The organism is Microbacterium sp. (genome assembly GCF_011620715.1).
Lineage (GTDB): Bacteria > Actinomycetota > Actinomycetes > Actinomycetales > Microbacteriaceae > Microbacterium.
Map to the genome: position 1 here is coordinate 1 of NZ_WOYP01000013.1, position 57,094 is coordinate 57,094.

The window sequence follows — 57,094 nt, forward strand, 5'->3', positions numbered from 1 at the left end:
ACAGAGGATGCTTCATGCGATCTCGGTCATTCACGCGGTCACACCCCGACCGCTCTGCAAACCCCACCCGGCGGCGGCTCGCGCTGGCCGCCGCCGCCACCGTCATGGCCCTCGGTGCGGGAGCGGTCGTCGCCCCTGCCGCGCAGGCCGCCGATCCGGTCATGATCAACCTCGTGACCGTCAACGACTTCCACGGACGCATCGAGGCGTCCGCGCCCGCGGGCGGCATCGCCGCCCTCGCGGCGGCGGTCAACGGCGTGCGCGCCACGAATCCGAACACGGTGTTCGCCGCGGCCGGCGACATGATCGGCGCGTCGACGTTCACGTCGTTCATCCAGGACGATGTACCCACGATCCAGACCCTCAATCAGGCCGGGCTCGACGTGAGCGCGGCAGGCAACCACGAGTTCGACAAGGGCTGGACCGACCTGCGCGACCGCGTGCAGGGGATGGCTGACTGGGAGTACATCTCCGCGAACGTGTGGGACACCCAGACGAATGACTACGCCCTCGCTCCCTACTGGACCGAAACGTTCGACGGCGTGACGATCGGCTTCATCGGCGCGGTCACCGAAGAACTGCCGGCGCTGGTGAGCCCGGCAGGAATCGCGACCCTCGATGTGAACCCCGTGGTCGAGAGCGTCAACGCAGTCGCCGAACAGCTTTCCGACGGCGTCGCGGACAACGACGAAGCCGACGTCCTGGTCCTCCTGGTGCACGAAGGCGCCACCCAGCCGACGGTCGAGTCCGCGACCGACCTCGCGACGCCTTTCGGAAAGATCGTGGCGGGTGTCTCCGACGACGTCGATGCGATCGTCTCCGGCCACACGCACCTCGCGTACAACCTGGTGATCGACGATCGGCCAGTGATCTCGTCCGGTCAGTACGGCGAGCGCTTCAGCGACATGACGATCCAGGTGGACCCGGACTCCAAAGAGATCCTCTCGATGGTGAACACCACCTACGCGATGTACACGCAGCCTGCGGGGACCCCTGCCCCGGCGCCGGTGCCGAACTACGTGCCCGGCCCGGCGGAGCAGCCCATCGTCGCGCTCGTCGCCGAGGCGGTCGCTTATGCGAAGGTCGCGGGCTCCGTCAAAGTCGGCGATATCACGGCAAGCTTCCAGCGCGGCCTCCAGCCGCGCACGCCCACGGCGACCGACCCGTCGACGACGCAGGAAGCGCGTGGCGCCGAGTCCACTCTGGGCAACTTCGTCGCCGATGTGCAGCTCGATCAGACTCAGGTGCGGTTCCCCGAGACGGAGATCGCGTTCATGAACCCGGGCGGTCTGCGCGCAAACATGAACTACGCGAGCAGTGGCGCCGGAGACCCCGACGGCAACGTCACGTACGCGGAAGCCGCCGGTGTCCAGCCGTTCGCGAACACGCTGGTGACCCTCACGCTCACTGGCGCACAGGTGAAGTCGGTGCTCGAGGAGCAGTGGCAGCCCTCCACGGCGTCACGTCCGTTCCTCAAGCTCGGAGTGTCGAAGGGTCTGACCTACATCACCGACTACACGGCGGCTGCGGGTTCGCACATCACGAACCTTGAGTTCAACGGCGTGCTGGTGGATCCGGCGGCGGAGTACCGGGTCGTGGTCAACTCGTTCCTCGCGTCCGGTGGAGACAATTTCTTCACTCTCGCGCAGGGCACGCAGCGCGCGGATTCGGGTCTGGTCGACCTGGAAGCCATGGTCAGCTGGTTCGCGACGAACGGCGAGGCCTCGCCCGACCTGGCGCAGCGCTCGATCGGTGTGAAGCTCTCAGCATCGGGCGCGCAGGGCTACGAGGTGGGCAGCGAGGTCCAGGTGGACCTGTCATCGCTCGATCACACTCTCACCCCGACGCCTGCGACCGCCGTGACGGTGTCGATCGCCGGCACGACGGTGGGCACTGCGCCGATCGATCGGACACTCGTTCCTCTCACGGACGAGTTCGGCAAGGCGAGTCTGGTCGTGACGATTCCCGAGGGGTCGGCCGGATCCACGGCTTATGGGACGGCGACGATGGTTCCGCTCGTGGTCACGACCTCGACCGGCACCGTCTTCGAGCTCTCGGTCCCGGTCTTCGAACGCGCGCCCGCCACCGGCACGACGAGCGTGAACAAGACCACGATCAAGGCGAAGCAGAAGGTGCAGATCACGGCCGTGGTCGCGTCTGAGGACGGACAGTGGCCGACGGGCGAGGTGCAGGTCCTCGACGGCACAACCGTCGTCGCGACCGACACCCTGGCAGCGAGGGATCGCGGTCGCGTCCGCCTCGTCGTCGAAGGCCTCTCCGTCGGTGAGCACACGCTGACCGTGCACTACGTCGGCAACGGCACGGTGGAACCGTGGACGAGCGACCCGATCGAGGTCACCGTGCGCTGATGCGCTCCTGAAGCGCAAGAACGGCGGATGCAGCGGGGACTCGTTCCCCGCGGCACCGGTCGTCTCGCGCACAATCACAAGGTGCGCTCGGGGCGAACCCCGCGACCCGTGTCGGAGGGCGCGCCTACAATTGACCAGTGCCCATCGTCCCTGTCGCCGCGCCCGGAAACACCAGTGGAAAGCTCAGTGTCCGTGGCGCTCGCGTCCACAATCTGAAGAACGTCGACCTCGACATTCCGCGCGATTCCCTCGTCGTGTTCACCGGACTGAGCGGCTCGGGAAAGTCCAGTCTCGCGTTCGACACGATCTTCGCCGAGGGCCAACGTCGCTACGTCGAATCACTCAGCGCCTACGCGCGCCAGTTCCTCGGCCAGGTCGATCGTCCCGATGTCGACTTCATCGAAGGGCTCAGCCCGGCGGTCAGCATCGACCAGAGATCAACCAACCGCAACCCGCGCTCGACGGTCGGCACGATCACCGAGATCCACGACTACATGCGGTTGCTCTGGGCGCGCATCGGGGTTCCCCACTGCCCCGAGTGCGGCGAGGTCATCCAGCGCCAGACCGTGCAGCAGATCGCCGATCAGCTGATGGAGCTGCCGGATAAGACCCGGTACCAGATCGTTGCGCCGGTCGTGACGCAGAAGAAGGGCGAGTTCGTCGATCTCTTCAAGGAGCTCTCGGCGAAGGGCTATGCCCGCGCCGTGGTCGACGGCGACCTGATCCAGCTCGCCGAACCGCCGGTCCTCAAGAAGAGCTACAAGCACGACATCGCGGTGGTCGTAGACCGTCTCGTCGCCAGCGACGACATCCTGAGCCGGGTCACCGACTCCGTCGAGACCGCCCTGGGTCTGGCCGGTGGCATCGTACAGGTCAATTTCGTCGATGAAGAGGGGGATGCCGCGTGGCAGGCCTTCTCCGAGAAGCTGGCGTGCCCGAACGGCCATCCGCTGCAGCTGACCGAGATCGAGCCCCGCACGTTCTCGTTCAACGCCCCGTTCGGCGCCTGCCCGACCTGCTCGGGTCTGGGCACCCGCATGTCGGTGGATGTCGACCTCATGCTCGGCGATGAGGAGGCATCGATCCGCGAGGGCGTGCTGATCCCCTGGACGACACAGGGCAAGGGTCTCTTCCAGTACTACGAGCGGCTGCTGGAGGGTCTCGCGGCAGACCTCAACTTCTCGCTCGACACCCCGTGGCGCGACCTGAGCGCGGACGTGCAGGAGGCCGTGCTGCGCGGGGAGAACTACAAGGTCACCGTCAAGTGGAAGAACCGCTACGGCCGCGAGATGCGGTACTCGTCAGGCTTCGAGGGCGTCGTGCCGTACATTGAGCGCCAGTACGTGCAAGCCGACTCCGATTCACAGCGGCAGCGCTGGTCGGAGTACCTGCGCGAAGTGCCGTGCCTCGCGTGCAACGGCGACCGGCTCAAGCCCGAGGTGCTCGCCGTGCGCGTGCACGGTCACTCGATCGCCGACGCCTCGCGCCTCAGCCTCGCCGACGCGCAGGAGTATTTCGCGAAGCTGCAGCTGACCGATCGCGAGGCGAAGATCGCCGCGCAGGTGCTTCGGGAGATCCGCGCCCGCCTGAACTTCCTTCTCCAGGTCGGCCTGAACTATCTCAGCCTGAGCCGCTCTGCCGGATCGCTCTCCGGAGGCGAGGCGCAGCGAATCCGCCTCGCAACGCAGATCGGCTCGGGCCTGACGGGTGTGCTCTATGTGCTCGACGAACCGTCCATCGGCCTGCACCAGCGCGACAACCGGCGCCTGATCGAGACCCTGCTGACCCTGCGCGACCTGGGCAACACCCTCATTGTGGTCGAGCACGACGAGGAGACCATTCACGCCGCGGACTGGGTCGTCGACATCGGCCCGCGCGCGGGCGTCGACGGCGGCCACGTGGTTCACTCCGGGCCGCTGTCCGAACTGCTCACCGAAACCCGGTCGATCACGGGCGACTATCTGGCAGGCCGACGGTCGATCGCCACGCCGGCAAAGCGCAGGCGCATCGACAAGAAGCGGATGCTGACCGTCGTCGGCGCGCGCGAGAACAACCTCCGCAACGTGACCGTCGACTTCCCCCTCGGGGTGATGACCGCCGTGACCGGGGTGAGCGGGTCCGGTAAGTCCTCGCTGGTGAACGGCATCCTCTACGAAGTGCTGGCCACGAGGCTCAACGGCGCGCGCCGCATCGCGGGCAAGCACACCCGGGTCACCGGCCTCGACAACCTCGACAAGGTCGTGCACGTCGACCAGGCGCCGATCGGTCGCACCCCGCGGTCCAACCCCGCGACTTACACGGGCGTGTTCGATCGTGTCCGTACGCTCTTCAGCGAGACACCCGAGGCCAAGGCGCGCGGTTACCAGCCCGGCCGGTTCAGCTTCAACGTGAAGGGCGGCCGCTGCGAGGCGTGCTCGGGCGACGGCACGATCAAGATCGAGATGAACTTCCTGCCCGACGTCTACGTCGACTGCGAAGTGTGCCACGGCAAGCGCTACAACCGCGACACGCTCTCGGTGCACTACAAGGGCAAGAACATCGCCGAAGTCCTCGAGATGCCGATCGAGGAGGCAGCGGCGTTCTTCGAGCCGATCCAGGCGATCCACCGCTATCTCAAGACCCTCGTCGATGTCGGCCTCGGGTACGTCCGACTCGGGCAGTCGGCGACCACGCTCAGCGGCGGCGAGGCACAGCGCGTCAAGCTCGCCACCGAGCTCCAGCGTCGCAGCAACGGCCGCAGCGTCTACGTGCTCGACGAGCCCACGACCGGCCTGCACTTCGAAGACGTCGCCCGGCTCCTCGAGGTGCTGGGCGGCCTCGTCGACAAGGGCAACACCGTCATCGTCATCGAGCACAACCTCGACGTGATCAAGTCCTCCGACTGGATCATCGACCTCGGCCCCGAGGGAGGCTCGGGAGGTGGCGAGATCGTCGCGACCGGAACGCCCGAGCAGGTAGCCCGGGTCGAAGGCAGCTTCACCGGCGCGTTCCTCGCGGAGGTGCTCGGCCTGGCCGCGGTGCGCAAGGCCGGCTGACCGCCGGATGGTCACCGTCAGCTCGCGTCCCACCGTCGCGTACAAGCCGCGGCCAGGGGAGATCCCCACCAATCCAGGGGTGTACCGCTTCCGGGATGCCGCGGGGCGGGTGCTGTACGTCGGCAAGGCGAAGAACCTGCGCGCCCGCCTGTCCAACTATTTCGCACCGCTGCACACGCTGCACGAGCGCACGCGGCGCATGGTCACCAGCGCGGCATCCGTCGAGTGGACGGTCGTGGCCAGCGATGTCGACTCGCTGCAGCTCGAGTACATGTGGATCAAGGAGTTCGATCCGCCGTTCAACGTGCGCTACAAGGACGACAAGTCCTATCCCTTCATGGCGATCACCCTCGCCGACGAGGCGCCACGGGTCATCGTGACCCGCAATCGCCGCATCCCCGGAGCGAAGTACTTCGGCCCGTACCCGAAGGTGTGGGCGGTGCACGACACGATCGACCTGATGATCAGGGTCTTCCCGATCCGCACCTGCAGCGATGCGAGCTACAAGAAGGCGATGGCCACCGGGCGGCCGTGCTTCCCGGGGCAGATCGGGCGCTGCGGCGGGCCGTGCTCGATGAAGGTCACGATCGAGGAGCACCGCGCGATCGTCGAGGACTTCATCTCGTTCATGTCCGGCGGCGATCAGCGTTTCGCGAAGGAGCTCAACGCCCGGATGCGCGAGGCCTCGGCCGCGATGGACTATGAGGCGGCGGCGATCTACCGTGACCGACTCGCCTCGATCGAGGCCGTGCTGTCCAAGAGCGCGCTCGTGCTGGCATCCGACACCGACGCCGACCTGTTCGGCATCGCCGAGGACGAACTCAACGCCACCGTGCAGCAGTTCGTGATCCGCGGCGGGCGCGTGCGCGGTGTGCGGGCGACGACGATCGAGAAGGAGCTCGACATCTCAGGGGGCGAGCTGGTGGACCAGGTCCTGCAGCGGGCGTACGGGGATGCCGCGCCCGTCGACATCCCCCGCCAGGTACTCGTTCCCTCGCTGCCCGACGACGCCGCCGACCTCGAGGAGTGGCTGCGCGAGCGCCGCGGCAAGCTCGTCTCGATCCAGGTCGCCCGCCGTGGGCGCAAGGCCGAGCTGCTCAAGACGGCGACGCTGAACGCGCAGCAGGCGCTGATGATCCACAAGACCCGCCGCACGAGCGACTACGTCGCGCGCACGCAGGCGCTCACCGACCTGCAGGAAGCCCTGGGGCTCGCCGAAGCACCGCTTCGCATCGAGTGCTACGACGTCTCGCACCTGAGCGGCACGAACGTCGTCGCATCGATGGTCGTGTTCGAGGACGGCCTGCCGCGCAAGGACCAGTACCGCAACTTCGGGGTTTCCGAGACGACCGACGACACCGACTCGCTGTATCAGGTGCTCATCCGGCGCCTGGCGTATCTCGACCGGCCCGAAGACGATTCGACGGGCTCACCGACCGACGCAGAGCACGAGCCGGCCGACGGGACGGTCGTGAAAACGCGCAAGAGGCCGCGCTTCGCCTACCCCCCGCAGCTGCTCGTCGTGGACGGTGGCAAGCCGCAGGTCGAGGCCGCGGCACGCGCTCTGGCGGATGCCGGCCATGAGGAGATCGCGCTGTGCGGGATCGCGAAGCGGCTCGAAGAGGTGTGGATGCCGGGGGAGGACTATCCGGTCATCCTCCCGCGCACGAGCGAGGCGCTCTACCTGCTTCAGCGACTGCGCGACGAGGCCCACCGCTTCGCGATCACCCACCAGCGCCGCCGCCGGCGCCGCGACATCCAGAGCGTGCTCGCCGAGGTCCCGGGACTCGGCGAAGCGCGCATCAGGGCTCTGCTGCGGCACTTCGGATCCGTCGCCGCTCTCAAGCGCGCGACACCGGAGGAGATCAGCGAGCTGCCCGGGATCGGTCCCAAGCTCGCCGCCGCGATTCATGCCCACCTCTCGAATGGATATGCTCAGTCCGACGACAGGGACGGTCATGACGGACACTGAGGACACTGCCTCGGCGCATCGCGACTCCGGTGACACCGGCGAGGTGCTGATCGTCACGGGCATGTCCGGCGCAGGTCGCTCGACCGCCGCGGACGCACTGGAGGACCTCGGCTGGTACGTCGTCGACAATCTTCCTCCGCAGATGCTGCGCCCGCTCCTCGAGCTGACCGAGCTCGCCGGCGGAGCGCTCCCGCGCGTCGCCGTGGTCGTCGACGTCCGCGGCGGCGATCTGTTCGTCGAACTCCCCGAGATCACCCGCGCGCTTCGCGACGGCCGTCAGCTGCGGGTGATGTTCCTGGATGCCTCCGACGAGGTGCTCGTGCGCCGGTTCGAGGCGGTGCGCCGGCCGCACCCGCTGCAGGGCGAGGGCACCGTGCTCGACGGCATCCATCTCGAACGGCAGCGTCTCGCGGCCGTTCGGGAGAGCGCCGACGTCCTGATCGACACGTCCACCTTCAACATCCACCAGCTCGCGACGCGGGTCATCGAGATGTTCTCCGCCGAAGACGCTGCGCGGCACACGGTGACGATCATGAGCTTCGGATTCAAGTACGGGCTTCCGCCGGACGCCGATCTGGTCGCGGACATGAGGTTCCTGCCGAACCCGTTCTGGAACGATGAGCTGCGAACGCTCACCGGTGAAGACGATGCCGTCCGGCAGTTCGTGCTGGCGCAGCAGGGCGCGGCCGAGTTCCTGGACGCCTACGCGGCCGCTCTCGAGCCGGTGCTCGACGGCTATCAGCGCGAGAACAAGGGCCACTCCGTCGTCGCGGTCGGCTGCACCGGCGGCAAGCATCGCTCGGTGGTGATGGTGCGGGAGCTGGCGACGCGACTGTCGTCGCTGCCCGGGGTGGCCGTGCGGGTGAAGCATCGCGACCTCGGTCGTGAATGAGCAGCGGTCGTGAATGAGCAGCGGTCGTGAATGAGCAGCGGTCGTGAATGAGCAGCGGTCGTGAGAGAAACCGGTCCGCGAGTAGGCTTGACCCTCGTTCCCACTCCCCACCCGCACCCACAACGCGAGGAGCTTCGTGTCGTTGACCGCTGATGTGAAGGCTGAGCTGACGGCCGTCCGCGATTCGAGCCTCACCGCTCGCGTCGCCGAGTTGACGGCTCTGCTTCGTTTCTCCGGTGGTCTGCACTCCATCGCCAACCGAGTCGCCGTCGAGGCGGAACTCGACTCCGACATCCTCGCCCGCCGCGTTGCGCGCGACCTCATGGAGATCTACGGCGTGCGCCCGGAACTCGTGCACGTCCAGGGGTCCGGCGCCCGCAACGGCAGCCACTACGCGGTCAGGGTGATCGAGGGCGGCGAGACCCTCGCCCGCCAGACCGGTCTGCTCGATCAGCGCCGGCGACCCGTCCGCGGATTGCCGAACAAGCTCACGACCGGCTCCCGGGGCGACCTCGCGGCGATCTGGCGAGGCGCGTTCCTCGCAGCCGGCACGCTCAGCGAGCCCGGCCGATCGGCGGCCCTCGAGATCACCTGCCCCGCGCCCGAGGCGGCGATGGCTCTGGTCGGTGCAGCACACCGGCTCGGCATCCCGGCCAAGGCCCGCGAGGTGCGCGGCGTTCCCCGGGTGGTCGTCCGCGAAGGCGATGCCATCCGCGCCGCCCTGGCCCAGATGGGCGCGCAACGCGCAGCGGGCGACTGGGAACAGATGCGTCAGCGTCGCGAGGTGCGCGCCGGCGTCAATCGCCTCGTGAACTTCGACGATGCGAACCTGCGCCGTTCGGCACAGGCCGCCGTCGCCGCGTGCGCCCGCGTGGAGCGTGCCCTCGAGATCCTCGGTCCCGAGGTCCCCGATCACCTGCGCGAAGCCGGCGAGCTGCGCCTCGCCCACCGCGATGCGAGCCTGGACGAACTCGGCCACCACGCCGACCCGCCGCTCACGAAGGACGCCGTAGCCGGCCGCATCCGCCGCCTGCTCGCGATGGCCGACAAGAAGGCCGAGCACGACGGCATCCCCGACACCGAGGCGGCCGTGCCGGTCGGCGCCGAGGACTGATCGATTCCGGGACGGATGCCGCGGCATCCCGTTATTGCAGGTCACGCGGGGAAGCAACCCCGGGCGCCGTGCGTTGGCGATTACTAGGATGGATACGTGATTCTCGCTGAGCCGAGGAGTATCGGCTAGCGCCGACAGGAAGAAGAGAACATGGCTAAGTACACCTTGCCCGACCTCCCCTACGACTTCGCGGCTCTGGAGCCGCACATCAGCGGCAAGATCATGGAGTTGCATCACGACAAGCACCACCAGGCGTATGTCACGGGTGCCAACACCGCTCTGGACCAGCTCGCAGAGGCGCGTGAGAGCGGCAACCTGGCAAACGTCAACAAGCTCGAGAAGGATCTCGCGTTCAACCTCGGCGGTCACGTCAACCACTCGATCTTCTGGACGAACCTGTCACCCGACGGCGGCGGCGCGCCCGAGGGCGAGCTGAAGGCGGCCATCGACGAGTTCTTCGGCGACTTCGAGAAGTTCAAGGCGCACTTCACCGCAGCGGCGACCGGCATCCAGGGATCCGGCTGGGCGGTGCTGAGCTGGGATCCGCTCGGCGAGCAGCTCATCATCCAGCAGCTGTTCGATCAGCAGAGCAACACCGCTCAGGGCACCGTCCCGGTGTTCCAGCTGGACATGTGGGAGCACGCCTTCTACCTCGACTACCTGAACGTCAAGGCGGACTACGTCAAGGCCGTGTGGAACATCGCCAACTGGCAGAACGTCGCGCAGCGTCTCGCGGCGGCTCGCGAGAAGACTTCGGGCCTGCTGGTACTGTCATAGCGAGTGTGGGCGTCCCGGTGGGGATGAACCCCACCGGGACGCCGTTGTCCATCGTCTGCAACCGCAATCAGCGCCCCCGCGCGCACGACACATCTCAGGAGAACTTCCGTGGCTGTCAAGATCGGAATCAACGGCTTCGGCCGCATCGGACGCAATTACCTCCGCGCGGCGCTCGCGCAGGGTGCGGACATCGACATCGTGGCGGTGAACGACCTCACCGACAACAAGTCACTCGCCCACCTGCTCAAGTACGACTCGGTCGGCGGCCCGCTGTCCGAAGAGGTCACTTATGACGAGGACTCGATCACCGTCGGCGGCAAGAAGATCAAGGTCTTCGAAGAGCGTGATCCGGCGAACCTGCCCTGGGGCGAGCTCGGCGTCGACATCGTCATCGAGTCGACCGGCCGCTTCACCAAGGCCGAGGACGCCAGGAAGCACATCGCGGGCGGCGCCAAGAAGGTGCTCATCTCCGCACCCGCGACCGGCGACGACGTGACGATCGTCATGGGCGTCAACGAGGGCGACTACAACCCCGAGACCGACGTGATCATCTCGAACGCGTCCTGCACGACCAACTGCCTCGCGCCCCTCGCGAAGGTCTTCAACGACGCGTTCGGCATCGAGCGCGGCTTCATGATGACCGCGCACGCCTACACGGCCGACCAGAATCTGCAGGACGGCCCGCACAGCGACCTGCGTCGCGCGCGCGGCGCGGCGATCAACATCGTCCCCGCCTCGACGGGCGCCGCCAAGGCCATCGGCCACGTCCTCCCCGAGCTCAACGGCAAGCTGAGCGGCTCGTCCTACCGCGTGCCGGTCCCCACCGGATCGATCGTCGACCTCACGATCGTCACGCCGACCGAGGGCCTGACCGCCGACCAGATCAACGCCGTGTATCGGACCGCGGCCGCCGAGGGCGCACTCGCCGGCTACCTGGAGTACACCGAAGACCCGATCGTCTCGAGCGACATCCAGGGAAACCCGCACTCGTCGATCTTCGACTCGGAGCTCACCAACGTCAGCGGCAACCTGGTCAAGGTCTCGGCTTGGTACGACAACGAATGGGGCTACTCGAACCGCCTGGTCGATCTCACCGAGTACGTCGGCGAACGCCTCTAAGCCGTTCAGAAACAAGCGCTCACCATGCCTCTGCGCACCCTCGACTCGCTGGGTTCGCTCGCCGGCAAGCGGGTCATCGTCCGCTGTGATCTCAACGTCCCGCTGAAGGACGGCGTGATCACGGACGATGGCCGCGTGCGGGCGTCGCTTCCCACCCTCAACGCGCTCATCCATCAGGGCGCTCGCCTCGTCGTGTGCTCTCACCTCGGGCGCCCCGATGGGGCTCCTGATGCGAAGTACAGCCTCGGCCCGGTCGCCCGGCGGCTGTCCGAGCTGCTCGGAAAGCCCGTCGCGTTCGCCGACGACACGGTGGGGGAGTCCGCTCACGACGCCGTCGCCGCGCTCGAGGACGGGGATGTCGCGGTCATCGAGAACCTGCGTTTCAACCCCGGCGAGACCGCGAAGGACGACGCGGATCGTCGCGCCTTCGCGGAGGAGCTCGCCGACCTGGGCGACGTGCTGGTGTCGGACGGATTCGGTGTCGTTCACCGCAAGCAGGCCAGCGTCTACGATCTCGCCGAGATTCTGCCGTCCGCCGCCGGCCTGCTGATCGCCGCGGAGCTCGACGTGCTCGACCGCCTCACCGAGAACCCGAAGCGCCCGTACACGGTCGTGCTGGGCGGCTCGAAGGTCAGCGACAAGCTCGGCGTCATCTCGCACCTGCTGCCGCGGGTGGACCGGCTGCTCGTCGGGGGAGGGATGCTGTTCACCTTCCTCGCCGCGCAGGGTCACGATGTGGGCGCAAGCCTGCTCGAGGCCGACCAGCTCGACACCGTGACGCAGTACCTCAAGACCGCCGAGGAGTCGGGTGTGGAGATCGTCCTGCCCACCGACGTGGTCGTGGCGTCGAAGTTCGGCGCCGACGCCGACTATGTCGTGACGGCTGCCGACGCGATCGAAGACACGCCGTACGGCGCCTCGGGCCTGGGACTGGACATCGGACCCGACACGGCTGCCCGGTTCGCCGAGGTCATCCGCGGCAGCAGGACCGTGTTCTGGAACGGCCCGATGGGCGTGTTCGAGCTTGCGCCGTTTGCTTCCGGCACCAAGGCGGTCGCGCAGGCGCTCACTGAGGTCGACGGTCTCAGTGTCGTCGGCGGCGGAGACTCCGCGGCCGCGGTGCGTCAGCTCGGCTTCCAGGACGACCGGTTCGGACACATCTCGACGGGCGGCGGAGCAAGCCTGGAGTTCCTCGAGGGTAAGAAGCTCCCCGGACTGGAGGTCCTCGGATGGCAGTAGCGAGAGTCCCGTTCATCGCGGGCAACTGGAAGATGAACCTCGACCATCAACAGGCGATCGCTTTCGTGCAGAAGCTGCACTGGGCGCTGAAGGAGGCCAAGCACCTCGACGGAACGGTTGAGGTCGGGCTCTTCCCGCCGTTCACCGACCTGCGCACCGTTCAGACGCTTCTGGACGCCGACAAGATCCCGTTCGCCCTCGGCGCGCAGGATCTGTCGACGAAGGACTCCGGTGCGTACACCGGGGAGATCTCCGGCGCATTCCTGAAGCGGCTCAACTGCGCGTACGTGATCGTCGGGCATTCCGAGCGGCGCGAGTATCACGCCGAGACCGACGAAATCGTCGCTGCGAAGGTGCAGGCGGCCCTCCGTCACGGGCTCGTACCGGTCATCTGCGTGGGCGAGACCTCGGAGGACCTCGAGAAGTTCGGCGCGAGCGCCGTCCCCGTCGGGCAGCTCGAAGTCGCCCTCGAAGGCGTTTCCGCGGACGCGGACATCGTCGTGGCGTACGAGCCGGTCTGGGCGATCGGCTCCGGACAGGCCGCGACACCCGATCAGGCGCAGGAAGTGTGCGCCAAGCTGCGTGAGGTCATCGCCGGCAGGCTGGGTCAGGAAGCCGCAGAGCGCTCCCGCGTGCTGTACGGCGGATCCGTGAAGGCCGGCAACATCGCGAGCTTCATGCGCGAGCCCGATGTCGACGGCGCACTGGTCGGCGGCGCGAGCCTGGTCGTCGACGAGTTCGCGGCGATCATCAGATTCCAGAAGCACGTCGGCGTCTGACCCGCGCTTATACTGGAGAACCGTGCGCCCGACAGGGGTGCGGTGAAAGGCTTAGATCTGTGCAGATCCTCGAGTTCGTCCTACAGGTGCTCCTCGGTATCACCAGCCTGCTGCTGACCCTCCTCATCCTGCTCCACAAGGGACGCGGCGGCGGCCTGTCCGACATGTTCGGCGGCGGTATGACCTCAGCCCTCGGCTCGTCGGGCCTGGCGGAGCGCAATCTCAACCGCTTCACGGTGATCCTCGCGCTCGCGTGGTTCGTGTCGATCGTCGCCCTTGGCCTGATCACGAAGTTCCAGGCCGTCTGATGGCGACCGGCGGAAATGCGATCCGGGGCACGCGCGTCGGCGCGGGCCCGATGGGCGAGCAGGATCACGGCTTCCACGCGGAGCGCATCGCGATCTCGTACTGGGACGCGCTCGGCAACGAGACGGTCCGCTACTTCGCGGCCGGCATCCCCGAAGAGGAGATCCCGGACACCATCGACTCCCCGCATTCCGGACTTCCCGCCGGGCGCGACAAGGAGAACCCGCCGGAGCTTGCCAAGACCGAGCCGTACAAGACCCACCTCGCGTACGTGAAGGAACGGCGCACCGAGGAAGAGGCCGAGCAGCTGCTCGACGACGCGCTCAAGCAGCTGCGGGCGCGGCGCGGCCAGGACTGAGCGCCTTGAGGTCGGGTCCGGTCAGTATTCCTGGTCGATGAGTTCGGGCGGCACCTGAGAGGCCGCTGCCTCGTCGACGAAGAAGATCGTGCGACGGCGGCCCTTCGCGCCCGCGGCTGGAACACTGGCGTAGCTGGCGCCCGCGAGCGCGAGGCCCAGAGCGGCGGCCTTGTCGGCGCCGGCGAGCACGAGCCAGACGCGACGGGACCCGTTGATGACCGGCCTCGTGAGCGTGACGCGCTCCGGCGGCGGCTTGGGGGAGTCGCGGACCGCGACGGCCACCCGGTCGGTGATCATGATCTCGGGGCGGTCAGGGAACAGCGACGCGATGTGGCCGTCCGGTCCGACCCCCAGGAAGCAGATGTCGAAAGACGGCCACGGCGTGCCGTCATCCTGCGGGAAGCGCGCCAGTTCGGCGGCGTAGAGATCGGCGGCGGCATCCAGGTCGATTCCCTCGTCGCTGGCGGCCATCGTATGGACGTTGGCGGTCGGGATGTCGACGGCGTCCAGCAGCGCCTCGCGGGCCTGCTTCTCGTTGCGGTCGTCATCGCCACGGGCGACGAAGCGCTCATCGCTCCACCAGAAGTGCACACGCGGCCAGTCGACACGGTCGCGCCGCGGGTGCCGCGCGGCGGCAGCGAGGACCGCCGAGCCCATGGACCCGCCGGTGAGCGAGACATGCACCAGAGCTCCGTCGGCCCCGAGCTTGGCCAGGCGATTCACGAATCGCGCGGCGACGGACTCAGCGAGAGCGGCGGGATCATCGCTGATCACGACACGCTTCTCGATGGTGAATTCAGCCATGCGTCTCCCGCGTCGCCGACTCCAAGAGCTCCCAGCCCTCAGTGATCACTCGACCATACAGCACGTCGGGATCGAGGCGACGAAGCTCCTCGGCGAGGCATTCGCGCAACGAGCGGCGGGGCAGTGCCAGGTCGTGTTCGGGCTGGCCGGGCTGGGTGAGACAGGCGATCGCCGGTGACGAGCGGGCAAGCAGGACCTCTCCGTCAGCGCGGGTCAGCCGCACCGACTTGACGCCGTGCGTCCACTCGTCCTCGGGCAGGTAGCGCCAGTCGACGGGGACATCCAGCATGAGGCGCAGCCACGCGGCCAGCAGTGCGGTGGACGGCGAACTGGCGGCCCCGCGCACCTCGACGCCGGTCACGGCATCGTACGGCGGCTGGTCGAGCACGGCCGCGAGCTGCTCGCGCCAGTGGGTCAGGCGGGTCCAGGCCAGGTCGGTGTCGCCCGGCGCGTGGTTCTTGCCGAGATCGGCCACCCACGCCGAGGGATCGGGCTTGGTGGCGGCATCCGTGATGCGCCGCTGGGCGATCCTTCCGATCGAGGTCGTCGCCGGGTTCTCGGGCGTCTTGTTCGGCCACCAGACCACGACCGGAGCGTCGGGCAGGAGCAGACCGGTGACCAGGCTCTCGAGGTTCGAGCTGCCGGCCTCACCGAACGCGCGGAGTGTGATGACCTCGCTCGCGCCGGCGTCGCCGCCGACGCGGATCTGCGCATCGAGCCGCGAATCTGCGTCTGCGCCGTCGATCATGAGAACGATGACGCGCATCGGATGCTCGCGCGAGGCGTCGTTGGCGGCTTCGATGACCTCTTCGAGAGCCTCCTCCCGCGTCAGGATGATGAGGGTCAGGACGCGGCCCAGAGCCACCGCCCCGCCCTCTTCGCGCACGCTCACCAGCGCTCGTGAAATCTTGCTCACGGTGGTGTCGGGCAGATCGACGATCACGGACGCCTCCACGTTCGACCATCGCGGGTGAGCATCTCGCCCGCTGAGTCCGGACCCCAGGATCCCGGTGCATACTGCTCGAGCGGACCGCCTTGTGCGCTCCAGAACTGCTCGATCGGGTCGAGGATCTTCCACGATAGCTCGACCTCCTCGTGCCGCGGGAACAGCGGCGGGTCGCCGAGCAGCACGTCGAGGATGAGGCGTTCGTATGCTTCCGGACTGGCCTCGGTGAACGCGTGGCCGTAGCCGAAGTCCATGGTGACGTCGCGCACCTGCGCGCCGGCACCGGGAACCTTCGAGCCGAAGCGGATCGTCACGCCCTCATCGGGCTGAACACGGATCACGAGGGCGTTCTGACCCTGGCCCGAAGTCTGGCTGCGGGAGAAGAGCTGCTCGGGAGCGCGCTTGAACACGACCGCGATCTCGGTGACGCGGCGCCCGAGGCGCTTGCCGGTGCGCAGGTAGAAGGGCACCCCGGCCCAGCGGCGGGTGTTCACCTCGAGGGTGATGGCCGCATAGGTCTCGGTCGTCGATTCGGAGTTCATCCCGTGCTCTTCGAGGAACCCGAGGACCTTCTCACCGCCCTGCCAGCCGCCGGCGTACTGGCCGCGCGCAGTCGAGCGCGCCAGATCTTTCGGCAAGGTGACGGCCGCGAGGACTTTCTCCTTCTCTGCCCGCAGGTTCTTCGCGTCGAACGAGATCGGCTCCTCCATCGCGGTGAGCGCCATCAGCTGCAGAAGGTGGTTCTGGATGACATCGCGCGCGGCGCCGATGCCGTCGTAGTAGCCGGCACGGCCGCCGACGCCGATGTCCTCGGCCATCGTGATCTGCACGTGGTCGACGTAGTTCGCATTCCAGATCGGTTCGTACAGTTCGTTGGCGAAGCGCAGCGCCAGGATGTTCTGCACCGTCTCCTTGCCGAGGTAGTGGTCGATGCGGAAGATCGAATCGGTCGGGAACGCCGAGCGCAGCGCGTCATTGAGCGACTGCGCCGAGGCGAGGTCGTGGCCGAACGGCTTCTCGATGACGACGCGCCGCCACCGCTCGGGCTGATCTGCGGTGTCGTCCACGAGTCCCGACGCCTTGAGCTGGTCCGCGACCAGCGGGAAGTCCTTCGGTGGGATCGACAGGTAGAACGCGTGGTTGCCCATCGTGCCGCGCTCGAGGTCGAGCTTGTCGATCGTCTCGCGCAGGCGGGTGAACGCGCCGGGGTCGTCGAACTCACCCGAGACGAAGCGGATGCCCTGAAGCAGCTGCAGCCACGTCGCCTCACGGAACTCGGTGCGGGCGTGATCCTTCACCGCGTCCTTGACGACCTCCGCGAAGTCCTGGTCCTCCCAGTCGCGCCGGGCGAACCCGACGAGCGCGAAGCCCGGCGGCAGCAGCCCGCGGTTGGCCAGGTCGTACACGGCCGGCATGAGCTTCTTGCGGGAGAGGTCACCGGTCACGCCGAAGATCACGAGCGCGCTCGGGCCGGCGATGCGGTTGAGGCGGTGGTCTTCGGCGTCGCGCAGCGGGTTGTGCCCGCGCGAGATCTCAACGCTCATCAGGGGTTCACCAGCATGGGTGGACTCCTATTGAGCGGCTTCGAAGAGCGTGAGCACCTCGGCCTGGGGATCGGTGAGGGTCAGGGTGACCACGGGGCGTCCATGCTCGTCGGCGAGCACGCTCGCGTCACCCGCGGCCTGCGCGGCGATGAGCTCACCGAAAGTGAACGGACGGCCCGGGATCTCGAGGTCGACGTCGGTCTGCTCGAGGATCTGCAGGAAGACGCCGACGGCCGGGCCGCCCTTGTGGAACTGCCCGGTCGAGTGCAGAAACCGGGGTCCCCAACCGAAGGTGGTGGGACGACCCGAATCCGCAGCGACGAGTTCACGCAGGCCCTGCAGCTGCGACAGGCGCTGCCTGTCGACGTATGCCTGGATCGACACGTAGCCGTCCTCCGGAAGCTGGGCCCACAGGGCGTCCAGCACGCCGGCGACGGTCCCTGATGCCGCGAGCGCAGGATCCGAGACACGCACCTCCACGCCGTCCAGCGCGAACGCCGGGGTGGTCGGCGCGGGACGCGCGTCGAGCAGTCCGCGTGCGGCGATCTTGGCGGATTCGACGTCGGGCTGATCGAAGGGGTTGATGCCCAGCATCCGTCCGGCGATCGCGGTCGCATACTCCCACACGACGAGCTGCGCACCGAGGGAGCCGCTGACGAGGACCTCGCCCTCGTGGTGCTCGCGGAAGTGGAACGCGTTCGCCTCGTCGACGAACCGCACGATCTGCATGTCGGCCGGCGTGCTGTCGACCTCGGGCGAGACGGGCAGGAGCACCACGGGCAGGATGCCGGTGCCCTTCTTCCCGGTGGATTCGGCGACGAGCTGCTCGATCCAGTCGGGAAGTCCGATGAGGTGAGTCCCATCGGAGACCAGGCCGAGCTTGTCCCGCCGAGCGAGCGCAGAATCGGTTCCGGTGCCGCCGGCGATTGCGGCGGCAAGGACGAGGGCGGGGTTGTCGGTGCTGTCGATCGCGACCTCCAGGAGCGTCGCCTCGGCCTCTTCGAGCAGCTCCGCGATGTCGACTCCGGCGAGTCCGGTGGGTACGAGGCCGAACGCGGTGAGGGCCGAATAGCGGCCGCCGACGGTCGGATCCGCGTTGAAGACGCGATAGCCGTCCGCGCGTGCCGACTGGTCGAGCGGCGAGCCCGGGTCGGTGACAACGACGATCCGTTCGAGCGGATCGATGCCGAGGTCGCGGAACGCCGCTTCGAAGACGCGCTTGGCGGAATCGGTCTCGACCGTCGAACCGGACTTGGACGAGACGACCAGGACTGTCTGCTCCAGTCCGCCGGCCTCTGTGTCGCCGTCGATCGCGGCGAGCACCTGGCTGGGGGCAGTGGAGTCGAGGATCACGAGCGGCACGCCGGAGGTCTGCGCGATCACCTCGGGGGCGAGCGACGAACCGCCCATGCCGGCGAGCACGACCCTTGTGATGCCCTTGGCGACGAGCTCGGCGCGCAGCGCCTCGATCTCGGGTACGAGCGGCTCGGACACTGAGACCGCCTGCACCCAGCCGAGACGCTGGGATGCCTCGGCCTCGGCGTCGGGGCCCCACAGCGAGGAGTCACCCGCGGTGATGCCCGATGCGACGAGATCGGCGATCAGGCCGGGCAGGGTCTCGTGGACGAGGGCCTTGACGTGCCCGGTCAGGTGGATGTCGAACGTCATTGCTGTGCAGCCTTCAGGGCTGAAGCGACGGTCTCCTGCAGCTCGTGCCACGACGCGATGAACTTCTCGACGCCCTCGTCCTCGAGCACCTGGGTGACGTCGGTGATGTCCACTCCCAGGGCGGCGAGCCTGTCGAACACCTCATGCGCGCCCGCGTACGCGCCGGTGACGGTGTCGCCCGCGATCACACCGTGGTCGAAGGTCGCCTCGAGCGTCTTTTCGGGCATCGTGTTCACGGTTCCCGGCGCGACGAGCTCGGTCACGTACAGGGTGTCCGGCAGGGCCGGGTCCTTCACTCCGGTCGACGCCCACAGCGGCCGCTGCACGTGTGCGCCGGCATCCGTCAGCGCCTTCGCCCGGTCTGTGGCGAACTGCTTCTCGAACAGCTCATAAGCGAGGCGCGCGTTGGCGATGCCCGCGAGACCCTTCAGTGCGGCCGCGTCCTCGGTGCCGATCGCGGCGATGCGCCTGTCGACCTCGGTGTCGACGCGCGACACGAAGAACGACGCGACCGAGTGGATCTGCGACAGATCGCGCCCGGCGGAGCGGGCCTGCTCGATGCCGGCGAGATAGGCGTCGATGACCTCGGCGTAGCGCTCGAGGCTGAAGATCAGGGTGACGTTGACCGAGATGCCCGAGCCGATGACCTCGGTGATCGCGGGCAGCCCGGCCTTGGTGGCCGGGATCTTGATGAGCGTGCCCGGGCGGTCGACCGTTGCCCACAGCTCCTTGGCCTGCGCGATGGTCTCATCGGTGTCGTGGGCGAGGTCGGGGGAGACCTCGATCGATACGCGGCCGTCGAGGCCCTCGGTGGCGTCGTAGACGGGCCGCAAGACGTCAGCGGCGGCGCGCACGTCGTCGGTCGTGATCGCGAAGATCGCCTCGTCGGCGCTCGCAGCGTGACCGGCGAGCTCGTGGATCTGTCCTGCATAGGCGTCCGAGCCGGATCCGATCGCGCCGGCGAAGATCGTCGGGTTCGTGGTCACGCCGCTGACGTTGCGCGTGACGATCAGATCGGCCAGGTTGCCCGTGATGATCCGTGAGCGCGAGAGGTCGTCCAGCCAGATGCTGACCCCCTCGTCGACGAGGCGGGCGGTGGGGGTGCTCATGCGTTGCTCTCCTTCAGAGACTCGCGTGCCGCTCCGACGACGGCTTCGGCGGTGACGCCGAACTTCTCGAACAGGGTCTTGTAGTCGGCCGACGCGCCGAAGTGCTCGATCGAGACGCTGCGGCCCCGGTCGCCGACGATGTGTCGCCACGGCAGAGCGATGCCGGCCTCGACCGACACGCGCGCGGTGACCGCTTTCGGCAGCACGGACTCGCGGTAGGCGGCATCCTGCTCGTCGAACCACTCGAGCGACGGCGCGGAGACCACGCGGGCGTTCACGCCTTCGGCGGCGAGGGTCTCGCGCGCCGCGACGGCGAGCTGCACTTCGGAGCCGGTCGCGATCAGGATCACATCGGGGGCGCCGTTGGGCGCCTCGGCGAGCACGTACGCCCCTTTGACCGCGAGGTGGGCGGAAGCGAACGTCTCACCCGACGCCGCGCCGTCACCCCGATCGAACACCGGGATGTTCTGGCGGGTCAGGGCGATGCCGGCGGGGCCGGCGTGACGGCGGAGCATCTCGAGCCACACCACGGCGGTCTCGGCCGCGTCGCCGGGACGCACGACTGAGAAATTCGGGATGGCCCGCAGGGTTGCGATCTGCTCGATCGGCTGATGGGTGGGGCCGTCTTCGCCGAGGGCGACGGAGTCGTGCGTCCAGACGAAGATCGAGGGGATGTTCATGAGCGCCGCGAGACGTACCGCCGGGCGCATGTAGTCGCTGAAGATCAGGAACGTGCCACCGAACGGCCGGGTCGGACCGTGCAGGACGATGCCGTTGATGATCGCGCCCATTGCGTGCTCGCGGATGCCGAAATGCAGCACCCGGCCGTACGGGTCGCCGGACCACTCGTGGGTGGACCACTGCTCGGGGATGAAGGACTTCGCGCTCTTGATCGTCGTGAGGTTCGACTCGGCGAGGTCGGCTGATCCGCCCCACAGCTCGGGCAGCTCGGCGGCCAGCGCATTGATGACCGTGCCGGATGCCGCGCGGGTCGAGACGTCCTTGCCGGGCGCGAAGACCGGCAGCGCGTCGGCGATGTCCGCCGGCAGCTCGCGAGCCTGCACGCGGTCCCACAGCGCTTTGCGCTCGGGGTTCGCGGCTGCCCACGCGTCGAACTGCTCCTGCCAGGCGGCGTGAGCGGCAGCACCGCGCTCGCCGAGGCTGCGCGTGCGTGCGAGGACATCCTCATCGACGACGAAGCTCTGCTCGGGGTCGAATCCGAGCACCTTCTTCGTCGCGGCCAGCTCGTCGGAGCCGAGAGCGGAGCCGTGGATCTTGCCGGTGTTCTGCTTTCCCGGGGAGGGCCAGCCGATGATCGTCTTCAGGATGATCAGCGACGGCTTGGAGGTCTCGCCCTTGGCGGCCTCGATGGCGGCATACAACTCCGCGGCGTCCTCGACGTACTCGCCCGTCTTCTTCCAGTCCACCGTCTGCACCTGCCAGCCGTAGGCGTCATAGCGCATGGCGACGTCTTCGGTGAACGCGACGTTCGTGTCGTCCTCGATCGAGATCTGATTGGAGTCGTAGATCGCGATCAGGTTGCCCAGGGCCTGATGTCCTGCGAGGCTCGACGCCTCCGAGGTCACGCCCTCCTGAAGGTCGCCGTCGCTGGCCATCACGTAGACGAAGTGGTCGAACGGCGACTGGCCGGCCGGGGTCTCGGGGTCGAACAGGCCGCGCTCGTAGCGGGCGGCGTACGCGAATCCGACCGAGGAGGCGAGGCCCTGGCCGAGCGGGCCGGTGGTGATCTCGACGCCGTCGGTGTGAGCGTATTCGGGGTGGCCGGGGGTCTTGGAGCCCCACGTGCGCAAAGCCCGCAGATCGTCGAGCTCGAGTCCGAAGCCGCCGAGGTACAGCTGCACGTACTGGGTGAGCGACGAGTGACCGGCGGACAGGATGAACCGGTCGCGTCCGGGCCAGTGCACATCGCCCGGGTCGTGGTTCAGGACCCGCTGGTAGAGCAGGTACGCTGCCGGGGCAAGGCTCATCGCGGTACCCGGGTGACCGTTGCCGACCTTCTCGACCGCGTCAGCTGCCAGCACGCGAGCGGTATCCACTGCGTGCCGATCGATTTCATCCCAACGCAGTTCCGACACCGGGCCGCCTTTCTCAGAGGGAGTGCACCCGACTCAGCAGACCGCATCGTAGATCGGGGGGAGCAGCCGGCGCAGGGCGCGCGTGTTGTCCCAATCATACCGAAGCGGGATTTCCGCGATGACTACGAGATTTCCGCGATGACTATGCGAGACGTCCTGGGAAGGCAGTCTGCCAGGCGCATCCGACCGGCTCGTATCGGCGTCGTGTCGCGGCGGTGTCGGTGTGCTCACAGCGCGCCGTGCGCGATTGGGAGACCCCTCGCGACCGAAGGGGCGCCGTGCGGATGCCATAGACTCGGGAGGTAGTTTCAGGCGGTCGAGAAGGTTCAGACGGGGAGCGATGGATACCACGATGACAGCGGGCGCAGCATCCGCCCGCGCAACGCGACCGCACTCTCTGGGCCGAACGATCCGCGCATACGTCGCGCTCACCAAGCCGCGCGTGCTCGAGCTGCTGCTCGTGACGACCGTGCCGGTGATGATCCTTGCCCAGGGCGGCTTCCCGAACATCTGGCTCGTGCTGGCCACGGTGCTCGGCGGTTCGATGAGCGCCGGATCCGCCGCCGCGTTCAACATGTATCTCGATCGCGACATCGACGCGCACATGCAGCGCACCGAGAACCGCCCGCTCGTGACCGGGGAGGTTTCACCGCGCGGCGCGCTGACGTTCGCGTGGACGCTGGCTGCGGCATCCACCGTCTGGCTCTGGCTGACGACCAACTGGCTCGCCGCCGTCCTGTCGGCGGGTGCGATCTTCTTCTACGTCGTGATCTACACGATGATCCTCAAGCGCCGCACCGAGCAGAACATCGTGTGGGGCGGGATCGCCGGATGCTTCCCGGTGCTGATCGGGTGGTCGGCGGTGACCGGCTCCCTGGCGTGGACACCGATGATCCTGTTCGTCCTCGTGTTCCTCTGGACGCCGCCGCACTACTGGCCGCTGTCGATGAAGTACAAGGACCAGTACGACGAGGTCGACGTGCCGATGCTCGGTTCGACCCGCTCGGGCTCGCAGGTGGGTCTGCAGGTCATCCTCTACGCGTGGGCGACGGTCGCGTGCTCGTTGCTGCTCATCCCCGTTGCGAACATGGGTCTGGTCTACTCGGTCTCGGCGCTCGTGTTCGGCGGCTGGTTCATCTACGAGTCGCACCGTCTGTACACGCGCGCTGTACGCGGCACGGAGCCGCGGCCGATGCGTGTCTTCCACGCGTCGATCACGTACCTGACGCTCCTGTTCGTCGCGATCGCGATCGACCCGCTGCTGCCGTTCTGACGACGCCGGCGAACAGGGTTACCGCTGAGGAGCGGCCGCGGTGTCGACGACCGGCTGCTCGTGACCGGCGGCGGGACCCTCGTCATCGGCGGTCCACTCCATCGCCTCGATGATCTCGACGTCGGTCGCGGGCACTTCAGTCGAGGGCACGAACGAGCGCAGCCCGGCGAGCACGAGGGCCAGCGCCAGTCCGACGATGCCGGTCGCGATCAGGATGCCGCCGACGATCGCCCAGACCTGGCCGACGTAGACATCGACCGGGGTGGCGGTGCCTGCGGTCAGGGCCACCGACATCGTGCCGAGCGTGTTGACGGCCAGCCACGCACCGAAGGCGCTGGTGGCGACGGACCCGACGAGAAGGATCCAGAACGGGATGCTGCGGACAAGGCTCGGGCGAACGGTCATGGGTGTGCTCCTCGATGGGGGTTTGTCGGTTCAGGATGGCATCCGCCAGCATCGCTCGGTCTCCCGAGCAGCGCGTATGCGAATCCGATGAGTCGGCTATGCGTCGCGCTCAGGTGCGCGCCGACGTGGGCTCGACCGATCCAGCGTACGCGGAGGGTTCCTGGACAACGCCTGCAGGTGCCTTCAGGTGCATCACGACGGCGGTCATCGCGGCCACCAGCAGCACCGCGAGCACCATGTGGATGTTCACCAGCGCGATCGGCAGCCCCGCGCGTGCCTGCCACAGGCCGACGACGATCTGGGCGATCTCGACCGCGAGCAACAGGCCGGTCCACAGCCGCAGGCGCAGCGTCGGGGGAGTGCGCCGCGCGCCGACCACCAGCACGAGCGTGGCGGCGACCAGCGCATAGGCCGGCCAGGAGTGGACGTGCTGCATGAGCTCGGGATTCAGCCCATTGCGGGCTGCGCCGCCGTCGCCGGCGTGCGGGCCGGAGCCGGTCACCAGGATGCCGACGATCACCGTGACGAGCACCAGTGCGCTGGTCACGTGCGTCACGATCACGAACCATCGAGGCACAGCGAGAGTGCGAGGGCCCGGAGCCGCGTACACCCTCGCCACGAGCACCGCGGAAAGGGCCACGAGAGCGACGGAGGCGAAATAGTGCAGCCCCACGACGTAGGGGTTGAGGTTGGTCAGCACGGTGATTCCGCCGATGACCGCCTGCAGCGGCACGTACAGGCCGATCAGGAGCGCGAGCCAGAACAGGTCGCGACGCTCTCGGCGCATCCGCACCACGAACAGGAACATCAGGATCGCGACCACGACCAGGACGAAGGTCAGCGTGCGGTTGCCGAACTCGATGATCCCGTGGATGCCCATCTCGGGCGTCGGTACGAGGGAGTCCTCGGTGCACCGCGGCCAGGTGGGGCAGCCGAGTCCCGAGCCCGTGAGACGCACCAGCCCGCCGGTGCCGACGATTCCGATCTGAACGACCAGAGTCGCCCAGGCGGCGACGATGACCCGCCGGTCCACCTGCACGGGCAGCCATGCCCAGAATCTGCCGAACAGTCCTCTTGCCGAAGTGGTGGTGGGGTCCGCGGCCATCGGGCCATGCCTCCTGGGAATGCGCTCCGCGCAGAGCGCGAGCGGGGTCCGGCCATCCGTTCGGGCGGCGGAACCCTGTAGAATCAAAGGGTCGGATGCGGGCGCGTCGCGCTCTGCACCACTGACAGTGTAGGCGCGCAGGGCGGCGCCACTTGATTGGGCCCACCGAGCGGCATCCCTCTTCGGAACTCCACCGAAGGTACAGGAATGCCGGGGCGGATGACACCGTTGTGGCCCGGAGGAGAGTGTGACGATGTCGGATGTGCTGATCGACCGCCCGGAGCTTGCGAGCCTGGGACAGTACGAGTTCGGATGGCACGACGAGGACGCAGCCGGAGCCGCAGCACAGCGCGGGCTGAGCGAGTCCGTCGTGCGTGGCATCTCGACTCTCAAGAACGAACCGGAGTGGATGATGAAGCTTCGGCTGAAGGGCTTGCAGCTGTTCGAGCGAAAGCCGATGCCGACGTGGGGCGCAGATCTCAGCGCGATCGACTTCGACAACATCAAGTACTTCGTGCGCTCGACCGAGAAGCAGGCCGGGTCGTGGGAAGAGCTTCCCGAAGAGATCCGCAACACGTACGAGCGCCTGGGCATCCCCGAGGCCGAGCGCCAGCGCCTGGTTTCCGGCGTCGCCGCGCAGTATGAGTCCGAGGTCGTCTACCACCAGATCAACGAGCAGCTCGAGGCGCAGGGTGTGATCTTCATGGACACCGACACGGCGCTTCGCGAGCACCCCGAGTTCTTCGAGGAGTACTTCGGCACGGTCATCCCGGCCGGCGACAACAAGTTCGCCGCGCTCAACACGGCGGTGTGGTCTGGCGGCTCCTTCGTCTACGTGCCGCCGGGCGTGCACGTCGACATCCCGCTGCAGGCCTACTTCCGCATCAACACCGAGAACATGGGCCAGTTCGAGCGGACGCTGATCATCGCCGATGAGGGCTCCTACGTGCATTACATCGAGGGCTGCACCGCCCCGATCTACAAGAGCGACTCGCTGCACTCGGCCGTGGTCGAGATCATCGTGAAGAAGAACGCCCGCGTTCGGTACACGACGATCCAGAACTGGTCGAACAATGTCTACAATCTCGTCACCAAGCGCGCGATCGCGCACGAGGGCGCGACGATGGAGTGGATCGACGGCAACATCGGCTCGAAGGTCACGATGAAGTACCCGTCGATCTTCCTCGTCGGGGAGCACGCCAAGGGCGAGACTCTCTCGGTCGCTTTCGCCGGTCCGGGCCAGCACCAGGACGCCGGCGCGAAGATGATCCACATGGCGCCCTACACGCAGTCTTCGATCGTCTCCAAGTCGATCGCACGCGGCGGCGGTCGTGCGGGCTACCGCGGCGAGGTGCGCGTGGATGCCAATGCGCACCACTCCGCCAACACGGTCCGCTGCGACGCGCTGCTGGTGGACACGATCTCGAGATCCGACACCTACCCCTCGATCGACATCCGTGTCGACGACGTGCAGCTCGGTCACGAGGCGACCGTCTCGAAAGTGAGCGAAGAGCAGCTGTTCTACCTGATGAGCCGTGGGATGCCGGAGGACGAGGCGATGGCGATGATCGTGCGCGGCTTCATCGAGCCGATCGCGCGCGAGCTTCCCATGGAGTACGCGATGGAGCTGAACAAGCTCATCGAGATGGGCATGGAAGGATCGGTCGGCTAGATGACGGCGACCACACAGGCACCCGAGACGGTGCCTGCTGCGAACGTGCCAGGTTCCACCCCGCACACAGACGGCGCCTGGGCGCCGGTCCAGACCCGGTCCGAGCGGCTTCGCTCGTTCGACCCGACGGGCTTCGAGCGTCCCACGGGCCGCGAGGTCAATTGGAAGCACACTCCGGTCGACCGGCTCGCGCCGCTGTTCGAGGACGTCGACGGCGCTGCGGACGCCGTGGCGATCACGGTCAGCGCGCCCGAGTCGGTCATCGTGACGACCAATGCCGCGGGCGAAGCGCCGCGCGGTGACGTGTTCGTGCCCGAAGACCTCGCGGCGGCGATCGCGTGGAAGCGCTCCGTCGCCGCGACGGTCATCGGCATCCCGGCCGGCGTCGAGCTCGCCGATCCGATCGTCGTCGACGTGCAGGGCAATGGGGGAGTCGCGCACGCGCACTTCGTGCTCCAGGCCGCCCCCAACGCCCGGGGCATCGTCCTGCTCCGCCACGGGGGCGACGCGCTGCTCGCCGAGAACGTCGAGATCATCGTCGGCGACGGCGCGCACCTCACCGTGATCTCGGTGCAGCAGTGGAGCGATCACGCGGTGCACGCGGCATCCCATCAGGCTCGCGTCGAGCGCGACGCGACGCTCCGCCACTTCGTCGTGAGCTTCGGCGGCGGTGTCGTGCGCGTCAACCCGAGCGTCGAGCTCGCCGGCGCGGGCTCGCAGGGCCAGCTCTACGGCCTGTCGTACTCCGACGCCGGACAGCACCTCGAAAGCCAGGTCTACCTGTTCCACAAGGGACGCGACACCCGCGGCGACGTGCTCTACAAGGGGGCGCTCCAGGGTGCGGGTGCCCGCAGCGTGTGGGTCGGCGACGTGCTGATCGGCCCCGACGCGGTCGGCACCGACTCGTACGAGGCCAATCGCAACCTCGTCCTCACCGACGGGGCCCGGGCCGAGTCGATCCCGAATCTCGAGATCGAGACCGGCGACATCCGCGGTGCCGGTCACGCCAGCGCCACCGGACGCTTCGACGACGAGCAGCTGTTCTACCTGCAGTCGCGCGGCATCAGCGAAGACGAGGCGCGTCGCCTCGTGGTCGTGGGCTTCCTGAGCGACATCGTGCAGCGCATCGGCATCCCCGCCCTCGAAGCCGAGCTGCACGAAGCCATTCAGAACGAACTTCGAGAGATCGAAGGCGAAATCCCGGAAGGAGCGGCTTCGTGACCGCAACCCGTGTCTGCGCTCTGAGCGAGCTCGAGCAGGACTCCGCTTTGCGCGTCGAGGTGGACGGCGTCGCCATCTGCGTCGTCAAGGACTCCAACGACGACATCCACGCGATCGGCGATGTCTGCACGCACGGTGACGTCTCGCTCGCCGACGGCTTCGTCGACGGCGACACGATCGAGTGCTGGGCCCACGGCTCGGCGTTCTCGCTGCTGTCCGGCCGGCCCCTCAATCTTCCCGCGTACGAGCCCGTGCCTGTGTTCGCCGTACAGATCCAGGGTGACGATGTGTTCATCGACCCTTCGGTCAAAAAAGACCTGTCTTGAATTCAATGCCGTGAAGAAGGAAGCCTGAATGTCAGTCCTCGAAATCCGCGACCTCCATGTGACGGTCGAGACGGATGCCGGAACCATCCCCATCCTCAACGGAGTGACGCTCACGATCCGCAAGGGCGAGACGCACGCGATCATGGGGCCCAACGGCTCCGGCAAGTCCACGCTGGCCTACACGATCGCCGGTCACCCCAAATACACCGCGACGAGCGGCACGATCACCCTCGACGGAGAAGACGTGCTCGCCATGACGGTCGACGAGCGCGCCCGCGCCGGACTCTTCCTCGCGATGCAGTATCCGGTCGAGATCCCCGGTGTCACGGTCACGAACTTCCTGCGCACTGCGAAGACGGCGATCGACGGCGAGGCGCCAGCGATCCGCACATGGACCAAGGACGTCAAGCAGTCCATGAAGAACCTCCGCATGGATCCCAAGTTCGCTCAGCGCAACGTCAACGAGGGCTTCTCCGGCGGCGAGAAGAAGCGCCACGAGATCCTGCAGCTCGAGCTGCTGCGTCCGCAGATCGCGATTCTCGACGAGACCGACTCCGGTCTCGACGTCGACGCCCTCAAGATCGTGTCGGAGGGTGTCAACCGCGCCAAGGAGCAGACCGACCTCGGCGTGCTACTGATCACGCACTACACGCGCATCCTCCGCTACATCCACCCCGACTTCGTGCACGTCATGGTCGCCGGGCGGATCGTCGAAGAGGGCGGCCCGGAGCTTGCCGAACGCCTTGAGGACGAAGGCTACGACCGGTTCATTGAACCCGTGCTCGAGGCTGCCACCGAAGCCGAAGCGTAGGATTCTCCTATGACCGCGACGCTCGCACCCGAAAAGTACGACGAGGTCCAAGAAGCCCTCAAGGACGTCATGGACCCCGAACTGGGGGTCAATGTCGTGGATCTGGGCCTGATCTACGACCTCGGCTGGGACGACGAGAACGACGCACTGGTCATCCACATGACGCTCACGAGCGCCGGATGCCCGCTGACCGACGTTCTCGAAGAGCAGACCGCTCAGGCTCTCGATGAGGTCGTCGAACGGTTCCGGATCAACTGGGTCTGGATGCCGCCGTGGGGTCCCGAGCGGATCACGGACGACGGTCGCGACATGATGCGGGCTCTCGGCTTCGCGATGTGATCCCGCTGTCTGATGCGCGAGTCGGCGGCATCCGCCGAGTGGATAGGCTCGTCGAGTGAGCGTCATTCCTCTTCAGGCACTGCCCATCGAACTGCTCCGGCAGCGGTCCAGCACGAAGTGGCAGGCATACCCGCCCGAGGTGCTGCCGCTGTTCGTGGCAGAGACCGACTTCGCCCCCGCTCCCGCCGTCACCCGCGTGCTGACGCGCGCGGTGCAGCTGGGCGACACCGGATACACGCCGCCCGACCCGGGCATCGCGCGGGCCTACGCCGACTTCGCGCAGCGCCGGTTCGGCTGGACCGTCGACCCTGCTCACATCCGCACGACCTGCGACGTCATGATGGGCGTCGTCGAGATCCTCCGCCGGGTGGTCACGCCCGGTGACCGCGTGATCGTCACCCCGCCGGTGTACCCGCCCTTCTACGACTGCATCCCCGAAGCCGGGGCCGTCGTCGAACGCGTGCCGCTCGTGGACACCGGCACGGGGTGGGAGCTCGATCTGCTCGGAATAGAAGCTGCCCTCGCCGGCGGCGCACGTGCCGTGCTGCTGTGCAATCCGCACAACCCCACCGGTACCGCTCACTCGCGCGAGAGCCTCGCCGCACTGGCCGACCTCGCGGCGGCTTTCGGCGCCGCCGTCATCAGCGACGAAATCCACTCCCCGCTGGTCCACCACGGACACGCATTCACGCCCTTTCTGGATGCGTCTGCCGTCGCTGCTCGGATCGGATATGCGGTGACGAGCGCGAGCAAGGCGTTCAACCTCGCCGGACTGAAGTGCGCGCTGATGGTCACGGCCGACGAAGAGACCTCCGACGTGGTGCGCGGGCTGCCCGAAGAGGTGGAGTGGCGCACCGGCCTGTTCGGCGCGATCGCCGGGGTTGCCGCCTTCTCTCAGGAGAGTGACGTCTGGCTCGACGGTCTGCTCGCCGCACTCGACCACAACCGCATGCTGCTGTCCGCGCTGCTCGAAGAGCACGTCCCGCAAGCGCGCTACCGCATCCCCGACGCGGGCTTTCTCGCGTGGGTGGATCTGAGTGCTCTCGGCTGGGGCGACAACCCGGCGGTGAAGATCCGGCGCGACGCCGATGTCGCATTGCATCTCGGCCCGCAGTTCGGCGAGGAGGGGCGCGGATACGTGCGCATCAACTTCGGCTGCTCACCCGACGTGCTGCAGGAGGCTGTCGAGCGCATCGGCACGCTCGCCGCGGCGTGACCGGACTCGTCGCTCGGACGTGCGGCATCTGGTCGACGCGGTAAGTCCGGGTCGGACCGGTGCCCGGTCGAGACCCTCTCTGCAGTATGGGATTCAGGCCTTCTTGGAGGCGTCGACCTTGCGGACGAGTGCCCATGCTCCCGGGATGATCAGGGCGGCGATTCCGGCCTTCACCAGGCCGCCGATGATGAACGGGAACAGCCCGGCCTCGAGGACCTGCCAGAACGTGAGCTCCAGGCCGAGGGTCACGTTCAGCACGAAAGCGAGGTAAGGGATGCCGAACAGGAACGGCACGACGCTCGCGGCGGCGAAGCCGACGAAAGCCAGCGCGGGTCGGCGATCCCACGCGCGCTCGGCGAACCAGCCGGCGATGAACGCCGCGAAGATGAAGCCGATCACGAAGCCGAAGCTCGGCTTGGCGATAGCGGCCAGCGAGCCCGTCAGGCCGGCGAAGATCGGTAGGCCGGCCAGGCCGAGGACCATGTAGGTCGTCAGGGCCGCCGCTCCGCGCCACGCTCCGAGCGACGCGCCGACGATGATCACGCCGAGCGTCTGCCCCGTGATCGGCACCGGCCACAGCGGGATCTCCACCTGGGCGAGCAGGGCGACGACGGCAGCACCGGCCAGCACGAGTGCCGCATCCACGGCGAGGGCGCGGCCACGCGAAGACGGACGCGCGATGACGTCCGCGAGAACTCGGCGTCCGGACGGTGCGGCCGGGACGGCGGCGATCGAGGACATGGGTCTCCTTCTGCGGGCGGCCCGGGCGGGCCGAGATGAAACGAGGGCGTCGCGACTCATCCTAGAGCCGCGAATCGGGCAGCACAGTGCGTGATGCACCAACGAATCGCGGCATCCGCTGTGCCGGTCATCACGTGCTCGGCGGGATGTCGACGTCGTCACGGCGCGTCGACGGTAGACTGGGAGATCGGCCGCTCGGCCGCTTCCACATACCCCTGACGAAACGGACCTTCGCTGTGCTCGCCGTGCACGACCTCGAGATCCGGGTAGGCGCCCGCGTGCTCATGGCGGACGTCTCGTTCCGTGTCAGCAATGGCGACAAGGTGGGTCTGGTCGGGCGCAACGGCGCCGGCAAGACCACGCTGACGAAGGTGCTCGCGGGCGATCTGCTCCCCGCCGCCGGCCGCGTCGATCGCTCTGGTGAACTCGGCTATCTGCCCCAGGACCCGCGCACGGGGGATCCCGAGATGCTCGCCCGCACCCGCATCCTCGATGCCCGCGGCCTGGGCTCGCTGGCGATCGGCATGCACGAGGCGTCGTTGCAGATGGGCGACGAGAACACCGACGTCGCGGCGAAGGCCATGAAGCGCTACAGCAGTCTCACCGAGCGCTTCGAGTCCCTCGGCGGTTACACGGCCGAGGCCGAGGCCGCATCCATCGCCCACAACCTCTCGCTGCCCGACCGGATCCTCGACCAGCCGCTGCGCACCCTCTCGGGTGGCCAGCGCCGGCGCATCGAACTGGCCCGCATCCTGTTCTCGGATGCCGAGTCGATGATCCTGGATGAGCCGACCAACCATCTCGACGCCGACAGCGTCGTGTGGCTGCGCGAATTCCTCAGGAACTACAGGGGCGGGCTGATCGTGATCAGCCACGACGTCCAGCTCGTCGGTGAAACGGTCAACCGCGTCTTCTACCTCGACGCGAACCGGCAGGTCATCGACGTCTACAACATGAACTGGAAGAACTACCTGCGTCAGCGGGTCGCCGACGAAGAGCGCCGCAAGAAGGAGCGCGCAGGCGTCGAGAAGAAGGCCACCCAGCTCCAGCTGCAGGCAGCGCGCTTCGGTGCGAAGGCCTCGAAGGCCGCGGCGGCACACCAGATGGTCGCCCGCGCCGAGAAGATGCTCTCGGGGCTGGACGAGGTCCGCCAAGTCGAGCGGGTCGCCAAGCTGCGTTTCCCGAAGCCGGCCGCGTGCGGTAAGACGCCGCTCATGGCGTCGGGCCTGTCGAAATCGTACGGGTCGCTCGAGATCTTCACCGACGTCGACCTCGCGATCGACCGCGGGTCGAAGGTCGTCGTGCTCGGACTCAACGGAGCCGGCAAGACGACCCTGCTGCGCATCCTCGCGGGTGTCGACCAGCCCGACACCGGGCAGCTCGAGCCTGGGCACGGCCTGAAGATCGGGTACTATGCGCAGGAGCACGAGAACCTCGACGTCTCGCGATCGGTGCTTGAGAACATGATGTCGGCCGCGCCAGACATCAACGCCACCGAGGCACGCAAGGTGCTCGGGTCGTTCCTGTTCACCGGCGATGACGTGCTCAAGCCCGCCGGCGTGCTCTCCGGCGGCGAGAAGACCCGCCTATCGCTCGCGACGCTCGTCGTCTCGAGTGCCAACATGCTGCTGCTGGACGAGCCGACCAACAACCTCGACCCGGCCTCTCGCGAAGAGATCCTCGGCGCGCTCTCGCACTACGAAGGCGCTGTCGTCCTCGTCTCCCACGACGAGGGTGCGGTCGAGGCGCTCAACCCCGAGCGGGTGCTGATCCTGCCCGATGGCGTCGAAGACCTCTGGAACCGTGACTACAAGGAACTGATCACGCTTGCATGATTCGATTGGCGTGTCTGGATTCGGTCGCTGCGCTCGCTGCTGGGCGGCCGGGCGCGCAGCGCCGTATCGAGACATCCTGAGCTGACCCGCTCAGCGATGCGCGGAGTCGAGAATCGAGTCCTCTTCCTCCATGTCGCGATCCATCCGCCGCGGCGGGACGCGGTCGCGCGGAGCGGGCTCGATGCCGCGTGCGCGGTCCTCGGCGTCTTCGCGGTGGTGGCGCAGCTCGGTGCGGATCACGTACCCGATGAAGACGAAGCCCATCACCGCGAAGAGGATCCACTGGATCGCGTACGACAGATATGGACCCGGGTCCTCGGAGGGCACGGCGAAGGCCGCCGGCCGCGTCGCCGGAGCGGGATCCTCCGAGATCATCACCCCGTAGGCGCTGAGCTCGAGCTGAGCGCCGATGTCTGTGTCGATCGAGTCGGCGATGAGCTGCGGATTGATGGAGGGCACCTGGCCCTCAGGCGCCGAACGACCGGATGCCGGCAGCTGTTCGGCCGGACGCAGGCGCGCGATGACCGTCGTCGCGCCTTCCGGCGGTGCCGGAATGGCGTCGGGAAGCGGCTGGTCCTCGCCGGGCGGCACCCAGCCTCGGTCGATCAACAGCACCCGGCCGTCGTTCAGGCGGAACGGCACGAGCACCTCGAACGCCGCTGTGCCTCCGTGGGGCCGATTGCGGACCAGGATCTGCTCGTCGGCGAGGTACTCGCCCTCGAGGGCGACCGGGCGCCATTCGTCGGCCGCGGCGAGCGTCGCGCCGGGAGCGATGATCGCCTCCAGAGGCACAGGTTCGGCGTCGTAGTTCTGCGCCACGAGCGCGAGCTGAGCGGCCCTGTCGGCATTGCGGGAGAACTGCCAGTTGGACAGGAATCCGCACGCGATCGCGAAGACGATCGCGACGGCGATGTACGAGGTCCATCGCACCGCCGCGGGCGCGCTGGCGCGGCGGCTCACGAGGCGCCTCCTGCGGCGGTCAGGGGAACCAGCGGCCACACCGCGACCGGAAAGTCGCGAGCGGCCAGATAGTCGCGGAGATAGTCTCGGTGTTCGTCGCACGCCACCCAGATCTTGCGGCGGTCGGGGGAGTGGATCTTGGGGTTGCGCCACTCGACCCGCCAGAGCGCGGCCTCGCGGCATCCCGCACGAGAGCAGGTCGCGGCAGGCACACCATCGATGCGCACGCGGGAGGACGCGTCGTTCCCGCCGTTCACGCGGGGCCGTCCGCCTCGGGGCGCCGCTCGTCGAGCGCTCGTGCCTCCTCTATGCGCAGCGTCGGGGCGCCGCCGGGGGCCGGGGCAGGGTGGCTCGATGCGGCTACCGGCAGGGCACGCTCGGGCGTGATCACTTCGGTGCGCTGGACGTCGGATCCCACGTTGGCCAGGACCACCGCGATATACGGCAGCACGCAAGCGGCAGCGCCGAAGACCCAGGTGTACCAGCCGTAGGGGGTGATCACGACCATGAGGATGAAGCACGCGATGCGGATGCCCATCATGACCAGATACCTGCTCGAACGCCGATGTTCGTCGTCGCGCGGCGCGACGGGCAGGGACGTTGCAGATTGGGCTTTCGGCGTGCTCTTCACGGTGACTCAAGAGTACGCCTGCACGCACGGGAGTCGGCCCGGTGAGACGGACGCATTCACGCCGTGGACGTGTTCACGCTGTAGACGATGAGGGGCAGCAGGAATGCGAGGAAGACGATCAGTCCGATCACGATGAACCCCAGGCCGACGTAACCGATGATCGTGCCTGCCAGGGCGAGACCGCGGCCCTGCTCGCCGGTCTTCTTGACCTGTCCCAGGGATATGTGGCCGGTGATGATGCCGGCCAGCGATCCGAGCAGCGGGATGATGAAGATGCCGATGAGCGAGGAGACGAGAGAGACGATCGCCAGGGTGTTCGTCTTCGCGGGTCCGCCAGCACCGTACGGCGATCCGTAGGCCGGGGCGGCGGCGTAGGCCGGGGCGGACCCGTATGCCGCAGGAGCGACATACTCCGGAGGAGCGACGTACGCGGGAGGCGCCGAGGGCGCCGTGGGCGGAACGGGGGTCGTGCCGTCGGGGTTCGTGTCGCTCACGGGGCGCCTTTCGTCGGGTGCGCTTACAGCGTCGCAGTGCGTGCCGGTGGTGTCAAACACGGCACCGCTAAGCTGGTGCGGTCCACGTGTCCAACCGTGTCCAGCCCTCCGGGAGAGCTCCATGTCCACCGATCGCGTCGTCCTGGTCACAGGAGGCAACCGCGGCATCGGCCGTGCCATCGCTGAGCGATTCGTCGCCGAAGGGTACAAGGTCGCCGTCACCGCGCGTTCCGGAGAGGGGCCGGCGGGGACGCTGACGGTGCGAGCGGACGTGACGGATGCCGCGGCCCTCGATGCCGCGTTCGCCGAGGTGGAGGCGCAGCTGGGTCCCGTCGAGATCGTCGTCGCCAACGCCGGCATCACGAAGGACACGCTTCTGCTGAGGATGACCGAAGACGACTTCGACAGTGTGATCGCCACGAATCTGGGCGGAACGTTCCGTGTGGTCAAGCGTGCCTCGAAGGGGATGCTGCGCGCGCGGTGGGGGCGCGTCATCCTGATCTCCAGCGTGGTCGGACTCTACGGCTCGGCCGGCCAGATCAATTACTCCGCCTCAAAGAGCGCGCTCGTCGGCTTCGCCCGATCGCTGACTCGTGAACTCGGCGGCCGCGGCATCACCGCCAATGTGGTGGCCCCGGGGTTCATCGAGACCGATATGACGGCGTCCCTGCCCGAGAGCACGCAGGCCGAGTACAAGAAGAACATTCCCGCCGGACGCTTCGCGACGACCGCCGAGGTCGCGGGTGTCGTGGCATGGATCGCCTCGGACGACGCCGCATACATCTCAGGCGCCGTCATCCCCGTCGACGGCGGGCTCGGGATGGGCCACTAGGCTCGGCGATCGACGGCGGCTCGTCCCTCTCAGGGCAGCAGTGCGATCACTTCGCGCAGGTCGACCCGCTCGATCACAAGGTCCGCCTGCGCGCGCACGGCCGGCTTCGCGTTGAACGCCAGTCCGAGCCCGGCCGCGGCCAGCATGCGCAGATCGTTCGCCCCATCGCCGATCGCGATCGTCCGCGACGCGGCGACACCGGCATCGGCGGCCCACTCCCGCAGCGCGGCCGCCTTGGCCTCGGCATCCACGATCGCACCGTCAACGACGCCGCGCAGCATGCCGTCCTGCGTGCCGAGGCGGTTGGCCCGCCACACGTCCACATCCAGGGCGGGGGCGACCGTGTCGAGGATCTCGTGGAATCCGCCAGAGACGACGCCGACCCGGCCACCGCGTTCGTGCACCGCGGCGATCAGCTCGCGCACGCCGGGAGTCGGCTCGATGCGGGTGAGGACCCGCGCGAACGCCGTGGTCGGCACTCCCGCGAGTGCGCTCACGCGTGAGCGCAGGCTCGTGGCGAAGTCGACCTCGCCGCGCATCGCGGCCTCCGTGGCGGCCGTCACCTCGGCACCGCGTCCGGCCTCATCGGCGAGCAGCTCGATCACCTCGTTGCGGATGAGTGTCGAATCGGCGTCGAGCACGACCAGGAAGCGGGCGGATTGCGCGGGCATGCTCCCACGCTAGCGTCGCCGCCTTCCTCCGGTCGTCGGCGGCTCAGGCGTCGATGCGCACTCCCTTGCCGACGACGGTCAGGCCCGTGTCGGTGACCGTGTAGCCGCGCTCGATGTCGCGCTGACGGTCGACGCCGACCGTCGCACCATCGGCGAGCACCACGTTCTTGTCGAGGATCGCACGATGGATGCGGGCCCCCTGGCCCACGCGGACGTGGTCGAAGAGCACGGAATCCGTGATCGTCGATCCGCCCGCGGCGAGGGTCCACGGCCCGACGACGCTGCGTTCGAGGTGGGTGCCGGAGAGCACCGAGCCGAGCGAGACGATGGAGTCGATCGCGTTGCCGATCCGGCCCACCGAATCGCGCACGAACTTCGCCGGGGGCGAGTTGACGGTCTGCGAGTGTATCGGCCATTGCATGTTGTACAGGTTGAAGATCGGCAGGGCCGAGATCAGATCCATATGCGCGTCGAAGAAGGAGTCGATCGTACCGACGTCCCGCCAGTAGTCGCGATCGCGATCGGTCGAGCCCGGCACGTCGTTGCGCTTCAAGTCGTAGACGCCCGCTTCGCCGCGGTTCACGAAGTACGGGATGATGTCGCCGCCCATGTCGTGGTTGGAGGTCGGCAGCTCGCCGTCGGATTCGACGGCCTCGATCAGCGCGTCGGTGTCGAAGATGTAATTGCCCATCGAGGCGAGCACTTCGTGCGGCGCATCACTGAGCCCCTGGGCATCCTGCGGCTTCTCGAGGAACTCGCGGATCTTCGCGGGGTCCTTCTCGTCGACGTCGATGACGCCGAACTGGCTGGCCAGCGACAGCGGTTGACGGATACCGGCCACCGTCGCCCGCGCGCCGGTCTCGATGTGCGAATCCAGCATCTGACGGAAGTCCATGCGGTAGACGTGGTCGGCGCCGATCACCACGACGATGTCGGGCTTCTCGTCGTTGATCAGGTTGAGGCTCTGCAGGATGGCGTCGGCTGACCCGGAGAACCAGCGCTTGCCCAGCCGCTGCTGAGCCGGCACTGAGGCGACGTAGGAGTCCAGCAGGGGCGACATGCGCCACGTCTGCGAGATGTGCCGGTCGAGGCTGTGCGACTTGTACTGGGTCAGCACCACGAGCTGTCTCAGTCCCGAATTGATCAGGTTCGATATCGCGAAGTCGATCAGGCGGTACTGCCCCCCGAACGGGACGGCGGGCTTGGCTCGATCTGCGGTGAGGGGCATGAGGCGCTTGCCCTCCCCGCCCGCGAGGATGATTCCGAACACCTTCGGCACTGCTGGCATGGGCCCACCCTATGCCGCACTTCGGCCCGGGTACTAGCGTGATGGCATGCGAGTCGACGTCATCACCAAGGAGTATCCGCCGGAGATCTACGGTGGGGCCGGAGTGCACGTCACCGAACTGGTCAAGGCCCTCCGTGAGCAGCTCGATGTGCGCGTGCGCGCCTTCGGTGCGGAGCGCGACGAAGAGGCCACGAGCTCCTACAGCGTGCCCGCGGAACTGTCGACCGCGAATGGCGCGATCCAGACGCTCGGCACCGATCTGGAGATGGTCCCCGATGTCGCGGGCGCCGATGTCGTGCACAGCCACACCTGGTATGCGAACTTCGCCGGACACCTCGCATCGCTGCTGCACGGCATCCCGCACATCGTGACCGCGCACAGCCTCGAGCCCCTGCGCCCGTGGAAGGCCGAGCAGCTCGGCGGCGGCTACGCCGTGTCGAGCTACATCGAGAAGACCGCTTACGAGGGCGCTGCCGCGATCATCGCGGTCAGCGACGGCATGCGCACCGACATCCTGCGCAGCTACCCCAGCGTCGATCCCGAGCGGGTGCGCGTCATCTACAACGGCATCGACGTCGACGCGTGGCATCCCGTCGAGGATCCCGCGTTGCTGGCCGAGCTCGGAATCGATCCGGAAAGGCCCTCGGTCGTGTTCGTCGGTCGCATCACCCGCCAGAAGGGACTGACCTACTTCCTGCGCGCCGCCGAGCTGCTGCCGGCGGACGTGCAGGTGATCCTGTGCGCGGGCGCGCCCGACACGCCGCAGATCATGGCGGAGGTCGAAGGCCTCGTGCGCCGGCTGCAGGAGACGAGGCGGGGCGTCGTCTGGATAGACCGGTCACTGTCGCGCCATGACCTCTGCACGGTCCTGAGCGCCGCCACCACGTTCGTCTGCCCGTCGATCTACGAGCCCCTCGGAATCGTGAATCTGGAGGCCATGGCGTGTGGCGCCGCGGTCGTGGGAACGGCGACGGGCGGCATCCCCGAGGTCGTCGTGGACGGCGTGACGGGGCGCTTGGTGCCGATCGAGCAGGTGCAGGACGGCACCGGAACGCCGCTGGATCCGGACCGGTACGTCGCGGACCTCGCGCGGGTGCTCACCGAAGTGGTGAGTGATCCGGAGCGCGCGGCGGCGTACGGTGCGGCGGGCCGCGACCGTGCTGCGAAAGACTTCAGCTGGGGGTCGATCGCCGACGCCACGGCCGCCCTCTACGCGGAGGTCGCCGGCATCCGCCGATAGGCTGAGAGTATGCCGCAGGTGCTCCAGTTCTCCGATGTCGTCGTACGCAGAAACGCCCGCGACATCGTCGACCACCTCGACTGGTCGGTCGAAGACGACCAGCGGTGGGTCATCCTGGGGCCCAACGGCGCAGGCAAGACGACGCTGCTGCAACTGGCCGACACCCTGGTGCACCCGACCTCCGGTCGCGTGACGATCCTCGGTGAGCAGCTCGGGCGGACCGACGTGTTCGAGCTGCGCCCGCGCATCGGCTTCGCCTCCACGGCGATGGCCAAGCGCGTGCCTCCGGATGAGACCGTTCTGAACGTCGTGCTCACCGCCGCATACTCGGTGCTGGGCCGGTGGAATGAGTCGTACGAGGACATCGACGAGCGCCGCGCTCTGCGCGTGCTGTCGGAGTGGCGTCTGGATCATCTGGCCGACCGCACGTTCGGCACGCTGAGCGACGGGGAGCAGAAGCGCGTGCAGATCGCCCGGGCGATCATGACCGACCCCGAGCTGTTGCTGCTGGACGAGCCCGCGGCGAGCCTGGATCTCGGCGCACGCGAAGAACTGCTGATCCTGCTCGGAGGCTACGCGCAAGCCCCGACGACCCCGGCGATGGTGATGGTCACCCATCATGTCGAGGAGATCCCGGTCGGCTTCACGCATGTCCTGCTGCTGCGCGACGGGAAGGTGGTCGCGTCCGGTCCGATCGAGGAGGCACTGACTGCCGAGAACCTCACGAAAGCGTTCGGCGTGCCCATCGTGCTCACCGCCGACGGTGGACGGTACGCCGCGCGGGCGTCCTCCTGAGAACCCCGGCTGGCGAGATCGGTTGTCGAGTAGGCGCGCAGCGCCGTTCCGGGACACGATTCCGCGTCCGCGCTCCGGGCTGGTAGAATAGATCCTTGGTGCATTCGCACCGCAGATTTTCACGCCCTGGCAAAATCCAGTGCACCACTGCCTAGAGGACCACCATGAAGACTGACATCCACCCCGACTACCAGGCCGTCGTGTTCCGCGACCTCGGCTCGGGCGAGACTTTCCTGACCCGTTCGACGGTCACCTCCGAAAAGACGATCGAGCTCGACGGTGTCGAGTACCCGGTCATCGACGTCGAGATCTCTTCGGCATCGCACCCGTTCTACACGGGCAAGCAGCGCATCATGGATTCGGCCGGTCGCGTCGAGAAGTTCAACCAGCGCTTCAAGAACTTCGGCGGCTCGTCGAGCAACTGACTCGCAGCGCTGCGGAAAGCCTCGCTTCGGCGGGGCTTTCCGCATTCCGGGCGTGGCTGCCCGGGCACCTCAGCGCACCGGCCAGCCGCCGTCCAGTCGCTCGTCCGGGTCGAGTCGGCCGATGCGGAGGAAGTACTCGGTCAGACTCGCTGCCTGCGCGCGCGCCCAGGCGATCTGCCGGGTGTGCAGTTCTTCCGCTCGCGCCGGCAGCAGTCCGGCGAAGCGCCCGGCGAGCGCCTGCGCGAGCCGCCCCGCCGCGACCGCGTCGGCGGAGGCCTGATGCGGGTCGTCCAGTCGCACCGCGTAGTGCTCGGCGACCGCGGCGAGGGTGCGCTTGCCCCGACGATAGCGGTCACAGGACTTGTCGATGACGAGCGGATCGATCACCGGCGACGGATCGCGCAGGGGAGTGACGCCGTGGCGGATGGCCTCGTGCGCGAGCAGCGAGAAGTCGTAGGCGGCGTTATACGCCACGACGGGGATGCCGGCATCCAGCAGCGATCGCAGCACGTCCACGGTCTGCTCCACCACCTCGTCTGCCGGCTCGCCGACAGCACGTGCGCGCTCGGTCGTGACGCCGTGGAGGGCCGCCGCCGACTCGGGGATCTCCACGCCGGGATCGGCGATCCAGTCACGGGAGAGGATCACCGATCCGCTCGCATCGAGCAGGCCCACGTGCGCCGTCACGATCCGATCGCACGCCACATCGACGCCGGTCGTCTCGAGGTCGAAGACGCCGATCACCCGCGTCCACCCCGGAGCGCCATCGGCGGGATCGACCGTCTGTCCCGAGTCATGCGTCGCCTTCATGCGATTCACGGTATGCACGACCTCCGACATCGACGGCGCAAGAGCATTCCCATCGCCGACCGTAGAATCGGGCACGTGCCCGTTCCCCATCCCACCGCCCCAGTCGGTCTGCTGCGGCCGGTGCGGCGCGAGGTGCAGGCGTCCGGCGGGACGACCGCGTACTGGGAGTATGGGCCGGTGGACGCGGAGCACACCCTCGTCGCCGTGCACGGGTTCCGCGGTGAGCATCACGGGCTCGAGCCGGTCGTCGCGATGCTGCCCGAGGTGCGGGTGATCTCGCCCGACCTTCCCGGCTTCGGTGAGACGGCACCGCTGCCCGGACGCACCCATGACCTCGCAGCGTACGCCGAATGGCTCAGCGACTTCGTCGCCGCGGTCGCTCCGGGCGCGGTCATCCTGGGTCACTCGTTCGGCTCGATCGTCTCGGCGGCCGCCGTCGCACAGGGACTCGCGACGCCCCGACTCATCCTGGTCAATCCGATCGGCGCACCGGCACTGCAGGGTCCGCGCGGCGTCATGACGCGCCTGGCGATCTTCTACTACTGGGCGGGTGCGCGATTGCCCGAGCGGGTCGGGACGGCCGTGCTGCGCAACGCCCTGGTGGTGCGGGTCATGAGCATCACGATGGCCAAGACCTCCGACAGGCAGCTGCGCCGCTTCATCCACGATCAGCACGACACGTATTTCGCGCGTTTCGCCGACCGGGACGTGCTGCGCGACGCGTTCGTCACGAGCGTCTCGCACGACATCACCGAGTACGCGGCCGACATCGCGGTGCCCACGCTTCTGATCGCAGCCGTGCGCGACGACATCACACCGATCGAAGCCGAGCGCCACCTGGTGACGCTGTTCACGGATGCCGAGCTCGTCGAGATCCCCGATGTCGGGCACCTGATCCACTACGAGACGCCGGCGCCCGCGGCCGAGGCGATCAGGCGGTTTCTTGGGCCTTCCGCTCGCGATACGCGTTGACGTTCATGCGGTTGCCGCAGTTGCCGGTGTCGCAGTAGCGCTTCGACCCGTTGCGTGAGTAGTCGATGTAGACCGAGTCGCAGTCGTCGGCCGAACACGTGCGCACCCGGTCGTACTCGTCCGAGCGGACGACATCGACAAAGGCCATCGCCGCCTCCACCAGGATCCGGGTGGCCAGGGGGGCGTCGTCCGAGGTGGCATGGATGTGCCAGTCGTACTCGTCGTGGATGACGAGCCGGGGGAGGGCGTGGCCGTCGCGGAGCATCTCGTTCACGAGGGGAACGGCCCCTTCGCGGTCGACGTCCCACAGCCGGCGCAGGCGCGGACGAATGGCGCGGACGGCGGCGAGTTCGGTCTCGTCCCGGCGGATGGTTCCGGTGTAGCGGTTCATTGCGAGGTAGGCGTCGAAGTCGGCGATGGTGCGCAGCGAGTCCTCGCCGTCGAAACCGGGCAGCGTGTTGACCAGGTCGACGGCAGCTTTGAGGGATTGCTCGGTGTCATGAATGAAAACCATGTTGACTCCTGACGCGATGGGTCGGTAATGTCACTAGTGTAATCGCTCTTCACTCCTGACACCCCGACACGGCCGGAATCACCATGGCAGCGCCCACCGCATCCCTCCCGATGATCTCCGCGCTGCCGGCGCACCGGGTCAGCACGTCCGGTCTGCTGCTGGCAGTCGCCTCCGCCCTGGCCTTCTCCTCGAGCGGGCCGCTCATCAAGCCGCTGCTCGAGGCGGGCTGGTCACTCGGCGCGGCACTGCTGGTGCGCATGGGCGTGGCCGGGCTCATCCTCTCACCCGCGCTCTTCCTGGCGATCCGGCGGCAGCGGGGGTTTCTGCGGAGGCACTGGAAGCTCATCCTCGTCTTCGGCCTGATGCCCGTGCTCGGCTGCCAGCTCTTCTTCTTCTCCGCGATGCAGCGGATGCCGGTCGCGGTCGCCCTGCTCATCCAGTACCTCGCCCCGGTCATGCTGGTGGCGTTCGTGTGGCTGCGGACCCGAAAGGCCCCATCCGCGCTCGTGCTGTGGGGATCGGCCGTCGCGATCGTGGGCCTGGTGCTCGTGGTCGACATCTCAGGTGCGTCCTTCGATCTGCTCGGAACGCTGTTCGCCCTCGCCGCCGCCGTGTGCGTGTGCGCCTACTTCGTGATCTCGGAGCGGGCCGGCGACGAACTCCCGCCGCTGGCACTCGCGGCGGGCGGACTGCTGACCGGCGGCATCATCATGGCGGTGCTCTGCCTGAGCGGCATCATGCCCTTCGCCGCTCCGGCCGTGTCGGTCGTGCTCGCCGGTGTCGAGGTGCCGTGGTTCGTGCCGCTGCTGTGGGTAGCGGCGATCGCGACGACCATGGGCTACGCGTTCGGGGTCATGGCGGTGCCGCGCATCGGCTCTCGCGTCGCTTCGTTCGTCGGCCTCTCCGAGGTGCTGTTCGCACTCGGCTTCGCGTGGATCTTCCTCGCGGAGGTGCCGGCGCCGATCCAGTTCGCCGGCGGCGCACTCATCCTCGTCGGAGTGATCTTGGTGCGGGCGGACGCGCAGTCCGCCGGCAACCGTCTCACTCCCGTCGTGCCAGCTCCATGAGCGGACTCACGCGATAGCCGATCACTTCGCCCATCACGAGCGAGGTCTCGGTGCGCTCGACCCCCTCGATCGCCAGAATGCGGGCATCCGTGTCGAAGAGGTGCTGGGCGTCGCGACACGCGACCCGCACCAGCAGGTCGACCTGACCGCTCAGGCCGTGGGCCTGCACGATCTCGGGTACCCGCGCGAGTTCGGCCGTGATCGCGGGCAGGTCGGCCTGGCGCACCGTGAGGCTGATGAACGCCTCGATCGGAAAGCCGAGAGCCGTGGAAGAGATTGCGCGCTCGTACGAGAGGAATACGCCTGATCGCTCGAGTCGGGCCATGCGCGCCTGGACGGTGTTCCGCGAGAGTCCGAGCCGTTCTGCCAGGGCGACCACGGTCGCTCTGTGGTCTGTCGCGAGTGCAGCCAGCAACTCGAGGTCGACATGATCGAGAGTGCTCATGGCGGGAAGATTACCACGTCCGTCACTACAATGATTGGCAACATGCTCAGCGGGGTTGTCAATCCTTGAGCTAGATGCGATATCGGCGACTTCGGGCGGGAAGCCCGCGATGTACTCGACCACCGTCGCCGCAGCCATGCGCCGTTTCCTATGCGGTGGCCTCCGCATAGGAAAGAAGCTGCAACCGCTCGCGTTCGTAGAGCACCGTGTATGCGGAGCCGTTCGCGAGCCGGGTACCGACCGGCGGGAGCTCGCCGCCCGTCGCGTGACGCAGCAGCTCGCGGATGAGCGCACCGTGGGTCACGACGATGACGGAGGCCGCAGCCGGGGCGGTGGCGCCGCGGGCGTCGGCGACCACCTCCGCGAGAGCGCGCAGGGCCCGCGCGCGCAGATGCGGCCACGGCTCGGCACCGGGGATCTCGGCGTTGTGCCAGTCTCCCCATCGGCGGATGAACTCGGCCGCCTCGACGCCCTCTGCGTCGCCGTAGGAGCGCTCGCGCAGCGCCGGGTACGTGCGCGGTGCAGGCAGACCGAGATCGGTCGCGATGATCTTGGCCGTCTCCCGCGCACGGGACAGGTCGCTCGAGACGATGATGTCGCCGCTCAACGCGGCCGCCGCGGCCCGGGCCTGGGCGCGGCCGGTGTCGTTGAGCGGAATGTCCGTCGAGCCCTGGATGCGCCGATCGCGGTTCCAGTCGGTCTCGCCATGGCGGACGAGGGTCAGCAGGGTCACCCTTCGAGCCTATGCGCGCCACAGGGGTCGGCGCCGCCGGGAGCCCCGCGACCAGGCTCAGGCGATCGCAGGGAGTGCCTCCGCGAGCACCTGCAGCACGTCGCTCGTGCCTGCGTCGATCTTCACGGTGGCGCGGTGATCCGCGCGGGTCGCGCCGCGGTTGACGATCACGATCGGGAGACGGCGGCGACGCGCCCGCTCGAGCAGTCGGATGCCGGAATTGACGACGAGTGAGGACCCCGCGATCACGAGCGCACCGCTGCCCCGCACGAGCTGCTCGGCCTCACGGAACTTCTCGGCGGGAATGAACTCGCCGAAGAACACGACGTCGGGCTTCAGCATCCCCTCGCAGACCGTGCACAACGGGATCCGGAATCCGGTCGTGCTCTCGGGCAGGACGTCGCCATCCGGACCCAGCGGGACGGTCTCGGGCACCAGGAGCCACGGGTTGTCCGCTTCGACCCGCTGCGCGAGATCGCGGCGGTCGAAGACCTGTCCGCAGTGCGTGCAGAAGACGCGGCGCATCGTGCCGTGCAGCTCGACCACACGACGGCTGCCTGCCCGCACGTGGAGGCCGTCGACGTTCTGCGTGATGACGCCGGCCACGATTCCCTGTGCCTCGAGGGTCGCCAGCGCGCGGTGGCCGGGGTTGGGCGCCGCGGCGGCGAAGGCCTGCCATCCGAGGTGGCTGCCGACCCAGTAGCGCCGACGAGCGTCCTCGCTGGCGAGGAACTGGTCGATCGTCATCGGGGTGCGCACCGGGGCGCCCTTGCCGCGATAGTCCGGGATGCCCGAGTCGGTGGAGATTCCGGCGCCGGTGAGGATCGCGAGCCTGCGGCCGGCGAGCGCGTCGATGGCCCGGGCGATCGCGTCGGCGGTGCGGGCGGCGTGTTCGGCAACGGCCACTGTGTCCTCGACCATGCGATCACCCCCTCGAGCTCACCCTGTGCTCAGAGTGTAGGCGGCGCGCTTTACCGGGATGTTACGGGAGCCTCCGGACCTGGGAGAGTGGAGTGGAGCGGGAGAACCCGTGCCAGGCGAGCGGGACGAGGAATGCCCATGCGGGTTGTCGAGATCACCGACCCGGCAGATCCGCGGCTGGCCGACTACCGCGATCTCACGGATGTCGCGCTGCGGCGCGTGCTCGAACCCGAGGGGGGCCTGTACATCGCCGAGTCGGCGAAGGTGATCGGCCGGGCGCTGGATGCCGGTCACCGCCCGCGCTCGGTCCTCGTGCAGGCCAAGTGGGTGCCCGATGTCGAGGAGCTGCTCGCCGGCGATATCGACACGCCTGTGTACGTCGTTACGGCCGGCGTCGCAGAGTCGCTCACCGGCTACGCGGTGCACCGGGGCGCGCTGGCCGCCATGCACCGGCCGCCGCCCGCGGCCGTGGCGGAGGTCATCGCCGGAGCGCGCACGGTGATGATCCTCGAGGACATCGTCGATCACACGAACGTGGGCGCCGCGTTCCGCAGCGCGGCCGCGCTCGGGGCGGATGCCGTGCTGATCTCGCCGCGATGCGCAGACCCGCTCTACCGCCGCAGTGTGCGGGTGAGCATGGGGGCGGTGTTCCAGGTGCCGTGGACGCGGCTGCCGGAATGGCCCGTGGCCCGCGTCGCACTGGACGAGCTCGGCTTCCACGTGGCCGCGCTCGCCCTTTCGGCAGGCGCGATCGGGCTCGACGAGTTCGCCGCCCGCCGGCCGGACCGGGTGGCGCTGCTGTTCGGCGCCGAGGGAGACGGCCTCAGCCCTCGCGCGATGCAGGTCGCCGACACGATCGTCACGATTCCGATGCGGGGCGGTGTCGATTCACTCAATGTCGCCGCAGCCGTGGCCGTAGTGCTCTGGGCGATGCGAGGGCAGCACCCGTAGTGCTAGACCTGCTCACCGGTAGTGGCGGCGGGGTCCTTCACCGGCGCGAGCGTCGTGACCGGAATCGCGTTCGGGCGTTTCGCGGTGATGAGGTCGCCGGAGGATTCGTGGCGCACCCGGCGGAGCACCCACGGCACCAAGTGCGTGCGGGCCCAGACGAGGTCCTCGGTGCGTGCCGCGCGCCACGTGCGCACCGGCAGCGGGTCGGGCTGCATCGGCTGCAGATCATTCGGCACGTTCAACGTACGCAGGACCATGCGGGCGATCTCGTGGTGGCCGAGAGAGTTGTAGTGCAGGCGGTCGGACTCGAAGAACCGCGGATCCTGCACCTCCTTGAGGCCCCACTGGTCGGCGACGATGCAGTCGTAGTGATCGGCGATCGCCCGGATGTTCTCGTTGTAGATCGCGACCTTGCCGCGGAACCCGCGGAACACCGGGGTGAAGTTGGTGTCGATGCCGGTGAACACGACGAGCGTTGCTCCGTCTCGCCGAAGGCGCAGGACGGCGTCCTCGAACTGCGTGGCGATCTCGTCCGGATCGGTTCCGGGGCGGATGACGTCGTTGCCGCCTGCCGAGAAGGAGATCAGGTCGGGCTTGAGCTCGAGCGCGGCATCCACCTGTCCCGCGACGATCTGGGCGATGAGCTTGCCGCGCACCGCGAGGTTCGCATATGCGAAGTCGTCCACCTGCCGTGAGAGCACTTCCGCAACGCGGTCGGCCCAGCCGCGGTAGCCGTTGGCAGCGGAAGGCTCGGGATCCCCGATCCCCTCGGTGAACGAGTCGCCGAGCGCGACGAAGCGCCGCCAGGGGTGCGGTCCGGGATTGATGACATCGGCGCTCCGATCGTCGCTCGTGGCGATGCTCCTTTCTCGATTCGGGATGACTACGAGGCTATCGCGCGGCACGAACGTCTCATGGCGGCGATGTCGCTCGGCTCGTCTATCGTGGTCACTCGTTGTGTCTGCAGCCGCGCGGCGATGAGGAAGGGGGATGACGGTGGACGAAGATGCCGTTCTCGATGCGCCGGGTCCCCACATCGGCAGCTTCGCCGAGAATCCTCAGAAGATCGGCGGCGCGGCCGCGGATCACCTGTCGCCCGCCTACCCGCAGCGCGCGCCATGGGGAACCGCCGAGCGCCTGCGTGCGTGGCAAGCCGAGGCGCTGGATCGTTACTTCGCCATGGACGGCCCGGACGGCGTCGGCGCAGGACCCCGTGACTTCCTCGCCGCGGCGACCCCGGGCGCCGGCAAGACGACGTTCGCCCTGCGTCTGGCCAGCGAGCTGCTGCGACGCCGGATCATCGACCGCATCGTCGTGGTCGCCCCGACCGAGCACCTGAAGACCCAGTGGGCGGATGCCGCGGCCCGCGTCTCGATCCGGCTCGACCCGGCCTTCAGCAACCGCCACTCCCTCCCCTCGCGGCAGTACCACGGCGTGGCGGTGACCTACGCGCAGGTCGCCGTGAAGGCGGCGGTGCACGAACGGCTGATCGCCGACGCCCGCACCCTGGTGATCCTCGACGAGGTGCACCACGGTGGCGACGCGCTCAGCTGGGGGGAGGCGCTGCGCGAGGCATACGGCCGCGCGACCCGCCGTCTGCTGCTATCGGGAACGCCGTTCCGCAGCGACACTGCGCCGATCCCGTTCGTCGAGTACCACCCCGACGAGCACGGCATCCGCCTCTCGCGCACCGACTACAGCTACGGCTACAGCCGGGCTCTCGCGGACGGGGTGGTGCGGCCGGTGATCTTCCTGGTGTACGCCGGGCAGATGCGCTGGCGCACGCGCACAGGCGACGAGATGCATGCCCAGCTCGGCCAGGACAACACGAAGGACATCACGGCGCAGGCGTGGCGGACGGCGCTGGACCCGGAGGGGGAGTGGATCCCTGCCGTCCTCCGTTCGGCAGACCGACGGCTCACCGAGGTACGCGCACAGGTTCCGGATGCCGGCGGCCTGGTGATCGCGACCGACCAGACGGCGGCGCGCGCCTATGCGACGATCCTGCGCGATCTGACCGGCGAGGCACCTACCGTTGTGCTCTCCGACCAGGCCGAGGCCTCGTCGCGGATCGAGCAGTTCGCCCAGGCGACGACCCGCTGGATGGTCGCGGTGCGGATGGTATCGGAGGGGGTCGACGTGCCGCGGCTCTCGGTCGGCGTCTACGCCACGTCCGCCTCGACTCCGCTCTTCTTCACGCAGGCCGTGGGGCGCTTCGTGCGGGCCCGGCGCCGCGGCGAGACCGCGAGCGTGTTCCTCCCGCACGTTCCGCAGCTCATGGCGCTCGCGGCCGAGCTGGAGCGGCAGCGCGACCACGCGCTGGACCGCGACAATGCGGGCGATGACGAATGGGCCGTGGACGAAGATGCGATGGATGCCGCCGCGCGCGAGGAATCGGCATCCGACGCCCTGGCCCACGAGTTCACCTACCAGGCGCTCGGCTCGCTCGCCCACTTCGACCGCGTGCTCTACGACGGTCGCGAGTTCGGCGAGCTCGCGGTGCCCGGCACGCCCGAGGAGGAGGAATTCCTCGGGCTGCCCGGGCTGCTCGAGCCCGAGCACGTCCACGAGCTGCTCCAGCAACGCCAGGCGCGCCAGAGCAGGCACCGCCGGGCGCGCGAGGCTCGCGACGGCGCTGCAGCGGAGCCCGCACCACCGCAGGCGCTGCACCGGACGCTCAAGGAGCAGCGACAGCTCCTGAACAGTCTGGTCGGGCTCTATGCCCGGCAGACGGGAGACCCGCACGCAATGGTGCACGCGGAACTGCGTCGCGTGTGCGGCGGTCCCGCGGTCTCGCACGCGACCGTCGCGCAGTTGCAGGCGCGGATCGACGTGCTGCGTTCGCGCGTTCGGTCCTGACCCGCCTCGACGCGGCGGCTGCGGTTCGGAGCCCCGAAATGCTGGCAATCCCCGTCTCGAGGGCGGCCTTGCGCGCCCCGCTGGCTAGCGTTGAAAAGTCCCCGCACCGCCGCCCCGGAGGCTTCATTGAGCGCGCCCGCACAACCCACCCAGCGAGACCGTCGGCGCTGGGCCCGGTACCTCGTCGACGAACGGGCCGAAGCCCAGGTCTACCGCGAGCTCGCCGCGCGACGCGACGGCGAGGAGCGCGAGATCCTGACCGCGCTGGCCGAGGCGGAAGGCCGGCACGAGGCGCATTGGCTCAACCTGCTGGGTGGCGAGCCGGTCCGATTGCCCCGACCGAACGGGGGCACGGTGCTGCTCGGATGGATGGCGAGGCGATTCGGCTCGATCTTCGTGCTGGCACTCGCGCAGAACGCGGAGGCGCGATCGCCGTATGAGAGCGAGCCGTTCGCGACGCCGACGATGGCCGCGGACGAGAAGATCCATCACGAGGTGGTGCGCGGATTGGCCGCGCGCGGACGCCGCCGACTGTCGGGCACCTTCCGTGCCGCGGTCTTCGGCGCGAATGACGGGCTGGTGTCGAACCTTGCGCTCGTGATGGGCATCGGTGCGACCGGCGTCGCGCCGCAGTTCGTGCTCTTCAGCGGGATCGCCGGCCTGCTCGCCGGTGCCCTCTCGATGGGGGCAGGGGAGTTCGTATCGGTCCGCTCGCAGCGCGAGCTGCTGGCGGCGACCGAGCCCAATGACTTCGCCGACGAGTCGCTGCCGTACTTGGACCTCGATGCGAATGAGCTGGCCCTCGTTTATCGGTCCCGCGGAATGGCGCAGGATGATGCGCTCGCCCGCGCGCGGTTGGTCGTCACCGCGGCGCAGGAGGGCACGACGCCCCACGGTGCGCCGCTGGACCCGCCCAGCGATCATGAACTCGTGGGCGGGGCCTGGAATGCGGCGCGGTCGAGCTTTCTGTTCTTCGCGTCGGGCGCGATCATCCCGGTCCTGCCATGGATCTTCGGATTGACCGGCCTCGCGGCCGTCGCTGTCGCGCTGCTGCTGGTCGGCATCGCGCTCCTGGCGACAGGCGCCATGGTAGGCCTGCTCTCGGGCGGCCCGCCGCTGCGGCGCGCCCTTCGTCAGCTCGCGATCGGCTTCGGCGCTGCGGCGGTGACATACGTGCTGGGCTGGATTTTCGGGGTGTCGGTGGGGTGACCGGCGTTATCGGAGCATGGCGCGAACGTGATAATGTCGATCTTCGGTTGGCGACAACCCAGACCCATGCGCGGGTGGCGGAATAGGTAGACGCGCTAGCTTGAGGTGCTAGTGCCCGTATAGGGCGTGGGGGTTCAAGTCCCCCCTCGCGCACACAGTGAAGAAGGCCCCCCGCCAGGGGGGCCTTCTTCACTGTGTCGGCCAGGGGTCGCCGCGAATCCGACCAGGGGCGGGCCCACGCCGCCAGAGGCTCCGCGCGCCGCGAAGCGGCGTGTGGAGGGGCGGTGGGGACAAGTCCCCCCTCGCGCACACAATGGATCAGGGCCCTCGAAAGGGGGCCCTGACGTGTGTGAGGGCCGCCCCGTCAGGGGGCCTTCTTCGTCTACTCGGAGCATTACGACTCACGCCCGTAACCGCCCCGTTTCCAGAGCGCCGCATCGTCGCGGGTAGGTTGGTCCGCATGTCCTTGATCGGTTCCGGCCTGCCCGAAGTCGTCCGCATCGCGCAGGATCTGATCCGCTTCGACACCACCAACTGGGGCGGCGGCCGCGCCGAGGGCGAGCGCGAGGCGGCCGAATACATCGGCGACTACCTCCAGAAGGTGGGCCTGCACCCCGAGTTGTTCGAGCCGATCCCCCGCCGCACGAACGTGATGGCGCGCGTGCGCGGGCGCAATCCCGACAAGCCCGCCCTCGTGTTGCACGGCCACCTCGACGTCGTCCCCGCGATGGCGGCGGACTGGTCGGTCGACCCCTTCGCCGGAGAGATCCGCGACGGGATGCTGTGGGGTCGTGGTGCAGTCGACATGAAGGACATGGACGCCATGATCCTGACCTCGGTCGCCGACATCCTGCGCGCGGGTGAACTGCCCGAGCGCGACCTGATTCTGGTGTTCTTCGCCGACGAGGAGAACGGCGGCGTCGAGGGTTCGCACCTCGTGGTGACGCAGCATCCGGAATGGTTCGACGGGGCGACCGAGGCGATCAGCGAGGTCGGGGGATACTCGATCGCGGTCGGCGATCGCCGCGCGTATCTGCTGCAGGTCGGCGAGAAAGCTCTGATCTGGATCCGGCTGCGCGCTCGCGGCCGGGCGGGCCATGGCAGCCGCGTGCATCCCGACAACGCCGTCACCCGGCTCGCCGAGGCCGTCGCCGCGCTGGGCCGCACCGAGTGGCCCGTGCGGCTGACCGCGACCACCGAGACGATGCTGGCGGGCCTTCGCGACCTCGCCGACTCGGAGGAGACCGACCCCGATTCCCTGGCGGGCTCGACCGGTCCCGCCGAAGGCTTCATCCGCTCCACGCTGCGCACCACAACCAACCCGACCGGGCTCACCGCCGGCTACAAGCACAATGTGATCCCCGACATGGCCGAGGCTCTGATCGACGTGCGCACGCTGCCCGGCACCGAGGACGAGGCGCTGGCCGACATCCGGCGCATCGTGGGCGAGGACATCGAAATCGAGATCGTCGTCCGCGACATCGGCATGGAGGTGCCTTTCGCGGGCAGCCTCGTCGATGCGATGGTGGCGGCGCTCGGCCGCGCCGACCCGGGGGTGCCCGTCATCCCCTATCTGATGGGCGGCGGCACCGACAACAAGGCGCTCGCCGGGCTCGGGATCGCAGGCTACGGGTTCGCGCCGCTGCGGCTGCCCGCCGACCTGGATTTCACCGGGATGTTCCACGGCGTCGACGAGCGGGTCCCGCTCGATGCGCTCGTGTTCGGGCAGCGTGTGCTGACCGATCTGCTGCGCACCTACTGACCACCCGGGCGACCGACGACGCTCGAACCACCTCTGCACGAAAGGCGCCCATGCTTCTCGAGGCGATCATCCTCGGCCTGGTACAGGGACTCACCGAGTTCCTGCCCGTCTCCTCCAGCGCGCATCTGCGCATCCTCGGCGAATTCCTGCCCGGTGCGCAAGATCCGGGCGCAGCCTTCACCGCGATCACGCAGATCGGTACCGAGTCGGCGGTCGTCCTGTTCTTCTGGCGAGACATCGTCCGCATCGTCAGCCGATGGTTCCAAGCGCTGGTCGGCCGGATCCCGCGCAACGACCCGGACGCGAAGATGGGCTGGCTGATCATCATCGGCAGCATCCCGATCGTCGTGCTGGGGCTGCTCTTCCAGGATCAGATCGAGACGACGTTCCGCTCCCTCTGGCTGATCGCCGGCATGCTGATCCTGTTCGGCGTCCTGCTGGGCATCGCCGACCACGTCGGCTCGAAGAAGCGGCAGCTGAAGGATCTGACGATCCCGCACGGCATCATCTACGGGGCGGCCCAGTCACTCGCCCTCATCCCCGGAGTGTCCCGTTCGGGCGGCACCATCACCGCGGGACTGTTCATGGGCTACGAGCGCGCCGCCGCTGCGCGGTACGCGTTCCTGCTGGCCATTCCCGCGGTGTTCGGCAGCGGCTTCTACCAGCTGTTCAAGAGCTGGGGCGAACCGGGCGTCTTCACGCTCGGCGAGACGGCGGTGGCCACGATCGTGGCGTTCCTCGTCGCACTCGGCGTGATTGCGTTCTTCATGGGCTGGATTTCGAAGCACAGCTTCCTGCCGTTCGTGATCTACCGCGTCGCGCTCGGCACCCTGTTGCTCGTGCTGCTCAGCCTGGGCGTGCTCCAGGCATACTGAGTCGCACCGCGCCTGGCGGAAAGCCGCTACCGGCGCGGGTCGTCGCGGCCGGGCTTGCTGGGCCCGTCACCGCTGCCTGGGCCGCTCCCGCCGCGGCGCAGGTACTTCTCGAACTCCTGGGCGATCGCGTCGCCGGAGGCTTCGGGGGAGTCCCAGGTGTCGCGGGTGCGCTCGAGCTGGCGGATGTACTCGGTCATCTCTTCGTCGTCGGCGGCAGCCGCGTCGATCGATGCCTCCCACGCGGCGGACTGCGAGGAGAGATCTCCCCGCGGGATGGGGGCGCCGGTGAGGTCCTCCAGGCGGTCCAGCAGCGCGAGCGTCGCCTTTGGCGACGGCGTGTGGCCGGCGACGTAATGGGGGACGCTGGCCCAGAGGCTCGCCGAAGGGATGCCGGCGGCATCGGCGGCGTGCGACAGCACGCTCAGAATCCCGACCGGCCCCTCGTACGTGCTGCGCTCGAGGTCGAGCGCGCTGCGGATCTGCTCGATGTCACTGCCGGCGAAGACCGAGATCGGGCGGGTGTGCGGAACGTCGGACATCATCGAACCGAGCGCGACGAAGCCGGTGATGTCCTCGCGAAGCGCGACATCGACGAACTCGGCAGCGAACGCCTGCCATGCGCGCGCGGGCTCGACGCCGGTCAGCAGCCACAGCTGCGAGGAGCGCGTGGGCTTGAGGGGCTTGAGGATCGTCGCCTCCGGCCACGTCAGGACCCGCTTGCCGTCGCCGTCGATGGCCGTCTGAGGCCGGGTGTACTGGTAGTCGAAGTACAGTTCGGGATCGACCGAGAACACGGGCTGGTAGGCGCCGCTCTCGCGCAGATGCGCGATCGCCGCGGATGCGGCCTCGCCGGCGTCGTTCCATCCGTCGAACGCGGCGACGAGCACCTTGCGTCCCAGTCCGTCCACACGACCTCCTCGGCCCGCATCCTGGCATCCATCCGGAACGGGGTGCATCCAGAATAGGCTCCGCACCCGGATGACGGGCCGCGCAGTCCGCGGCGCGCCCGACGGAGGACGGTGCCGCGGGCTTCGGCTCGGCGACCGCTCACTAGCATGGAGCAGTGAGCGCGAGCACCCTGGCGGCCGTCCTGTGGGACATGGATGGGACGCTCGTGGACACCGAGCCGTACTGGATGGCCGCGGAGACGCCGCTCGTGGAGAGCTTCGGCGGCACATGGTCGCACGAGCAGGCGTTGCGGCTGGTCGGCCTGGGGCTCGAGGACTCGGCGCGCATCTTCCAGGACGTAGGCGTGCGCATGGGGATCCACGACATCGTCGACCATCTGACCGACGACGTGATGCGCCAGCTCTCGACGAAGGGTGTCCCCTTCCGTCCGGGCGCCCGCGAGCTGCTGGCGAGCCTGCGCTCCGCGGGCATCAAGACCGGACTGGTCACGATGTCGCTGCGCCGGATGGCCCAGTCCGTCGTCGATCTCATCGAGTTCGACGCATTCGACGTCGTGATCGCCGGCGACGAGTCAACCCGTCCGAAGCCGTTCCCCGATCCCTACCTTCAGGCCTGCGCTTCACTGGGCGTTGAGCCGCGCGACACGGTCGCGATCGAGGACTCGCCCAACGGCCTGCGCTCCGCGGTCGCCTCCGGGGCGGCGTCGATCGGCGTGCCGCACATGGTCTCGATCGCCGGCGCCGGCGCGCACGTGGTGTGGCCCACGCTCGAAGGCCGCACCTCCGCGGATGTCGCGCACTTCCATGCAGTGCACATCAGCACCGGCCACGCCCGCACTCGAGGAGAGCACCCATGACCGTTCAGCGCCCCAGCGGCCCGTTCCGGATCGGTGATCGCGTGCAGCTGACCGGTCCGAAGAACCGGCTGCACACCATCACCCTCCGTGAAGACGGCGAGCTGCACACCCACCACGGCGTGCTTCGGCACACGGTGCTGATCGGCCAGCCGGACGGCTCGGTCGTCACCAACAGCGGTGGTCATGAGTACCTCGCGCTGCGGCCGTTGCTGCGCGACTTCGTGATGTCCATGCCGCGCGGGGCCGCGATCGTGTACCCGAAGGATGCCGCGCAGATCATCGCGCAGGCCGATGTGTTCCCGGGCAGCGTGGTCGTCGAGGCGGGAGTCGGCTCGGGGGCGCTCGCGCTGTCGCTGCTGCGGGCGGTGGGCGACGACGGGCTGCTGGTGTCGTTCGAGCGCCGTGCGGAATTCGCCGACGTCGCGAGGGCGAATGTGGAGACGTTCCTGGGACGTGTGCCCGAGAACTGGCGCGTCGTGGTGGGGGATCTCGTCGCGGAGCTGCCGGGCGCAGTCGCCCCGGCATCCGTCGACCGCATCGTGCTCGACATGCTCGCACCGTGGGAGTGCATCGACGTCGTCGCCGATGCGCTGACGCCGGGTGGTGTCGTGCTCTGCTACGTAGCCACCGCCACGCAGCTCAGCCGCGTCGCCGAATACTTTCGCGGAACAGGACTGTTCACCGAGCCCGACGCGAACGAGACGATCGTGCGCGGCTGGCACGTCGAGGGCCTCGCCGTCCGTCCGGACCACCGCATGGTCGCGCATACCGGTTTCCTGATCTGGGCGCGCCGGCTCGCGCCGGGCGCGATCGCGCCCGAGCAGCGCCGGCGCGCGTCGAAGTCGAGCTACGGCGACGAGGATGTCGAGCTGTGGACGCCCGGCGCGGTGGGTGACCGCCAGATCACCGACAAGAATCTCCGCAAGCGCGTGCGCGAAGCGGAACGGGCCGCCGACGGAGCGCGGACCGCCGCTCTCGGTGCCGATGCCGGCGTTGACCCCGGCGTGCTCGAGTAGCGTCGAGTGGCTATCCGGCGACTGATGGCGACAGGGCGCGATACGGCGCTGCAGCGCCTGCTCGACCTCGATGCGGTTCGCCGCAACGTCGCTGGGCGGCACGGACCGAACCCGCATCTAGACTGTTCCGGTGCGCAAGATCCCCGCTTCCGTCGCGATCCTCGGCCTCGTCTGCGTCGGACTCGTCGGCTGCTCTCTTCCGGGCTCGACCACGTGCGACCGGTCTGACGAGGCCGACTCCACCGGCCTGTCCGGGGTGACGGTGTCGGGCATGACCGACCAGGTGCCAAAGGTCGGGCTGTACACGCCGTTCCGGTCGACGTCGACGCAGTTCGAAGACGTCGCGGTGGGAGACGGCACCCAGATCACGACCGACAGCCAGCTCATCGTGCTGGACCTCAGCATCACGAGCGGCACGACGGGCGACACGCTCTTCGCGACCGCCTACGACGGCGACCTCTCGGGCGTCGCGTCGCTCTCGCAGTGGATGCAGGTCGTGCCCGGGTTCGAGGACGCGCTCATGTGCGCCGGCGAGGGCTCGCGCGTCGTGGTGGCCCTGCCGCCGGGTGCCATCGAGCCGACGACGGCTGCGAGCCTCGCGCTCGGCGGGGACGACTCCGCGATCGCCGTGATCGACGTCCGAAAGGTCTACCTGTCAAAGGCGGACGGCGCGAATCAGTTCAACGTCGGCAACGGCATCCCCACCGTGGTCCGGGCTTCCGACGGTCGGCCGGGCATCATCGTCCCCGATGCCCAGCCACCCACCGAGCTGGTCGTGCAGACGCTGA

The 57,094-nt window shown here is 68.3% G+C and carries 55 protein-coding genes and 1 tRNA gene (1 of these 56 cut by a window edge); 34 read left to right on the plus strand and 22 right to left on the minus strand.

Features of this window, described 5'->3' with window-relative positions; all coding sequences use genetic code 11:
• The first annotated feature begins 14 nt into the window (after positions 1-14).
• The 11 genes from QZV84_RS01575 (at position 15) to QZV84_RS01625 (ending at position 13,960) form a co-directional block, all read left to right on the plus strand.
• A complete protein-coding gene (locus QZV84_RS01575) occupies positions 15-2,369 on the plus strand; it encodes a 5'-nucleotidase C-terminal domain-containing protein (protein WP_292824315.1) in 2,355 nt (784 codons plus the stop codon).
• Positions 2,370-2,506: 137 nt separating this feature from the next.
• Entirely contained in the window at positions 2,507-5,404 is a 2,898-nt protein-coding gene (uvrA, locus tag QZV84_RS01580; protein ID WP_292824318.1) for an excinuclease ABC subunit UvrA, read from the plus strand.
• 7 nt (positions 5,405-5,411) lie between these two features.
• On the plus strand, positions 5,412-7,376 hold the full coding sequence (gene uvrC / locus QZV84_RS01585; protein ID WP_292824321.1) for an excinuclease ABC subunit UvrC: 1,965 nt from the start codon (positions 5,412-5,414) through the stop codon (positions 7,374-7,376).
• Positions 7,363-8,268: an RNase adapter RapZ gene (gene rapZ, locus QZV84_RS01590; RefSeq protein WP_292824324.1), complete on the plus strand. Its 906-nt coding sequence runs from the start codon at positions 7,363-7,365 to the stop codon at positions 8,266-8,268. Before uvrC ends, rapZ begins: the two co-directional genes overlap by 14 nt.
• A gap of 136 nt (positions 8,269-8,404) precedes the next feature.
• Positions 8,405-9,382, plus strand: a complete 978-nt coding sequence (gene whiA / locus QZV84_RS01595; protein ID WP_292824326.1) for a DNA-binding protein WhiA — start codon at positions 8,405-8,407, stop codon at positions 9,380-9,382.
• Between the two features lie 150 nt (positions 9,383-9,532).
• Positions 9,533-10,159, plus strand: a complete 627-nt coding sequence (locus tag QZV84_RS01600) for a superoxide dismutase (protein WP_292824329.1) — start codon at positions 9,533-9,535, stop codon at positions 10,157-10,159.
• Between the two features lie 108 nt (positions 10,160-10,267).
• Positions 10,268-11,278 carry a type I glyceraldehyde-3-phosphate dehydrogenase gene (gene gap, locus QZV84_RS01605; RefSeq protein WP_292824332.1) on the plus strand — a complete coding sequence of 337 codons (1,011 nt, stop codon included), beginning with the start codon at positions 10,268-10,270 and terminating at the stop codon, positions 11,276-11,278.
• Between the two features lie 24 nt (positions 11,279-11,302).
• Positions 11,303-12,517, plus strand: a complete 1,215-nt coding sequence (locus QZV84_RS01610) for a phosphoglycerate kinase (protein ID WP_292824335.1) — start codon at positions 11,303-11,305, stop codon at positions 12,515-12,517.
• Positions 12,508-13,296 carry a triose-phosphate isomerase gene (gene tpiA, locus QZV84_RS01615; RefSeq protein WP_292824338.1) on the plus strand — a complete coding sequence of 263 codons (789 nt, stop codon included), beginning with the start codon at positions 12,508-12,510 and terminating at the stop codon, positions 13,294-13,296. Before QZV84_RS01610 ends, tpiA begins: the two co-directional genes overlap by 10 nt.
• A gap of 59 nt (positions 13,297-13,355) precedes the next feature.
• Complete coding sequence (secG, locus tag QZV84_RS01620) at positions 13,356-13,604, plus strand: preprotein translocase subunit SecG (RefSeq protein WP_292824341.1); 249 nt, start codon at positions 13,356-13,358, stop codon at positions 13,602-13,604.
• Complete coding sequence (locus tag QZV84_RS01625; RefSeq protein ID WP_292824344.1) at positions 13,604-13,960, plus strand: RNA polymerase-binding protein RbpA; 357 nt, start codon at positions 13,604-13,606, stop codon at positions 13,958-13,960. The genes secG and QZV84_RS01625 overlap by 1 nt, the downstream gene beginning before the upstream one ends.
• A gap of 21 nt (positions 13,961-13,981) precedes the next feature.
• Here the strand turns inward: QZV84_RS01625 and pgl are convergent, their stop codons facing one another.
• Genes pgl through tkt form a run of 6 tightly spaced genes read right to left on the minus strand, consistent with a single transcriptional unit; the run spans position 13,982 to position 22,127 of the window.
• Complete coding sequence (gene pgl, locus QZV84_RS01630; RefSeq protein WP_292824347.1) at positions 13,982-14,764, minus strand: 6-phosphogluconolactonase; 783 nt, start codon at positions 14,762-14,764, stop codon at positions 13,982-13,984.
• The gene (locus tag QZV84_RS01635; protein ID WP_292824496.1) at positions 14,757-15,707 is read right to left on the minus strand and encodes a glucose-6-phosphate dehydrogenase assembly protein OpcA; all 951 of its coding nucleotides are present in this window, start codon (positions 15,705-15,707) and stop codon (positions 14,757-14,759) included. Before QZV84_RS01635 ends, pgl begins: the two co-directional genes overlap by 8 nt.
• Positions 15,704-17,254 carry a glucose-6-phosphate dehydrogenase gene (zwf, locus tag QZV84_RS01640; RefSeq protein WP_292824350.1) on the minus strand — a complete coding sequence of 517 codons (1,551 nt, stop codon included), beginning with the start codon at positions 17,252-17,254 and terminating at the stop codon, positions 15,704-15,706. The genes QZV84_RS01635 and zwf overlap by 4 nt, the downstream gene beginning before the upstream one ends.
• Before the next feature lie 27 nt (positions 17,255-17,281).
• The gene (locus QZV84_RS01645; RefSeq protein WP_292824353.1) at positions 17,282-18,922 is read right to left on the minus strand and encodes a glucose-6-phosphate isomerase; all 1,641 of its coding nucleotides are present in this window, start codon (positions 18,920-18,922) and stop codon (positions 17,282-17,284) included.
• Entirely contained in the window at positions 18,919-20,031 is a 1,113-nt protein-coding gene (gene tal, locus QZV84_RS01650) for a transaldolase (RefSeq protein ID WP_292824356.1), read from the minus strand. Before tal ends, QZV84_RS01645 begins: the two co-directional genes overlap by 4 nt.
• Entirely contained in the window at positions 20,028-22,127 is a 2,100-nt protein-coding gene (gene tkt, locus QZV84_RS01655) for a transketolase (RefSeq protein ID WP_292824359.1), read from the minus strand. The genes tal and tkt overlap by 4 nt, the downstream gene beginning before the upstream one ends.
• A gap of 352 nt (positions 22,128-22,479) precedes the next feature.
• Here tkt and QZV84_RS01660 point away from each other — a divergent pair, with 352 nt between their 5' ends.
• A complete protein-coding gene (locus QZV84_RS01660; RefSeq protein WP_292824362.1) occupies positions 22,480-23,400 on the plus strand; it encodes a heme o synthase in 921 nt (306 codons plus the stop codon).
• 18 nt (positions 23,401-23,418) lie between these two features.
• Here the strand turns inward: QZV84_RS01660 and QZV84_RS01665 are convergent, their stop codons facing one another.
• On the minus strand, positions 23,419-23,805 hold the full coding sequence (locus tag QZV84_RS01665; RefSeq protein WP_292824365.1) for a dinucleotide-utilizing enzyme: 387 nt from the start codon (positions 23,803-23,805) through the stop codon (positions 23,419-23,421).
• Positions 23,806-23,914: 109 nt separating this feature from the next.
• The gene (locus QZV84_RS01670) at positions 23,915-24,910 is read right to left on the minus strand and encodes a COX15/CtaA family protein (RefSeq protein ID WP_292824367.1); all 996 of its coding nucleotides are present in this window, start codon (positions 24,908-24,910) and stop codon (positions 23,915-23,917) included.
• Between the two features lie 253 nt (positions 24,911-25,163).
• Here QZV84_RS01670 and sufB point away from each other — a divergent pair, with 253 nt between their 5' ends.
• The 6 genes from sufB to QZV84_RS01700 are packed head-to-tail and all read left to right on the plus strand — an operon-like array spanning position 25,164 to position 30,495.
• A complete protein-coding gene (sufB, locus tag QZV84_RS01675) occupies positions 25,164-26,582 on the plus strand; it encodes a Fe-S cluster assembly protein SufB (protein ID WP_292824369.1) in 1,419 nt (472 codons plus the stop codon).
• Positions 26,583-27,803 (plus strand): Fe-S cluster assembly protein SufD, encoded by a 1,221-nt coding sequence (gene sufD, locus QZV84_RS01680; protein WP_292824372.1) that lies wholly within the window; start codon positions 26,583-26,585, stop codon positions 27,801-27,803. It begins immediately after the preceding gene.
• Positions 27,800-28,129 (plus strand): non-heme iron oxygenase ferredoxin subunit, encoded by a 330-nt coding sequence (locus QZV84_RS01685; protein WP_292824375.1) that lies wholly within the window; start codon positions 27,800-27,802, stop codon positions 28,127-28,129. Before sufD ends, QZV84_RS01685 begins: the two co-directional genes overlap by 4 nt.
• Positions 28,130-28,157: 28 nt before the next feature.
• Positions 28,158-28,940, plus strand: a complete 783-nt coding sequence (sufC, locus tag QZV84_RS01690; protein ID WP_292824378.1) for a Fe-S cluster assembly ATPase SufC — start codon at positions 28,158-28,160, stop codon at positions 28,938-28,940.
• Positions 28,941-28,949: 9 nt separating this feature from the next.
• The gene (locus QZV84_RS01695) at positions 28,950-29,279 is read left to right on the plus strand and encodes a metal-sulfur cluster assembly factor (protein WP_292824380.1); all 330 of its coding nucleotides are present in this window, start codon (positions 28,950-28,952) and stop codon (positions 29,277-29,279) included.
• A 55-nt stretch (positions 29,280-29,334) separates the two neighbouring features.
• Positions 29,335-30,495, plus strand: a complete 1,161-nt coding sequence (locus QZV84_RS01700) for an aminotransferase class I/II-fold pyridoxal phosphate-dependent enzyme (protein WP_292824383.1) — start codon at positions 29,335-29,337, stop codon at positions 30,493-30,495.
• Positions 30,496-30,588: 93 nt separating this feature from the next.
• Here QZV84_RS01700 and QZV84_RS01705 read toward each other — a convergent pair whose 3' ends face one another.
• The gene (locus QZV84_RS01705; RefSeq protein ID WP_292824386.1) at positions 30,589-31,236 is read right to left on the minus strand and encodes a biotin transporter BioY; all 648 of its coding nucleotides are present in this window, start codon (positions 31,234-31,236) and stop codon (positions 30,589-30,591) included.
• A 236-nt stretch (positions 31,237-31,472) separates the two neighbouring features.
• Here QZV84_RS01705 and QZV84_RS01710 point away from each other — a divergent pair, with 236 nt between their 5' ends.
• Positions 31,473-33,071: an ABC-F family ATP-binding cassette domain-containing protein gene (locus QZV84_RS01710; RefSeq protein WP_292824389.1), complete on the plus strand. Its 1,599-nt coding sequence runs from the start codon at positions 31,473-31,475 to the stop codon at positions 33,069-33,071.
• A 90-nt stretch (positions 33,072-33,161) separates the two neighbouring features.
• On the opposite strand, the gene QZV84_RS01715 is transcribed toward QZV84_RS01710, so the two are convergent.
• From QZV84_RS01715 to QZV84_RS01730, 4 genes are read right to left on the minus strand one after another with little or no spacing between them, the layout of a single operon-like run.
• Entirely contained in the window at positions 33,162-34,031 is an 870-nt protein-coding gene (locus QZV84_RS01715; protein ID WP_292824392.1) for an SURF1 family protein, read from the minus strand.
• Positions 34,028-34,243, minus strand: a complete 216-nt coding sequence (locus QZV84_RS01720; RefSeq protein ID WP_292824499.1) for a hypothetical protein — start codon at positions 34,241-34,243, stop codon at positions 34,028-34,030. The genes QZV84_RS01715 and QZV84_RS01720 overlap by 4 nt, the downstream gene beginning before the upstream one ends.
• A gap of 41 nt (positions 34,244-34,284) precedes the next feature.
• Entirely contained in the window at positions 34,285-34,662 is a 378-nt protein-coding gene (locus tag QZV84_RS01725) for a DUF3099 domain-containing protein (RefSeq protein ID WP_292824395.1), read from the minus strand.
• A gap of 56 nt (positions 34,663-34,718) precedes the next feature.
• A complete protein-coding gene (locus QZV84_RS01730; RefSeq protein ID WP_292824398.1) occupies positions 34,719-35,156 on the minus strand; it encodes a DUF4190 domain-containing protein in 438 nt (145 codons plus the stop codon).
• Positions 35,157-35,277: 121 nt separating this feature from the next.
• Between QZV84_RS01730 and fabG the strand changes: the two genes are divergently transcribed.
• Positions 35,278-35,988, plus strand: a complete 711-nt coding sequence (gene fabG / locus QZV84_RS01735; protein ID WP_292824401.1) for a 3-oxoacyl-ACP reductase FabG — start codon at positions 35,278-35,280, stop codon at positions 35,986-35,988.
• Between the two features lie 29 nt (positions 35,989-36,017).
• Here fabG and serB read toward each other — a convergent pair whose 3' ends face one another.
• The gene (gene serB, locus QZV84_RS01740; RefSeq protein ID WP_292824404.1) at positions 36,018-36,659 is read right to left on the minus strand and encodes a phosphoserine phosphatase SerB; all 642 of its coding nucleotides are present in this window, start codon (positions 36,657-36,659) and stop codon (positions 36,018-36,020) included.
• Between the two features lie 43 nt (positions 36,660-36,702).
• Positions 36,703-37,947, minus strand: coding sequence for a glucose-1-phosphate adenylyltransferase (glgC, locus tag QZV84_RS01745; RefSeq protein WP_292824407.1), 1,245 nt, complete (start codon positions 37,945-37,947; stop codon positions 36,703-36,705).
• A gap of 46 nt (positions 37,948-37,993) precedes the next feature.
• Between glgC and glgA the strand changes: the two genes are divergently transcribed.
• The 3 genes from glgA to QZV84_RS01760 all read left to right on the plus strand — a co-directional run bounded on the left by glgA (position 37,994) and on the right by QZV84_RS01760 (position 40,407).
• Positions 37,994-39,187 carry a glycogen synthase gene (glgA, locus tag QZV84_RS01750; RefSeq protein WP_292824410.1) on the plus strand — a complete coding sequence of 398 codons (1,194 nt, stop codon included), beginning with the start codon at positions 37,994-37,996 and terminating at the stop codon, positions 39,185-39,187.
• Between the two features lie 9 nt (positions 39,188-39,196).
• On the plus strand, positions 39,197-39,982 hold the full coding sequence (locus QZV84_RS01755) for an ABC transporter ATP-binding protein (RefSeq protein ID WP_292824413.1): 786 nt from the start codon (positions 39,197-39,199) through the stop codon (positions 39,980-39,982).
• Between the two features lie 164 nt (positions 39,983-40,146).
• On the plus strand, positions 40,147-40,407 hold the full coding sequence (locus QZV84_RS01760) for a type B 50S ribosomal protein L31 (RefSeq protein ID WP_292824415.1): 261 nt from the start codon (positions 40,147-40,149) through the stop codon (positions 40,405-40,407).
• 69 nt (positions 40,408-40,476) lie between these two features.
• On the opposite strand, the gene QZV84_RS01765 is transcribed toward QZV84_RS01760, so the two are convergent.
• Positions 40,477-41,217 carry a 3'-5' exonuclease gene (locus QZV84_RS01765; RefSeq protein WP_292824418.1) on the minus strand — a complete coding sequence of 247 codons (741 nt, stop codon included), beginning with the start codon at positions 41,215-41,217 and terminating at the stop codon, positions 40,477-40,479.
• A 75-nt stretch (positions 41,218-41,292) separates the two neighbouring features.
• Between QZV84_RS01765 and QZV84_RS01770 the strand changes: the two genes are divergently transcribed.
• Positions 41,293-42,189, plus strand: coding sequence for an alpha/beta hydrolase (locus tag QZV84_RS01770; RefSeq protein ID WP_292824421.1), 897 nt, complete (start codon positions 41,293-41,295; stop codon positions 42,187-42,189).
• Here the strand turns inward: QZV84_RS01770 and QZV84_RS01775 are convergent.
• Positions 42,149-42,703, minus strand: coding sequence for a CGNR zinc finger domain-containing protein (locus tag QZV84_RS01775; protein WP_292824424.1), 555 nt, complete (start codon positions 42,701-42,703; stop codon positions 42,149-42,151). The two genes, QZV84_RS01770 and QZV84_RS01775, sit on opposite strands and share 41 nt — an antisense overlap.
• A gap of 83 nt (positions 42,704-42,786) precedes the next feature.
• On the opposite strand from QZV84_RS01775, the gene QZV84_RS01780 reads away from it, so the two are divergent.
• Complete coding sequence (locus QZV84_RS01780) at positions 42,787-43,770, plus strand: DMT family transporter (RefSeq protein WP_292824427.1); 984 nt, start codon at positions 42,787-42,789, stop codon at positions 43,768-43,770.
• Here QZV84_RS01780 and QZV84_RS01785 read toward each other — a convergent pair.
• The 3 genes from QZV84_RS01785 to QZV84_RS01795 form a co-directional block, all read right to left on the minus strand.
• Positions 43,745-44,215, minus strand: coding sequence for an Lrp/AsnC family transcriptional regulator (locus QZV84_RS01785; protein WP_292824502.1), 471 nt, complete (start codon positions 44,213-44,215; stop codon positions 43,745-43,747). The two genes, QZV84_RS01780 and QZV84_RS01785, sit on opposite strands and share 26 nt — an antisense overlap.
• Positions 44,216-44,363: 148 nt before the next feature.
• Positions 44,364-44,948, minus strand: coding sequence for a histidine phosphatase family protein (locus tag QZV84_RS01790; protein WP_292824429.1), 585 nt, complete (start codon positions 44,946-44,948; stop codon positions 44,364-44,366).
• A 57-nt stretch (positions 44,949-45,005) separates the two neighbouring features.
• Entirely contained in the window at positions 45,006-45,869 is an 864-nt protein-coding gene (locus QZV84_RS01795) for a Sir2 family NAD-dependent protein deacetylase (RefSeq protein WP_292824432.1), read from the minus strand.
• A gap of 138 nt (positions 45,870-46,007) precedes the next feature.
• Between QZV84_RS01795 and QZV84_RS01800 the strand changes: the two genes are divergently transcribed.
• Complete coding sequence (locus QZV84_RS01800; protein WP_292824435.1) at positions 46,008-46,820, plus strand: RNA methyltransferase; 813 nt, start codon at positions 46,008-46,010, stop codon at positions 46,818-46,820.
• A gap of 2 nt (positions 46,821-46,822) precedes the next feature.
• On the opposite strand, the gene QZV84_RS01805 is transcribed toward QZV84_RS01800, so the two are convergent.
• A complete protein-coding gene (locus tag QZV84_RS01805; RefSeq protein ID WP_292824504.1) occupies positions 46,823-47,680 on the minus strand; it encodes an SGNH/GDSL hydrolase family protein in 858 nt (285 codons plus the stop codon).
• Positions 47,681-47,810: 130 nt separating this feature from the next.
• On the opposite strand from QZV84_RS01805, the gene QZV84_RS01810 reads away from it, so the two are divergent.
• The 5 genes from QZV84_RS01810 to QZV84_RS01830 all read left to right on the plus strand — a co-directional run bounded on the left by QZV84_RS01810 (position 47,811) and on the right by QZV84_RS01830 (position 53,525).
• The gene (locus QZV84_RS01810; protein ID WP_292824438.1) at positions 47,811-49,679 is read left to right on the plus strand and encodes a DEAD/DEAH box helicase; all 1,869 of its coding nucleotides are present in this window, start codon (positions 47,811-47,813) and stop codon (positions 49,677-49,679) included.
• Positions 49,680-49,805: 126 nt separating this feature from the next.
• A complete protein-coding gene (locus tag QZV84_RS01815) occupies positions 49,806-50,888 on the plus strand; it encodes a VIT1/CCC1 family protein (protein WP_292824441.1) in 1,083 nt (360 codons plus the stop codon).
• A gap of 68 nt (positions 50,889-50,956) precedes the next feature.
• A tRNA-Leu gene (locus tag QZV84_RS01820) sits at positions 50,957-51,041 on the plus strand.
• A gap of 307 nt (positions 51,042-51,348) precedes the next feature.
• Positions 51,349-52,650: a M20/M25/M40 family metallo-hydrolase gene (locus QZV84_RS01825; RefSeq protein WP_292824444.1), complete on the plus strand. Its 1,302-nt coding sequence runs from the start codon at positions 51,349-51,351 to the stop codon at positions 52,648-52,650.
• A 50-nt stretch (positions 52,651-52,700) separates the two neighbouring features.
• Positions 52,701-53,525: an undecaprenyl-diphosphate phosphatase gene (locus QZV84_RS01830; protein ID WP_292824447.1), complete on the plus strand. Its 825-nt coding sequence runs from the start codon at positions 52,701-52,703 to the stop codon at positions 53,523-53,525.
• Between the two features lie 26 nt (positions 53,526-53,551).
• Here QZV84_RS01830 and QZV84_RS01835 read toward each other — a convergent pair whose 3' ends face one another.
• The gene (locus QZV84_RS01835; protein WP_292824450.1) at positions 53,552-54,433 is read right to left on the minus strand and encodes a PAC2 family protein; all 882 of its coding nucleotides are present in this window, start codon (positions 54,431-54,433) and stop codon (positions 53,552-53,554) included.
• 155 nt (positions 54,434-54,588) lie between these two features.
• Here QZV84_RS01835 and QZV84_RS01840 point away from each other — a divergent pair, with 155 nt between their 5' ends.
• From QZV84_RS01840 to QZV84_RS01850, 3 genes are all read left to right on the plus strand, one after another.
• Positions 54,589-55,290, plus strand: coding sequence for an HAD family phosphatase (locus tag QZV84_RS01840; protein WP_292824452.1), 702 nt, complete (start codon positions 54,589-54,591; stop codon positions 55,288-55,290).
• Positions 55,287-56,306: a tRNA (adenine-N1)-methyltransferase gene (locus QZV84_RS01845; RefSeq protein ID WP_292824455.1), complete on the plus strand. Its 1,020-nt coding sequence runs from the start codon at positions 55,287-55,289 to the stop codon at positions 56,304-56,306. The genes QZV84_RS01840 and QZV84_RS01845 overlap by 4 nt, the downstream gene beginning before the upstream one ends.
• 130 nt (positions 56,307-56,436) lie before the next feature.
• A protein-coding gene (locus tag QZV84_RS01850) for an FKBP-type peptidyl-prolyl cis-trans isomerase (RefSeq protein ID WP_292824458.1) crosses the window boundary here: on the plus strand, positions 56,437-57,094 show its 5' portion. It continues 317 nt past the right edge of the window; the window shows 658 of its 975 coding nt (coding positions 1-658); its start codon is at positions 56,437-56,439; its stop codon lies off the right edge, out of view.

Coding starts and splice junctions, on each gene's coding strand:
- QZV84_RS01845 (WP_292824455.1), top strand. CDS start 55,287: ATGACCGTTCAGCGCCCCAGCGGCCCGTTCCGGATCGGTGATCGCGTG.
- QZV84_RS01760 (WP_292824415.1), top strand. CDS start 40,147: ATGAAGACTGACATCCACCCCGACTACCAGGCCGTCGTGTTCCGCGAC.
- pgl (WP_292824347.1), bottom strand. CDS start 14,764: ATGGCTGAATTCACCATCGAGAAGCGTGTCGTGATCAGCGATGATCCC.
- QZV84_RS01575 (WP_292824315.1), top strand. CDS start 15: ATGCGATCTCGGTCATTCACGCGGTCACACCCCGACCGCTCTGCAAAC.
- sufB (WP_292824369.1), top strand. CDS start 25,164: ATGTCGGATGTGCTGATCGACCGCCCGGAGCTTGCGAGCCTGGGACAG.
- QZV84_RS01670 (WP_292824367.1), bottom strand. CDS start 24,910: ATGGCCGCGGACCCCACCACCACTTCGGCAAGAGGACTGTTCGGCAGA.
- QZV84_RS01765 (WP_292824418.1), bottom strand. CDS start 41,217: ATGAAGGCGACGCATGACTCGGGACAGACGGTCGATCCCGCCGATGGC.
- rapZ (WP_292824324.1), top strand. CDS start 7,363: ATGACGGACACTGAGGACACTGCCTCGGCGCATCGCGACTCCGGTGAC.
- serB (WP_292824404.1), bottom strand. CDS start 36,659: ATGCCCGCGCAATCCGCCCGCTTCCTGGTCGTGCTCGACGCCGATTCG.
- QZV84_RS01625 (WP_292824344.1), top strand. CDS start 13,604: ATGGCGACCGGCGGAAATGCGATCCGGGGCACGCGCGTCGGCGCGGGC.
- QZV84_RS01610 (WP_292824335.1), top strand. CDS start 11,303: ATGCCTCTGCGCACCCTCGACTCGCTGGGTTCGCTCGCCGGCAAGCGG.
- uvrC (WP_292824321.1), top strand. CDS start 5,412: ATGGTCACCGTCAGCTCGCGTCCCACCGTCGCGTACAAGCCGCGGCCA.
- QZV84_RS01645 (WP_292824353.1), bottom strand. CDS start 18,922: ATGACGTTCGACATCCACCTGACCGGGCACGTCAAGGCCCTCGTCCAC.
- zwf (WP_292824350.1), bottom strand. CDS start 17,254: ATGAGCGTTGAGATCTCGCGCGGGCACAACCCGCTGCGCGACGCCGAA.
- QZV84_RS01825 (WP_292824444.1), top strand. CDS start 51,349: ATGTCCTTGATCGGTTCCGGCCTGCCCGAAGTCGTCCGCATCGCGCAG.
- QZV84_RS01800 (WP_292824435.1), top strand. CDS start 46,008: ATGCGGGTTGTCGAGATCACCGACCCGGCAGATCCGCGGCTGGCCGAC.
- fabG (WP_292824401.1), top strand. CDS start 35,278: ATGTCCACCGATCGCGTCGTCCTGGTCACAGGAGGCAACCGCGGCATC.
- sufC (WP_292824378.1), top strand. CDS start 28,158: ATGTCAGTCCTCGAAATCCGCGACCTCCATGTGACGGTCGAGACGGAT.
- QZV84_RS01705 (WP_292824386.1), bottom strand. CDS start 31,236: ATGTCCTCGATCGCCGCCGTCCCGGCCGCACCGTCCGGACGCCGAGTT.
- sufD (WP_292824372.1), top strand. CDS start 26,583: ATGACGGCGACCACACAGGCACCCGAGACGGTGCCTGCTGCGAACGTG.
- tal (WP_292824356.1), bottom strand. CDS start 20,031: ATGAGCACCCCCACCGCCCGCCTCGTCGACGAGGGGGTCAGCATCTGG.
- QZV84_RS01780 (WP_292824427.1), top strand. CDS start 42,787: ATGGCAGCGCCCACCGCATCCCTCCCGATGATCTCCGCGCTGCCGGCG.
- glgC (WP_292824407.1), bottom strand. CDS start 37,947: ATGCCAGCAGTGCCGAAGGTGTTCGGAATCATCCTCGCGGGCGGGGAG.
- QZV84_RS01830 (WP_292824447.1), top strand. CDS start 52,701: ATGCTTCTCGAGGCGATCATCCTCGGCCTGGTACAGGGACTCACCGAG.
- QZV84_RS01755 (WP_292824413.1), top strand. CDS start 39,197: ATGCCGCAGGTGCTCCAGTTCTCCGATGTCGTCGTACGCAGAAACGCC.
- QZV84_RS01775 (WP_292824424.1), bottom strand. CDS start 42,703: ATGGTTTTCATTCATGACACCGAGCAATCCCTCAAAGCTGCCGTCGAC.
- QZV84_RS01600 (WP_292824329.1), top strand. CDS start 9,533: ATGGCTAAGTACACCTTGCCCGACCTCCCCTACGACTTCGCGGCTCTG.
- QZV84_RS01695 (WP_292824380.1), top strand. CDS start 28,950: ATGACCGCGACGCTCGCACCCGAAAAGTACGACGAGGTCCAAGAAGCC.
- QZV84_RS01795 (WP_292824432.1), bottom strand. CDS start 45,869: ATGGTCGAGGACACAGTGGCCGTTGCCGAACACGCCGCCCGCACCGCC.
- tpiA (WP_292824338.1), top strand. CDS start 12,508: ATGGCAGTAGCGAGAGTCCCGTTCATCGCGGGCAACTGGAAGATGAAC.
- glgA (WP_292824410.1), top strand. CDS start 37,994: ATGCGAGTCGACGTCATCACCAAGGAGTATCCGCCGGAGATCTACGGT.
- QZV84_RS01810 (WP_292824438.1), top strand. CDS start 47,811: ATGACGGTGGACGAAGATGCCGTTCTCGATGCGCCGGGTCCCCACATC.
- QZV84_RS01785 (WP_292824502.1), bottom strand. CDS start 44,215: ATGAGCACTCTCGATCATGTCGACCTCGAGTTGCTGGCTGCACTCGCG.
- QZV84_RS01665 (WP_292824365.1), bottom strand. CDS start 23,805: ATGACCGTTCGCCCGAGCCTTGTCCGCAGCATCCCGTTCTGGATCCTT.
- QZV84_RS01660 (WP_292824362.1), top strand. CDS start 22,480: ATGACAGCGGGCGCAGCATCCGCCCGCGCAACGCGACCGCACTCTCTG.